Annotated in this window: 50 protein-coding genes and 1 pseudogene (1 of these 51 running past the window's edge); 31 read left to right on the top strand and 20 right to left on the bottom strand. The window is 65.2% G+C overall.

The genetic code is table 11. The features are described 5' to 3' along the window. The 4 genes from CKO35_RS04935 to CKO35_RS04920 all read right to left on the bottom strand — a co-directional run. Positions 1 to 925: the 5' portion of a transporter gene (locus tag CKO35_RS04935; RefSeq protein WP_200173232.1), read on the bottom strand. The gene continues 128 nt to the left of window position 1, outside the view; the window shows 925 of its 1053 coding nt (coding positions 1-925); it begins with the start codon at positions 923 to 925; its stop codon lies beyond the left edge, outside the window. Positions 926 to 977: 52 nt separating this feature from the next. Further along, a complete protein-coding gene (locus CKO35_RS04930; protein ID WP_200173230.1) occupies positions 978 to 2360 on the bottom strand; it encodes a sigma-54 dependent transcriptional regulator in 1383 nt (460 codons plus the stop codon). 166 nt (positions 2361 to 2526) lie between these two features. Further along, a complete protein-coding gene (locus tag CKO35_RS04925) occupies positions 2527 to 2988 on the bottom strand; it encodes a DUF192 domain-containing protein (RefSeq protein WP_200173229.1) in 462 nt (153 codons plus the stop codon). Between the two features lies 1 nt (position 2989). Then, the gene (locus CKO35_RS04920; RefSeq protein WP_200173227.1) at positions 2990 to 3193 is read right to left on the bottom strand and encodes a heavy-metal-associated domain-containing protein; all 204 of its coding nucleotides are present in this window, start codon (positions 3191 to 3193) and stop codon (positions 2990 to 2992) included. A gap of 181 nt (positions 3194 to 3374) precedes the next feature. Between CKO35_RS04920 and ilvD the strand changes: the two genes are divergently transcribed. Beyond that, entirely contained in the window at positions 3375 to 5231 is a 1857-nt protein-coding gene (gene ilvD / locus CKO35_RS04915) for a dihydroxy-acid dehydratase (protein WP_200173225.1), read from the top strand. Positions 5232 to 5281: 50 nt separating this feature from the next. Here the strand turns inward: ilvD and CKO35_RS04910 are convergent, their stop codons facing one another. The 9 genes from CKO35_RS04910 to CKO35_RS04870 form a co-directional block, all read right to left on the bottom strand. Beyond that, positions 5282 to 6682: an MBL fold metallo-hydrolase RNA specificity domain-containing protein gene (locus CKO35_RS04910; RefSeq protein WP_200173223.1), complete on the bottom strand. Its 1401-nt coding sequence runs from the start codon at positions 6680 to 6682 to the stop codon at positions 5282 to 5284. 51 nt (positions 6683 to 6733) lie between these two features. Further along, the gene (locus CKO35_RS18325) at positions 6734 to 10222 is read right to left on the bottom strand and encodes a translocation/assembly module TamB domain-containing protein (RefSeq protein ID WP_200173221.1); all 3489 of its coding nucleotides are present in this window, start codon (positions 10220 to 10222) and stop codon (positions 6734 to 6736) included. Continuing rightward, on the bottom strand, positions 10219 to 11982 hold the full coding sequence (locus CKO35_RS04900; RefSeq protein ID WP_200173219.1) for an autotransporter assembly complex protein TamA: 1764 nt from the start codon (positions 11980 to 11982) through the stop codon (positions 10219 to 10221). The genes CKO35_RS18325 and CKO35_RS04900 overlap by 4 nt, the downstream gene beginning before the upstream one ends. 73 nt (positions 11983 to 12055) lie before the next feature. Then, a complete protein-coding gene (rimK, locus tag CKO35_RS04895) occupies positions 12056 to 12961 on the bottom strand; it encodes a 30S ribosomal protein S6--L-glutamate ligase (protein WP_200173218.1) in 906 nt (301 codons plus the stop codon). Between the two features lie 112 nt (positions 12962 to 13073). After that, a complete protein-coding gene (locus tag CKO35_RS04890; RefSeq protein WP_200173216.1) occupies positions 13074 to 13451 on the bottom strand; it encodes a hypothetical protein in 378 nt (125 codons plus the stop codon). A 437-nt stretch (positions 13452 to 13888) separates the two neighbouring features. After that, entirely contained in the window at positions 13889 to 14368 is a 480-nt protein-coding gene (locus CKO35_RS04885; protein WP_200173214.1) for an ATP-dependent zinc protease family protein, read from the bottom strand. After that, entirely contained in the window at positions 14365 to 15408 is a 1044-nt protein-coding gene (locus tag CKO35_RS04880; RefSeq protein ID WP_200173212.1) for an ABC transporter ATP-binding protein, read from the bottom strand. Before CKO35_RS04880 ends, CKO35_RS04885 begins: the two co-directional genes overlap by 4 nt. Further along, positions 15392 to 17083, bottom strand: coding sequence for an ABC transporter permease (locus CKO35_RS04875; RefSeq protein ID WP_200173210.1), 1692 nt, complete (start codon positions 17081 to 17083; stop codon positions 15392 to 15394). Before CKO35_RS04875 ends, CKO35_RS04880 begins: the two co-directional genes overlap by 17 nt. A gap of 307 nt (positions 17084 to 17390) precedes the next feature. After that, positions 17391 to 18428 carry a Fe(3+) ABC transporter substrate-binding protein gene (locus CKO35_RS04870; RefSeq protein ID WP_200173208.1) on the bottom strand — a complete coding sequence of 346 codons (1038 nt, stop codon included), beginning with the start codon at positions 18426 to 18428 and terminating at the stop codon, positions 17391 to 17393. 318 nt (positions 18429 to 18746) lie between these two features. On the opposite strand from CKO35_RS04870, the gene CKO35_RS04865 reads away from it, so the two are divergent. From CKO35_RS04865 to CKO35_RS18320, 11 genes are all read left to right on the top strand, one after another. Continuing rightward, positions 18747 to 19223: a hypothetical protein gene (locus CKO35_RS04865; RefSeq protein WP_200173206.1), complete on the top strand. Its 477-nt coding sequence runs from the start codon at positions 18747 to 18749 to the stop codon at positions 19221 to 19223. Between the two features lie 65 nt (positions 19224 to 19288). Beyond that, positions 19289 to 21697 (top strand): HEAT repeat domain-containing protein, encoded by a 2409-nt coding sequence (locus CKO35_RS04860; protein WP_200173205.1) that lies wholly within the window; start codon positions 19289 to 19291, stop codon positions 21695 to 21697. After that, a complete protein-coding gene (locus CKO35_RS04855; protein ID WP_200173203.1) occupies positions 21684 to 22778 on the top strand; it encodes a type IV pilus twitching motility protein PilT in 1095 nt (364 codons plus the stop codon). Before CKO35_RS04860 ends, CKO35_RS04855 begins: the two co-directional genes overlap by 14 nt. A gap of 5 nt (positions 22779 to 22783) precedes the next feature. Beyond that, a complete protein-coding gene (locus CKO35_RS04850) occupies positions 22784 to 23845 on the top strand; it encodes a type IV pilus twitching motility protein PilT (protein ID WP_200173201.1) in 1062 nt (353 codons plus the stop codon). A gap of 92 nt (positions 23846 to 23937) precedes the next feature. Next, positions 23938 to 26844 carry a bifunctional [glutamate--ammonia ligase]-adenylyl-L-tyrosine phosphorylase/[glutamate--ammonia-ligase] adenylyltransferase gene (gene glnE / locus CKO35_RS04845; RefSeq protein ID WP_200173199.1) on the top strand — a complete coding sequence of 969 codons (2907 nt, stop codon included), beginning with the start codon at positions 23938 to 23940 and terminating at the stop codon, positions 26842 to 26844. Positions 26845 to 26933: 89 nt separating this feature from the next. Next, positions 26934 to 27857 carry a branched-chain amino acid transaminase gene (locus CKO35_RS04840; protein ID WP_200173197.1) on the top strand — a complete coding sequence of 308 codons (924 nt, stop codon included), beginning with the start codon at positions 26934 to 26936 and terminating at the stop codon, positions 27855 to 27857. A 330-nt stretch (positions 27858 to 28187) separates the two neighbouring features. Beyond that, positions 28188 to 28406 carry a zinc-finger domain-containing protein gene (locus CKO35_RS04835; RefSeq protein ID WP_200173195.1) on the top strand — a complete coding sequence of 73 codons (219 nt, stop codon included), beginning with the start codon at positions 28188 to 28190 and terminating at the stop codon, positions 28404 to 28406. Positions 28407 to 28529: 123 nt separating this feature from the next. Beyond that, on the top strand, positions 28530 to 29474 hold the full coding sequence (gene cysD, locus CKO35_RS04830; protein WP_274600794.1) for a sulfate adenylyltransferase subunit CysD: 945 nt from the start codon (positions 28530 to 28532) through the stop codon (positions 29472 to 29474). Continuing rightward, on the top strand, positions 29474 to 31381 hold the full coding sequence (cysN, locus tag CKO35_RS04825; protein WP_200173191.1) for a sulfate adenylyltransferase subunit CysN: 1908 nt from the start codon (positions 29474 to 29476) through the stop codon (positions 31379 to 31381). The genes cysD and cysN overlap by 1 nt, the downstream gene beginning before the upstream one ends. Before the next feature lie 111 nt (positions 31382 to 31492). Continuing rightward, positions 31493 to 32572, top strand: coding sequence for a lysylphosphatidylglycerol synthase transmembrane domain-containing protein (locus CKO35_RS04820; protein WP_200173189.1), 1080 nt, complete (start codon positions 31493 to 31495; stop codon positions 32570 to 32572). Then, positions 32559 to 34790, top strand: coding sequence for a glycosyltransferase (locus CKO35_RS18320; RefSeq protein WP_200173187.1), 2232 nt, complete (start codon positions 32559 to 32561; stop codon positions 34788 to 34790). The genes CKO35_RS04820 and CKO35_RS18320 overlap by 14 nt, the downstream gene beginning before the upstream one ends. Positions 34791 to 34807: 17 nt before the next feature. Here the strand turns inward: CKO35_RS18320 and CKO35_RS04810 are convergent, their stop codons facing one another. Further along, complete coding sequence (locus tag CKO35_RS04810) at positions 34808 to 35464, bottom strand: sulfotransferase family 2 domain-containing protein (protein WP_200173185.1); 657 nt, start codon at positions 35462 to 35464, stop codon at positions 34808 to 34810. A gap of 182 nt (positions 35465 to 35646) precedes the next feature. Between CKO35_RS04810 and CKO35_RS04805 the strand changes: the two genes are divergently transcribed. Further along, positions 35647 to 36138 carry a hypothetical protein gene (locus CKO35_RS04805; protein ID WP_200173183.1) on the top strand — a complete coding sequence of 164 codons (492 nt, stop codon included), beginning with the start codon at positions 35647 to 35649 and terminating at the stop codon, positions 36136 to 36138. A 121-nt stretch (positions 36139 to 36259) separates the two neighbouring features. Further along, positions 36260 to 36817 (top strand): rhombosortase, encoded by a 558-nt coding sequence (gene rrtA / locus CKO35_RS04800; protein WP_200173181.1) that lies wholly within the window; start codon positions 36260 to 36262, stop codon positions 36815 to 36817. On the opposite strand, the gene CKO35_RS04795 is transcribed toward rrtA, so the two are convergent. From CKO35_RS04795 to CKO35_RS04780, 4 genes are all read right to left on the bottom strand, one after another. Beyond that, positions 36804 to 37253 (bottom strand): META domain-containing protein, encoded by a 450-nt coding sequence (locus CKO35_RS04795; protein ID WP_200173179.1) that lies wholly within the window; start codon positions 37251 to 37253, stop codon positions 36804 to 36806. The genes rrtA and CKO35_RS04795 overlap by 14 nt on opposite strands. Then, positions 37250 to 38239, bottom strand: coding sequence for a S1 family serine peptidase (locus tag CKO35_RS04790; protein WP_200173177.1), 990 nt, complete (start codon positions 38237 to 38239; stop codon positions 37250 to 37252). The genes CKO35_RS04795 and CKO35_RS04790 overlap by 4 nt, the downstream gene beginning before the upstream one ends. 107 nt (positions 38240 to 38346) lie before the next feature. Further along, on the bottom strand, positions 38347 to 39546 hold the full coding sequence (locus tag CKO35_RS04785) for a glycosyltransferase (protein ID WP_242467022.1): 1200 nt from the start codon (positions 39544 to 39546) through the stop codon (positions 38347 to 38349). Continuing rightward, a complete protein-coding gene (locus CKO35_RS04780) occupies positions 39536 to 40954 on the bottom strand; it encodes an undecaprenyl-phosphate glucose phosphotransferase (RefSeq protein ID WP_200173175.1) in 1419 nt (472 codons plus the stop codon). The genes CKO35_RS04785 and CKO35_RS04780 overlap by 11 nt, the downstream gene beginning before the upstream one ends. Before the next feature lie 132 nt (positions 40955 to 41086). Here CKO35_RS04780 and CKO35_RS04775 point away from each other — a divergent pair, with 132 nt between their 5' ends. From CKO35_RS04775 to CKO35_RS04705, 15 genes are all read left to right on the top strand, one after another. Beyond that, positions 41087 to 42211 carry a DUF1972 domain-containing protein gene (locus tag CKO35_RS04775; RefSeq protein ID WP_200173173.1) on the top strand — a complete coding sequence of 375 codons (1125 nt, stop codon included), beginning with the start codon at positions 41087 to 41089 and terminating at the stop codon, positions 42209 to 42211. A gap of 48 nt (positions 42212 to 42259) precedes the next feature. Then, positions 42260 to 43993: a type II secretion system ATPase GspE gene (gene gspE, locus CKO35_RS04770; protein WP_200173171.1), complete on the top strand. Its 1734-nt coding sequence runs from the start codon at positions 42260 to 42262 to the stop codon at positions 43991 to 43993. A 4-nt stretch (positions 43994 to 43997) separates the two neighbouring features. Further along, positions 43998 to 45203, top strand: coding sequence for a type II secretion system F family protein (locus tag CKO35_RS04765; RefSeq protein WP_200173170.1), 1206 nt, complete (start codon positions 43998 to 44000; stop codon positions 45201 to 45203). A gap of 85 nt (positions 45204 to 45288) precedes the next feature. Then, positions 45289 to 45735 (top strand): type II secretion system major pseudopilin GspG, encoded by a 447-nt coding sequence (gene gspG / locus CKO35_RS04760; RefSeq protein ID WP_200173168.1) that lies wholly within the window; start codon positions 45289 to 45291, stop codon positions 45733 to 45735. Between the two features lie 19 nt (positions 45736 to 45754). Next, positions 45755 to 46216, top strand: coding sequence for a GspH/FimT family pseudopilin (locus tag CKO35_RS04755; protein WP_200173166.1), 462 nt, complete (start codon positions 45755 to 45757; stop codon positions 46214 to 46216). After that, the gene (locus CKO35_RS04750; RefSeq protein WP_200173164.1) at positions 46213 to 46617 is read left to right on the top strand and encodes a PulJ/GspJ family protein; all 405 of its coding nucleotides are present in this window, start codon (positions 46213 to 46215) and stop codon (positions 46615 to 46617) included. The genes CKO35_RS04755 and CKO35_RS04750 overlap by 4 nt, the downstream gene beginning before the upstream one ends. Next, positions 46607 to 47275: a prepilin-type N-terminal cleavage/methylation domain-containing protein gene (locus tag CKO35_RS04745; protein ID WP_200173163.1), complete on the top strand. Its 669-nt coding sequence runs from the start codon at positions 46607 to 46609 to the stop codon at positions 47273 to 47275. Before CKO35_RS04750 ends, CKO35_RS04745 begins: the two co-directional genes overlap by 11 nt. Next, a complete protein-coding gene (locus CKO35_RS04740; protein ID WP_200173161.1) occupies positions 47272 to 48171 on the top strand; it encodes a type II secretion system minor pseudopilin in 900 nt (299 codons plus the stop codon). The genes CKO35_RS04745 and CKO35_RS04740 overlap by 4 nt, the downstream gene beginning before the upstream one ends. Positions 48172 to 48210: 39 nt before the next feature. Beyond that, entirely contained in the window at positions 48211 to 49341 is a 1131-nt protein-coding gene (locus CKO35_RS18315) for a PilN domain-containing protein (RefSeq protein WP_200173159.1), read from the top strand. Next, a complete protein-coding gene (gene gspM / locus CKO35_RS04730) occupies positions 49338 to 49937 on the top strand; it encodes a type II secretion system protein GspM (protein ID WP_200173157.1) in 600 nt (199 codons plus the stop codon). Before CKO35_RS18315 ends, gspM begins: the two co-directional genes overlap by 4 nt. Positions 49938 to 49949: 12 nt before the next feature. Further along, entirely contained in the window at positions 49950 to 50426 is a 477-nt protein-coding gene (locus CKO35_RS04725; protein ID WP_200173155.1) for a hypothetical protein, read from the top strand. 31 nt (positions 50427 to 50457) lie between these two features. Further along, the gene (gspD, locus tag CKO35_RS04720; RefSeq protein WP_200173153.1) at positions 50458 to 52716 is read left to right on the top strand and encodes a type II secretion system secretin GspD; all 2259 of its coding nucleotides are present in this window, start codon (positions 50458 to 50460) and stop codon (positions 52714 to 52716) included. A gap of 59 nt (positions 52717 to 52775) precedes the next feature. Continuing rightward, entirely contained in the window at positions 52776 to 53183 is a 408-nt protein-coding gene (locus tag CKO35_RS04715; protein ID WP_207143495.1) for a hypothetical protein, read from the top strand. A 144-nt stretch (positions 53184 to 53327) separates the two neighbouring features. Continuing rightward, on the top strand, positions 53328 to 54119 hold the full coding sequence (locus tag CKO35_RS04710; protein WP_200173149.1) for a hypothetical protein: 792 nt from the start codon (positions 53328 to 53330) through the stop codon (positions 54117 to 54119). After that, the gene (locus tag CKO35_RS04705) at positions 54088 to 54996 is read left to right on the top strand and encodes a hypothetical protein (protein WP_200173147.1); all 909 of its coding nucleotides are present in this window, start codon (positions 54088 to 54090) and stop codon (positions 54994 to 54996) included. The genes CKO35_RS04710 and CKO35_RS04705 overlap by 32 nt, the downstream gene beginning before the upstream one ends. Positions 54997 to 55331: 335 nt before the next feature. On the opposite strand, the gene CKO35_RS04700 is transcribed toward CKO35_RS04705, so the two are convergent. Continuing rightward, complete coding sequence (locus CKO35_RS04700) at positions 55332 to 56285, bottom strand: transposase (RefSeq protein WP_207143493.1); 954 nt, start codon at positions 56283 to 56285, stop codon at positions 55332 to 55334. Positions 56286 to 56613: 328 nt separating this feature from the next. Here CKO35_RS04700 and CKO35_RS04695 point away from each other — a divergent pair, with 328 nt between their 5' ends. Together CKO35_RS04695 and CKO35_RS04690 are read left to right on the top strand one after the other, a co-directional pair. Then, complete coding sequence (locus CKO35_RS04695; protein ID WP_200173145.1) at positions 56614 to 56847, top strand: DUF2281 domain-containing protein; 234 nt, start codon at positions 56614 to 56616, stop codon at positions 56845 to 56847. Beyond that, the gene (locus CKO35_RS04690; protein ID WP_200173143.1) at positions 56844 to 57191 is read left to right on the top strand and encodes a type II toxin-antitoxin system PemK/MazF family toxin; all 348 of its coding nucleotides are present in this window, start codon (positions 56844 to 56846) and stop codon (positions 57189 to 57191) included. The genes CKO35_RS04695 and CKO35_RS04690 overlap by 4 nt, the downstream gene beginning before the upstream one ends. Before the next feature lie 185 nt (positions 57192 to 57376). Here the strand turns inward: CKO35_RS04690 and CKO35_RS04685 are convergent. Continuing rightward, positions 57377 to 57671, bottom strand: a pseudogene (locus tag CKO35_RS04685) (hypothetical protein); the annotation flags it as partial.

The raw sequence follows: 57671 nt of genomic DNA, 5'->3' as shown, positions 1-57671 counted from the left end.
CCACCTGGATGCGGTCGAAGGCGGGGTCCAGGGGATCGCCGATTTCACGCCGGGTCTTGAAGACAACGCTGTGATCATAGCCGAAGCTGACGGAGGTCCGGTTGTTGAGTGCGATGCCGGCACCCATGCTCAGCCCCAGGGCATCACCCGGATCGATCTTCCCCTGGCCTCTGCCCACGTCCTTTTCCACGTTCCAGAGGTAGCTGACGTTGCCGTAGATCACAGCCGGGTCCGTGGGGTAGATCATGGTCAGGCTGGGTTGCACGGCCCAGAATCCGGAGCCGGTGGGTTGTTCCACAAAGACTTCGGTGATGCGCTGGCCTTCCTCGTTGAAGATCTCCCGGCGTTCCACCTCAAAAGGTGAGGTGCCGGTGGTGCTCTTGACCCGCAGGTTGCCGATGAAGAAGGGTTTTCCGGTCACGGCCCGGTTGAACTGATAGTGCAGGCCCAGTTCCACGTCCCCAAGGCCGCTGCCGTCCGAACCGGCAATCTGGTCACCGGAGGTCCCCACCAGTATTTCCCGTCGCCGCAGGGATTCCTCTCGCCACACATAAGGTATCCGCAGCCCCACCTCCACCCGATCACTCAGACCGTAGCGGATGGCAATGGCCGCCGAGAGTGTATCCCGCTGCACCTCGCTGACGTCAATGAGCCCGATGGCAATGGCCGGCAGGATGGTAAAGCCATCGATGGAGACCGTGGTGGATGAACTGTGTACATACTGGAGCGAAGGTTCCACGACCCATTTGCCCCGGGGGGTCAGCAGTCCCCGTTCCTCGAACACCGCCGCCACATCGGCCTGCCGCTGCTCCTCGGGCGGGCGCTCCCCCACGGCTTCAGGGGATTGTGCCCAGGCCGTGGTGCCCGCAAGGCACAGGGAGATGGCGGTGATGGCCGTGAATCCGGGTCTTGGGCACTTTGACATGCAGACATTCCTCTGCGGGAAGGGCGGAGCTTGCATGGTGGACGGGGGGAGATCAGGGGCTGGTGGGCAGCTTGGTTCCGGAAGTCTCCTGTCCGGAGATCATGATTTCATGCCGACGAGCCAGACGATAGAGCGTGATCCGCGAAACATCCAGCCGGCGTGCGGCCGCCGATACGTTGCCCTCGCAGATCTGCAATGCATTCAGAATGGCCTGCCGTTCGGCATCTGCACGGATGGTTTCAAGGCTTGCATGCCTGGAACCGGCAGTCAATATATCCGACAACCCCAGGTCGGCCGGCTGAATGAAGCGGTTTTCACTGAGCACCAGGGCGCGCCGCACCCGGTTGATCAGTTCACGTACATTTCCCGGCCAGTGGTGGTTGCAGATGGCTTCCATGGCGGTGGAGCTGAAGCCCTTGACGGGCCGTGACCGGTCGGTGGAAAACGTCTGGAAGAAGTGTCTTGCCAGCAGGGAGGCGTCGTGACCCCTTTCCCGCAACGGCGGCATCTCGAAACGGAGCACGTCAAGGCGGTAGAAGAGATCTTCGCGAAAGCGCCCTGAATGGACCGCGGCTTCCAGGTCCACGTGGGTGGCGGCAACCACACGTACGTCCACGGTTTCTTCGTGGTCACTGCCAACCTTCTGAACGGTCTGGTTCTGCAGGAAGCGCAGCAGGGCCGCCTGGACTTCCAGGGGCAGGTCACCGATCTCGTCCAGGAACAGGGTGCCGCCATTGGCGGCCTGCACCCGCCCAGCCCGGGCCTTGTGGGCGCCGGTGAAGGCCCCGCGTTCATGCCCGAACAGTTCCGACTGTATCAGGGAGGCGGGCACCGCGGCGCAGTTGATGGCTTCAAAGGGGCCGTCGGCACGGGGAGATTCATCGTGGACCGCCCTGGCGGCCAGCTCCTTGCCGGTTCCGCTTTCTCCCGTGATGAGTACCGGCGCAGCCACCCTGGCCACTTTTTTCACGGTCTTCATCACCTGGATCATGGTCGGGCTTTCACCGATCAGCGGCGTATTGTGGCGCCGGGTATCGGCCGTGGTTGAGTGGAGGAGTTGTGCCATGCCCGCCGCGTGCCCAAGCACCACTTCCAGACGATAGGGGTCGATGGGCAGGGAATGGAAGTCGTGGCAGCACTGGCGCAGGAATTCCCTGATCCGGTTATCCCAGAGCAGGTGAGGTTCCACCTGGGCGACCCATTCCGTATCACTGTGATGATGCAGGAAAGTTTCAAGCGTCGGGAGAATGTCAAGCATATGGGGGTGCAGCAGGAAGGTGCCCACCGGCACGGGCCCCTGCTTGAGCAACTGTTCCGCTTCAGCCAGGGATGTCGCCGAAAGGACAACCCAGTTACTGCCCAGTGGTGGCGCAACGGGTGATTTGGAAAAATCGATCCAGAGCAACCGATGGTAGGATTCTCTGCCAGAGTCCATGTAATACTCCCCTGTGCGCGCCTGTCCCTGGCCTTGTGCGGCGTGCCCGTTTTTAAAGCAATTGCTGCGCCACAGTGTAAGTGGCGTTTATTTACAGTGGCTTATCATTGTTTGACAAAGTGATTAATGTTGCTTATGTAAAGTTTTTCGACAATTGCTGGGCCTGTCATTGGGGCAGGCCATCCACGTGGTGCCCGGGGAGAATCTGATGCTGCCCGAACCATCCCTGGGGCATCTCCAGGGCATAGCGGGCCGCGCCGTCGGAGTGGTGCAGGGAGCGGCTGTGGGGCTGCATCCGGGCGATGTTCAGTATCCGTCCCCGCGCGTCGATGAATGCGACCGAGAGGGGCAGGGGGGTGTCGAGCATCCACATGGCCACCGGTTCGGGCTGTTCCCAGATGAAGAGCATGCCGTGGTCAGGGGGCAGGGACTCCCGAAACATGAGCCCCTTCGCGCGCAGGGGGGCGGTGTCGGCCACTTCGGCGGTCAGGGTATGGTCGCCGATTCGCAGGGAAATGACGGCCAGGTCGGCCGTCGCCGCCGCCCCGTGCCTGTCCTGCTCCTGGGAGGGCAGGCAGGCGGTGATGAGCAGCAGCGTCGACAGCAGCGCCAGGAGTCGCCGGGACATGTTACCCGTTCTTTTCCGGGAACCCCAGTTCGCTCAGTCGCTCGACCAGGGTGTCCCGCAAGGTCGGATCGGCGTCCACGGTGACGGCGCCCGTGGCCACGTCCACGTCCACCTGTCCGACGCCGGGCAATTGTCCCAGGCCCTTTTTGATGCTGTTGGCGCAGGCGCCGCACTGGATGTTGCTGAGTGTGAGGGTGATGCTCATGGGTCGGACCTCCCTGATTGGATGGGGCGGGATTTGGGGGATGTATCTGAACGGTTCATTGCCTTGTTTAACAGGATACCGCCCTGTTTGAAAAGGGTCCCCCCTGCGGGTAAACGGGAGTGACGGATAAGTCGGTGGACGGTGTAAACTGTGGGGTCTTGGCAGCACTTCGGAGTTCACCATGCCCCAGTACAGATCCCGCACTTCCACCCATGGCCGCAACATGGCCGGCGCCCGCGCCCTGTGGCGCGCCACAGGCATGAAGGACGGCGACTTCGGCAAGCCCATCATCGCTATCGCCAATTCATTCACCCAGTTTGTCCCCGGTCATGTGCATCTCAAGGACCTGGGCCAGCTGGTGGCCCGCGAGATCGAGAAGGCCGGCGGCGTGGCCAAGGAATTCAACACCATCGCCGTGGACGACGGCATCGCCATGGGCCACGGCGGCATGCTCTATTCCCTGCCGTCCCGGGAGCTGATCGCCGACGCGGTGGAGTACATGGTCAATGCCCATTGCGCCGATGCCCTGGTGTGCATCTCCAACTGCGACAAGATCACCCCCGGGATGCTCAATGCCGCCATGCGGCTGAACATCCCGGTGGTGTTCGTCTCCGGCGGCCCCATGGAGGCGGGCAAGGTGACCCGGGGTGATAAGGTCATCAGTCTGGACCTGGTGGATGCCATGGTGACCGCCGCCAATCCCCAGGAAAGCGACGAAACCGTGATGGAGTACGAGCGCTCCGCCTGCCCCACCTGCGGTTCCTGTTCCGGCATGTTCACCGCCAATTCCATGAACTGTCTCACCGAGGCCCTGGGCCTGTCCCTGCCCGGCAACGGCTCCCTGCTGGCGACCCATGCCGGGCGCCGGGAGCTGTTCCTGGAGGCGGGGCGCCTGGTGGTGGATCTGGCCCGGCGTTACTACGAGCAGGACGATACCTCCGTGTTGCCCCGCGCCATCGCCACCCGCGAGGCCTTCGAGAATGCCATGAGCCTGGACATTGCCATGGGGGGCTCCACCAACACCGTGCTGCACCTGCTGGCGGCGGCCCGGGAAGGGGAGGTGGATTTCACCATGGCGGACATCGACCGCCTCTCCCGCAAGGTGCCCAACATCTGCAAGGTGGCCCCGGCCACCCAGCAGTATCACATGGAGGATGTGCATCGGGCCGGCGGCGTGCTGGCCATCCTCGGGGAACTGGATCAGGCGGGTCTGCTGCATCGGGACGTGGCCACCGTCCACAGTCCCACCCTGGCCGATGCCCTGGCACGCTGGGATGTGGCCCGCAGCGATGCCGCCGAGGCCCATGAGCGTTTCCTGGCCGCCCCCGGCGGTGTGCCCACCCAGGAGGCCTTTTCCCAGTCCCGGCGCTGGGACGCCCTGGATCTGGACCGGACGGGTGGGTGCATTCGTTCAGTGGCCCATGCCTATTCCCAGGATGGCGGGCTGGCGGTGCTCTACGGCAATCTGGCCCCGGAGGGCTGTATCGTCAAGACCGCCGGGGTGGACGAGAGCATCCTGAAGTTCTCCGGTCCTGCCCGGGTGTTCGAAAGTCAGGACGATGCCGTGGCGGCGATCCTGGGGGATCAGGTGAACGCGGGGGATGTGGTGATCATCCGTTATGAAGGCCCCCGCGGCGGGCCGGGGATGCAGGAGATGCTCTATCCCACCAGTTACCTGAAATCCAAGGGACTGGGCAAGGCCTGCGCCCTGGTGACGGACGGCCGTTTCTCCGGCGGCACCTCGGGCCTGTCCATCGGGCATGTGTCACCGGAAGCCGCCGAGGGCGGCAACATCGGTCTGGTGGAGGAGGGGGATATCATCGAGATCGATATCCCGGCGCGGGTAATCCGCATTGCCGTGGAGGATGCGGAGCTTGAGCGTCGGCGGGTCGCCATGGAGCAGCGGGGCGGAAAGGCCTGGCAGCCGGTTGACCGGCAGCGGGTGGTGAGCCAGGCACTCAAGGCCTATGCCCTGATGGCCACTTCCGCGGCCCGAGGGGCGGTGCGGGACATTTCCCAGTTGCAGGTGAAGCGGTAGGTTTGGGATGGGAGGGCCGGGGATGGGGGCAGGCCCGGCCCTCCCCCGGCCTAAAGGGCGATCGTTTCCTCGTACTCCGGCACCCGGGCGTCGATGCCGTGTTCCTCTCGCAGCAACCCGGCCAGGGCATCCCGGGCCTGGGGTTCTCCGTGAACCATGTAGAACACCGGCTTGCCCTTGAATCCCTTTGCCCAGCTTACCAGCTGACCCTGTCCTGCATGGGCGGAAAAGCCTCCCAGGGTATGTATCCGGGCCTTGACCGCCACTTCGCTGCCCAGCAGCTTGACCCGCTCCACCCCGTCCACCAGCATGCGCCCCAGGCTGCCCCGGGCCTGGAACCCCACGATCACCACGTGGTTCTGCTTGCGCCACAGGTTGTACTTGAGATGGTGGCGGATACGCCCGCCGGTGCACATGCCGGCGCCGGCGATGATGATGGCCCCGGACTTGATCCGGTTGATGGCCATGGACTCCTCCACCCGGCGAGTGAACTGCAGGATGGGCAGTGACGCCTCCAGGGGTTCCCCGGAGGCCTGGCGGAGCTGTTTGAGGTCCTTGCCGTTGAGGGCATCCCGGCGCCTGGCATAGAGCTCCGTGACCTGAATGCCCATGGGGCTGTCCAGAAAGACTTTCTGCTGGGGCAGGCGGCCCTGATGGTAGAGCATGCCCAGGTGGTAGAGGATTTCCTGGGTGCGTCCCACGGCAAAGGCGGGGATCAGGACGTTGCCGCCGTCCCGGTCCGCCTGGGCCAGGATCTGCGCCAGTTCTTCCAGGGTCTCCGCCAGCGGACGGTGATCCCGGTTGCCGTAGGTACTCTCCATCAGGACCACGTCTGCGTGTTCCGGCTGGGCCGGTGTATGCATCAGCGCTGAGTCCGGATTGCCCAGGTCTCCGGAAAACACCAGGTGCCGTTTGCGTCCGCCGTCATCCACGATCAAATCCACGATGGCGGAGCCGAGTATGTGGCCCGCGTCGCGGAAGGTCAGCTGCACGTCCTGGGTCACTGATTCCGGCCGGCCATAGGGCATGGGGTGGCAGAGTGCCAGGGTGGCATCCACGTCGTCCTGGGTATAAACGGGTTCAATCAGGGGCTTGTCTGCCCGTTCCCGCCACTTGTTCTCCCATTCGATGTCCTTGGACATGACGTGGGCGGCGTCCCGCAGCATGATTTCCAGCAGCTCCAGGGTGGAGTCGGTGCAGTGAATGGGGCCCTGGAAGCCGTCCCGCACCAGTTTCGGCAGCAGGCCGGCATGGTCCAGGTGGCCGTGGGAGATGACGACGGCATCCACCGTTTTGGCCAGGTGAGCGAGGGAGCGGCGGTTGGCCTTGTCGGCCTCGGCGCCGCCCTGCTGGATGCCGCATTCCAGCAGCAGGCGGCTGTGTCCGGTTTCCAGCAGATAGCGGGAGCCGGTGACTTCGCCGGTGGCGCCCAGGAAGGTCAGCTTGGACATGTTTTCAGATTCCCGTGTGTTGGTGGATCGGGGCTGCGCCGGCAGGCAGGCTCAGCGCTCCCGGCGATAGATCAGATCCATGCTCTGGGAGTCGGTGCTGGACCTGGTTTCCAGGCTCAGGGTCCGGGAGAGCTGATAATTGAGCATCACCGTGGAGCTCTGTTGGAACAACCCCATGGCATAGCGCAGATACAGCCTGGGGGAGAGATAGCGTCCCATCATCAGGGCGGCATCGTCCAGGTCCGTGCCGGTGTCCACCGCGAATTCGTCCAGGCCCAGTTGCCGGCCGATGCGGTCGGTGATGAAGGCGCCCCGTTCGATACCGAACATGGCAATGGCCGAGGCAATGGCGCCGGCATCCGTCTCGCTGCCACCTGACAGGGGGCGGCCGGTGATCAGAAAGGCGAGGGCCTCGCTGTCTTCCATGGCCGGATCGGAGAAGATCCGTGAACGGGGTTCCTCCAGAGTGCCGATGATTTCGATGCCCACCAGCACCTCATGAATCGGTATGCGACGGGAGGCCCTTAGATTAAGGCCGGGGTTTTCCGGCGGTCCCTGGAACAGGAGCACCCCGCGTTCCACGGTCAGATCCTGGCCATAGGCCCTGTAGCGTCCTTCATTCACCCGCACTTCACCGATCAGCCGTGTGGACATCCCCGGCGTTTCCTGAACCATCACGTTGCCGCTGAGTCGCGCCTCCAGGCCGAAGCCGCTGATGCGAACCTGGTCACCCAGGATCAGGCGTACCCGTGCGATCACCTGCAGGGGCCGGGCCTCCTCGGTGTCGCTATCGAGAATGATCTCGTCCCGGGACACCGAGACCGCCTGCTGGGGTAGCTCCAGCAGGGTGAGGGTGGCCTCGGGAATGGTCAGGTCACCTCGGACGATGACCCGTTCACCCAGCACGGCTATATAAAGGTCCGGGCTGACCAGCAGGTCCACGTCGGGGCGGCGTGCCGCCTGGAAGCGATCGCCCCGGATGTTCAGATTGACGGGGTACTGGTTGTCCGGGTCCAGCAGGACATGGCCGTCCAGGGTCAGCCGCCCGGGGCCGGAGCTTACGCTGCCATCAAGTATCAGGCGTTCCGTTCCGTCGTTGCGGGCGGTGAAGGTCAGTTCATCCAGGGTGATGCCCAGGTCCGGAATGTCCATGCGGCCATCGCTCAGGGTGATTCGGCCATCAATCAGTGGGTTGGACAGCGTACCGGCCAGATCCACGTCGGCGTCGATTCGGCCCGCCGGTTCCCGGATCTGGGGCGCCAGCATCTCCAGCCAGCCCAGTTCGGTGAGGTCGGCCCGGGCATTGCCCGCCAGGGCCAGTTCACCGTCCGTCCCTGGTCGGGCGGTGAATCGGGCACTGACGGTGCCGCCCTCCAGAAAGCCGAACTGCAGGGCCGCCTCGATGTCACGGTCCTGGACCCGCAGATCCACCCTGGCCTGTTGGTAGGGGATGATTTTCTCATCGCCCTCCAGGTCCAGCATGCGCAGGTTGCCGTCGCCGGGCAGTATCCGGGCCTCCAGTTGCAGGTGTTCGTCCAGGCGCAGATCGGCCCGGGCGTCCAGGTAGCCGTCCAGACGCAGATTCTGGGGCAGCAGCGGTGCCAGACCGTCCAGGGCCAGGTCTGACAGGGTCAGCTGGCCCCGGCCACCCTCACGGTCGGACCAGGCGCCGTCCAGGCAGAGGCGGGCTTCATCCTGCAGCAGGCAGAGCTGTCCCAGTTCGGCGCTGCTTGCCGAGGCCTGCAGGGGGGCGGGGGCTTCCAGTTGCCAGGCGCCCGCCAGGGGTTGATCCAAATTGAGGCGGGTGAGGCGACCACGCCAGTCCGGCGGATCCATGGCCGTCAGGCTGCCCGCCAGACTCAGGCCCAGTCTGCCCTGGTCCGCATCCAGGTCCAGGCGGATCCGGTGGTCGTCACCCCGGCCTTCCCCCGCCAGGGTCAGGCGTGTCAGGTCCAGGACCTCTCCCAGGCGCAGGGCCTCGACGGTCAGGTTCAGCGCAAGGGGGCTTTGCGGTGAAAGGCCGGCCTGCAGGTCCAGGTCCATCCGGCCCAGGGCCAGATCGTTGTAACCCATGTCCCGACCCTGGGCCGTGGCGGTGATCCGCGGGCTGTCCAGCGGGCCCTGGATCTGGCCGCGGGCCTGCAAGCGGCCGGTGAGTCCGGGCCACAGGCCCGGCAGGTCCGGTGCCTGCAGGTCAAAGGCCAGGTCCAGGCCCTCGGCGACTTCGCCCTTGGCGTCGAGGCGGTTGTCTCCCACGGCCAGTTGCAGGCCCGGGGATGTCAGACGGTTGCCGGCGACGTCGATCCGGCCCTGACCGCGCACGGGGAATTCCCGCAGGGTGCCGGAGAGTTCCCGCAGATCCACCCGGGTGACGACGCCCAGGGTATCGTCCAGGCGGCCTTCGGTGCCCAGTGCCAGTTGCAGCCGACCTGGCAGATCGGCGACAAACCGGCCGGGCTCCAGGTTCCGGCCCCGAAGGTCCAGGGCCCAGGACAGGCCCTCGTGCCAGTGGATCCGGCCGCTCAGGTCCAGATCACCGGCTTCGCCGCGGATCGACAGCGGTGCCGGGCGCAGGGTTCGGGTATCCCCTTCGGCGTTCAGGGTCAGGGCCAGGGTGGGCCATGGGTCCAGGGTGACGGCGGTGTCCAGGTCCAGGACATAGGCATCGGGCCGACCCCGGGTCACCAGCCGGCCCTCCGCCACGGACAGGGGCTGGTCTTGCGCCAGGGTGATGGTGAGGGCCTGCCAGTGGTGGGTCAGGTCCAGGACCAGATCGGTGACGGGATCGTGGATGTCACCCTCGGTGACCAGATTCAAGGGGGCCAGGACCTGGTGGCGGAGTGTCAGTCGGGCCAGGTCTCCCTGGGTGACGAGTTGCCCCCGGGCCTGATCGGCGTCGGGCAGGAACTCGCCGGCAGTCTCGGGCAGGGGCAGGCGCCAGTCCACCCCCAGTTCCATCGGGTAGGGCAGGGCCAGTCCGATGTGACCCGCGGCCAGGATGTCGGCGAGGGGGCTGTCCACGGCCAGGCGGCGGATCAGCACCCGCTCCTGATCCAGATGCAGGGACAGGCGCAGACTGTCCACGGCCAGCGGTTCGGCCTCGGGGCCGGTGCGAAACCGGATCTGCCGGATGTGACCCTCGGGCAGGTTCACCACCACCGGCATGGGGATCGAGTCGGGAAGGCTGAAAGGCTCGTCGGCGGGCGGGGCATCCGGGTCCGGGGTGAGGGTCAGGTCCAGTTCCGCCGCCTGCAGCGTGAGAACCTCGACCCGCAGTCCGGTCAGCGGCAGCAGGGCCACCCGGGCCTCCAGATGGGCCAGTCCGGCGGTGAGGGCTTCATGACGGTAGTGGATGTCCCTGGCCGTCAGGCCCTTGAGCAGGTTGCCTTCCAGGTGCCCGATCTCCAGTTCTCCGGGGATGAAGCCGACACCCACCTGCACCAGGAGCCGGGCGCCGGGCCCGGTGCCCACCAGGAAGGTGAACAGGGTGAACAGCAGCAGAATGATCAGCAACAAAGCCGCAAGAAGACGCCGGATCACAGGTCCATTCCCATGCTCAGGTGCAGGCGGAAATTGTCATCGCTGTCGATGGGGTGAGCGATGTCCACCCGGATGGGGCCGATGGGGGAGCGCCAGCGTACTCCTACACCCACCCCGTAGCGGGCATTCCAGTCATTGAGATGGTTGAAGGCGTTGCCGCCGTCGGCAAACACGGCCACGCTCCATTGATCCGCGAACGGGTAGTCCATCTCGATGCTGCCGCTGGCCATGTGGCGGCCGCCGATGATGTCGCCATCGTCGTTGGTGGGGCCCAGTTTCTGGTAGCCGTAGCCGCGCACGCTGCTGTCACCGCCGGCGAAGAAACGCAGGGACGCGGGCAATCTGGCGAAGTCCTGCACGGCGGTGGTGCCGGCATCGGCCCGTAGCAGCAGGCGTCCTTCTCCCAGGGGCATGATGTACCTGGCGCGGCCGGTAGCCTGGGCGAAGCTGATCGAGGACAACAGATCCTCGGATGCCCCGCGCAGGCTGAAGCTCAGTCGCCAGCCCCGTTGAGGGAATACGGGGTGGTCTGCCTGCACTCGCGACATCTGGAATCCGGGCATGAGCAGCGTGGTGCTGTCACGGACATCGGCCACTTTGAAATCCTCCCGTTCGAACGCCAGCGAGCGGGTCTGGATCCACCCGGAGGGTAGCTGTCGCAGGTGGGCGATGCCCATACTGTAGATGTCGCTCTCGGAGGTGTCGGTGTTTTCGCTCTGGTAGCCGGCGGTCAGGTTGATGCGTTCCCGGGCCGGATCACCCAAGGGGATCTCATAGCCGATCCCCACCTGGGTATTCACCGACGAGACTTCCAGTTCGGCGTTGTAGCGGTGGCCGGCGCGGTTGGCGCGATGGTTTTCCACCCCCAGGCGCACGCGGGGTCCCTTGTCGGTGCTGGCTCCGACCCCGGCCAGGTAGGACCATTTGTTGCGTGGGGTCAGGGTGACGTGAATGGGGACCTCCAGGTCCTCTGCATCATCGGTGCGGGGGTCCACGCGCACGTCGCTGAAATAACCGCTGTCCATGAAGGCCTGCTGCATGCTGATCAGGCGGCGACTGTCATAGACATCCCCCTGTTCGAACGGGATGAACCTGCGCACCAGCCGGTCATGGAAGGTGTCCTGCTCCAGGGTGACCGGGCCCAGGAAATAGCGTGGGCCGCTCTCCAGATGGACCACCAGATCCGCCGCCTGTTCCCGAATGTCCACCCGCATCTGGCTGGTGGTGATGCGGGCGTCCAGATAGCCCCGTGCCGTCGCCTGGCGGTTGAGGCCGCTCTTGATCTGTTCGTAGCGGTCGTGGTGCAGCTGGTCACCGGGGCGGATGGGGGGGGACTGGATCAGATCATGGAAAGTGGGGTCCTGTTCCGCCTCGCCGATGACGCGGATGTCCAGGTTGCGAACCCGCACCGGGGGGCCGGGTTCCAGGTCAATGTCCAGGGACCAGCAGGCCTCGTTGCGCTGGAAGTCCACGGTGAACCGGGGTTCGTAGTAGCCCAGGGCGCGCAGGGCGCCGCGGATTTCCCGGTCGGCGGCGCGCAGCAGGGGGCGTTCCCGCCATTCGGGCAGATCGCATCCCTCCCGGTGCAACCCCAGATGGGCACGGATGTTGTCCGCGATCTCGTCACCCACATCGGAGATGCGGATGCGGGGCTCGGCCCCCAGGGCCATGCCGGGGAGCAGGCCCAGCAGCAGGATGAGTGAGAGCAACCGGCGCCCGGACAGGCCTGGGGGACCGGCAGGCGGGTGATGGGCAGTCATCAATGACGGCGTCCTGAGTCTTGTTTCCCTATCAGGTTAGCCGCAAATGTTGCGTTTCGGGAAGGGGCGGTGTTCAGCCCTTGCCCCGGGTCCGGGTCCTGTGGGGCTTGCCGTTCTGTTCGATGAACTGGATGATGCGGCCGGCCACATCGACGCCCGAGGCGGTTTCGATCCCCTCCAGGCCGGGGCTGGCATTGATCTCGATCACCACCGGGCCGCGGTCGGAGCGCAGGATGTCCACGCCGCAGACATTGAGGCCGACGATCTTCGCCGCCCGCACCGCCGTGGCCCGTTCCTGGGGGGTGAGCTTCACCGGTTCCGGGGTGCCGCCCCGGTGCAGGTTGGAGCGGAATTCCCCCTCCTTGGCCCGGCGCATCATGGAGGCCACCACCTTGCCGCCCACCACCAGGCAGCGCAGGTCGGTGCCGCCGGCCTCCTTGATGAACTCTTGCACCAGAATGTTCTGGCGCAGGCCCATGAAGGCCTGGATCACGCTTTCGGCGGCCTTGCGGGTTTCTGCCAGCACCACGCCTACACCCTGGGTGCCTTCCAGCAGCTTGATCACCAGCGGTGCGCCCTCCACCTCCCGCAGCAGGTCGTCGATGTCGTCCGGGGAATGGGCGAAGCCGGTGACCGGCAGGCCGATGCCTTCCCGGGACAGCAGTTGCAGGCAGCGCAGCTTGTCCCGGGCGCGGCTGATGGCCACGGATTCGTTGACCGGAAACACCCCCATCATCTCGAACTGGCGCAGCACGGCGGTGCCGTAGAAGGTGATGGAGGCGCCGATACGGGGGATCACGGCGTCAAAGCCGGTCAACTCGCAGCCCTTGTAGTGGATGCTGGGCTTGTCGGAGGTGATGTTCATGTAGCAGCGCAGGGGGTCCAGAACCTGGACCTGATGCCCCTGGACCTTGGCGGCCTCGACCAGACGGCGGGTGGAATACAGGCGGGAGTTTCGCGAGAGAATGGCAATTTTCATGCAGGGCTTCAGGCTTGGAAAAGGCGTGCCAAGCTTGAGGCTTTGCGTGGGCTTGGGCAAGGGGGAAAACCCTTCTTCCCCGGCGGGGAAGAAGGGTGGGACAGCACTTCCGTCAGCCCATGGCCTGCTGCCGGGGGGAACGGCTGCGGCGGTGGTTCAGGATGACCACCACGCCCTGCCGCTTCACCTCCGGCAGGGACTGCACGATGGCCCGGCCCAGGGGGCGGGGGAGCTGTTCAAACAGGCGGGCCACCGTATAGGTGGGCAGTCCTCCGGCCAGACGGATCGCATCCTTTTGCGGGATATGCAGCAGCACCCGGATCTGGGACTGCTCCGCCAGTTTCAGAAACCGCAGGCGCGCCGCGCCGTATTCCCCCATCCGCACTGCCGTATCCACCGTCTCCAGGGCCGTGTCGGTCCACGACAGGGCGTGGATGGCGTCGTTGGCCGCTTCGAGAGGGGTGGCTGCGTTGTTCATCAGATCGGTCATGTCTACTTTCCTTCCTGCCCCCGGGGGCATGCTGCAAGGGTATCCGTTTGGGTTCGTGAACCGGTTTCGGGTGGAAGTCGTGACACGACGGGGAGAAAAGCCGCATGAACCCCTAACGAAAAACACCGCCCTGATGGCGGCTATGGTTCATGCGTAAGTTGGGGGGGCTCCCGTACGTGCCCTGGATGGGGTTTGGCGCGTCGGGATCAGGAGCCCCGGGCGGTCAGATGACCGCGGCGGGGAACTCGCCTCGACGGACGCTGCACCACACCCATGCCGGACCCGAAATGGTCGTCACGCGTGTGCAAGTTGTACAGCAACTGTCCATACGAACACGAAGTCCTCTGTGGCCTGACATATGCCCCCGGACACGGCCGGGAACGGGCGCAAAGATACCCCTTTGGCAGTGATTTTGAAAGCCCCTTGCGCGGTATTTTTTACAGTTTTGTTGCAGGGGGATGACCGTGCCCCCCGCGGGGCTTTCCCGCCAGCCAGGAAGCGGTGGAATCCACCAGATAGGCGGCACATTGCAGGGCGTTGCGACCCAGCAGCATGCGAAAGCTCATGGTATCCCGGTTGGTCAGGGTGATTTCCACCTCGTGGGTGCATTCTCCAATCACGATGGGGGTGCGGATCACATGCCGCCGCTGGCGGTGTCCACCGGAGTCGGTGACCACCCGCCGATCTGCCACGGGGGCCTGGCACTCCACCACCACGTCCCGCCGCCGCCGCAGGGGATGCACGCCGAAACGCACCCAGGGGCGTCCGTCCCGCTCAAAGGGCTCGATGTAGAACGCATGCAGGGCACAGGTGCGGGCCCCGGTGTCCACCTTGCAGGCGATGCTGTCCAGGCCCAGTTCGGGCAGGGCGATGCGTTCTCGCCATCCCAGTCGGGGTTGCGGCAGGGATGACGTCATCGGGGAAAAATGACCAGATGGTTGAAACCCAGCTTCAGGGGGATGCGTTCCCCCAGGGCGTAGTTTTCATGGGATGGGGCCAGACACAGCACGTTGGCATTGCTGGCAAGACGCAGGGTGTAGAGAAAATTGGCGCCCCTGAAGGCCTTGTCGGTGACCTCGCCGAAAACATGGCTGCCGTGGTCGGGCAGGATGTCGTCGGGGCGGACGAGGACATCCACCGGATTTCCCGGGCGGCAGGCTTCGGGGATCTGACCGGTGATGACCCCCAGTTCGGTCTCCACCTCGTGCTCGTTGAGCACGGTGCCTGTCAGCATCCTGCCCTGACCGATGAAATCCGCCACAAAACGGGCCGCGGGCTTGTGGTAGAGGTTGTAGGCAGTGTCCCATTGCAGCACCCGGCCGGCGTTGATGACGGCGATACGGTCGGCAAAGGCAAAGGCCTCGTTCTGGTCATGGGTGACCAGCATGGCGGTGATGTCTTCCTGCTTGAGGATGGCCCGCACTTCCCGGGCCAGGCCCTCGCGCAGCTCCACGTCCATGTTGGAAAAGGGCTCATCCAGCAACAGCAGCCGGGGCCTGGGTGCCATGGCCCGCGCCACGGCGATGCGCTGCTGCTGCCCGCCGGACAGGGCGTGGGGATAGGCCCGGCCGTAGTCCGGCAGACCGATGAGCTGCAGCAGTTCCGTGACCCGCTCCCGCCGGGCGCGGCTGGACTGGCCGCGGATGCCGAAGGCGATGTTTTCCGCCACCGTCAGATGGGGAAACAGGGCAAAGTCCTGGAACACCATGCCCACCTGACGCCGTTCCGGGGGCAGGGTCCAGCCGGCCTGAGTCACCACCTGGTCGTCCAGCAATACCCGCCCCGCGCTCGCCGGCTCGAAACCGGCGATGGTGCGCAAGAGGGTGGTCTTGCCGCAGCCGCTGGGGCCCAGCAGGCAGCCGATGACGCCCTTGTTCAGGGTCAGGCTGACGTCGTGGACGACGGTGGTGCCGTCATAGCCCACGCTGACGTGGTCGATTTCAAGCAGGCGTGTCATGTCCGGGTCTGGAACGGCTGATGGTGCGGCTGATGAGGATCACCGGGATGATCCCCGCCAGGACGATGGCCAGGGCTGCGCTGGCGGAATCCGCCAGTCTCTCGTCCGAGGCCAGTTCGAAGGCGCGTACCGCCAGGGTGTTGAAGTTGAAGGGACGCAGTATCAGGGTGGCCGGCAGCTCTTTCAAGACATCCACGAACACCAGCAGGAGTGCGGTGAGCAGACTGCCCCGCATGATGGGTATGTGAATCTTGCCCAGGACCTGACGGGGCGGGGTGCCCAGGGAGCGGGCGGCGTCATCCATGGAGGGTTTGATCTTGGCCAGACCTGCCTCCACCGTCTGCAGGGAGACGGCCAGGAAGCGCACACAGTAGGAGAACACCAGGGCCACCAGGGTACCCGACAGGATCAGGCCGGTGGAGATGCCGAAGGCATCCCGCATCCAGCCGTCGATGGTGTTGTCGATCCAGGCAAAGGGCAGCATCACGCCCACGGCGATGACGGTGCCCGGGATGGCATAGCCCATGCCGGCGATCCTGACCGCGCCGTTGACCGGCAGGGAAGGGCGCAGGCGCTTGCCGTAGGCCAGCACCAGGGCCAGGGCCACCGCCAGCACGGCGGCGATGCCGGCCAGTGACACGCTGTTCCAGACCAGGCCCAGGAATTCCGGCTGCATCCACATGTGCGGCGTGCGCAGGGCCCACTGCAGCAGCTGGCCGGAAGGCACCAGGAAACCCAGGATGATGGGCAGGGCGCAGACCATGATCGCCCCGGACACCGCCCACCCCCGCAGCCGGTAGCGGGGCAGGCGGGAATATCGGCCGCTGGTGTGGTGGAATCGGGCACGGCGACGGGAGTAGCGTTCCAGCACGATCAGTACCAGGACGAAGGTCATCATGACGCCCGCCAGCTGGGCGGCGGCACCGGGATCGCCGAGACCGAACCAGGTGCGGAAGATGCCGGTGGTGAAGGTGGGAATGCCGAAATACTGTACCGTGCCGTAGTCTGCCAGGGTCTCCATCAGGGCCAGGGACAGGCCGGTGATGATGGCGGGTCGGGCCAGGGGCAGGGCCACGCGGTGGAAACCCGCCCAGGGGCCTGCCCCCAGGGTGCGGGAAACCTCCAGCACGCAGACGGACTGTTCCAGGAAGGCGGCGCGGCTGAGCAGGTAGACATAGGGGTAGAGCACCAGGGACAGCATGATGATGGCCCCCGGCAGGGAGCGGATCTGGGGGAACCAGTAGTCGCCCCAGCCCCAGCCGGTCCACTCCCGCAGCTGGGTCTGCACCGGGCCGGCGAAGTCCAGCATGCCGGTGTAGGTGTAGGCGATGATGTAGGCCGGCATGGCCAGGGGCAGCAGCAGTGCCCACTCGAACAGACGTCGCCCGGGAAAGTCGCACATGCTCACCAGCCAGGCGGTGGGGATACCGATGAGCAGGACCCCCACGCCCACACCCGCCATCAGGATCAGGGAATTGGTGACATAGTCCTGCAGCACGGTCTGGCGCAGATGCAGCCAGACGTCGGAGGCCGGGATGAACACATGGCCGAAGATCACCAGTACCGGCAGGGCAAGGATGGCGGCGATCAGGGGGACGCCCAGGCTCCAGGCGTCGGGGCGCTTGAGACGGCTTGACGAAAACCACCCTTGCAGGGAAACCGGGGCAGTCCTCATGGGGTCGTCGGGTAGCTGGTCATGGTGTGGCAACGATGGGTCGGATCTTCGGAAGGGGCATAGTCTACTGCGTATCGGGCAGATGACAAATGATCCGGAGATTGATTCTCCTTAAGGATGTGCCGGGTCGGTCATCCCCGTGTCTGAGTCGGTCATTCCCGCGAAAGCGGGAATCCAGGGGAGAACTGCCGAATCCTCCGGACTCCCGCTTTCGCGGGAGTGACGGAAGAACGGCCCAGGAGTGATGCAAGGTAAGCCCGGGAGTAACGGAAGAGAAGCCCGGGACAAGGGGCAAGGAGGTAACGACTCAGCGCCAGCCTGCCCGGTCCATCAGCCGCACGGCGGCGGCGTTGAAGTCACCCAGCTGCCCCAGGTTGACGGCATCAGCCTGGAACTCACCCAGTTCCTTCAGGGTGCCGCTCCATTCCACGCCGGGCTTCACCGGGTATTCCTGGTTGGCTTCCGCATACCAGCGCTGGGCGCTGTCACCGGCCATGAACTCGATCAGACGGATGGCGTTTTCGGTGTTGCGGGAGTGGGTCACCACCCCGGCACCACTCACGTTCACGTGCACGCCCCGGCCATCCTGGTTCGGCCAGAACACACCGATGGACTGCGCGGCAGTGCGCTCCGCGTTATCATCGGAATTGAGCATCTGACCAAGATAGTAGGTGTTGGCGATGGCCACATCGCACTGTCCTGCCGCCGCGGCCCGGATCTGGTCACGGTCACCACCCATGGGCGGACGGGCCATGTTGGCCACCAGGCCCCGTGCCCAGCCTTCCGTCTCGGCCTCGCCGTTGGCGATGATCATGGAGGCGGTCATGGACTGGTTGTACACGTTGCTGGAGGAGCGGATGCAGATGCTGCGCTGCCATTTCTCGTCTGCGAGGGCCTCGTAGGTGGACAGATCTGCCGGATCTACCTTGCCCTTGACGTACATGATGGGACGGGCGCGCATGGACAGGCCGTACCAGTAGCCCTCCGAATCACGGTAGCTTTCGGGGATGGCCTCGTTGAGCACCGCCGATTCGACGGGGCGCAGGACACCGGCGGCCTTGGCGCTGTTCAGATTGCCCGCGTCCACGGTGATGAGCACGTCGGCCGGGGTGTTGCGGCCTTCGCTGCGCAGGCGCTGGAGCAGGGCATCCGCCTGGGCGCTGACGATGTTGACGCGAATGCCGGTCTGTTGGGTGAACTCGTCCATCAGGGGCTTGATGAGTGCTTCCTGGCGGGCGGAGTAAACGTTGACCTCACCCTGGGCCAGGACCGGCACGGGCAGAGTGAATGCCAGTGCGCAGGCCACGAGCAGGGCGGCCGGCTTGTGAAGGGATGGCTTGACCATGGGGTGAATCACTCCTTGGGTGTATTGGCTGGGATGGGGCGGGAGAAAGACCACCCGCAAAGCGGATTGCAAACAAGAACGAGTGTCATTTGTTTTGTTGGTGCTGTCAAGATGGCCGCTGGAGGGCCGGCTGGCCGAGGGCGCCCCTTTGTGAAAGATGGGATTTCGCGGGGCCTTCGTTAAAAAAAAACCGCGATTCCTGCATACTGAAGGGTGTGCCTGGTATCACCGGCACGGATGACGGGTCGTCCTGCTGATTGCCGCGCGGCTTCCCCGGTCCCCAAAGGGGCTCAGGGGTGCCATGTTGCTGGAGAAATGATGGATAAAGATGCCCTGAAAATTCCCAAGAAGCTGACTTCGGTGAGGGCCTGGGTGCATCCGGACGGCCTGGTGGTCGGAGACATCTTTGTCCATTTTCAAAGCAGTCGGCATGAGGGCGAGGAAGAGCCGGCGGAAATCCTCAACAACGCCGATCCGTTTTTTGCCCTGCGCGGCCGTTCGGAAGGCCTGCGATTCTATAACAAGCATGCGGTAGTGCGGCTGGAGTACGATGCGGCACTGGCCCGTCTTGAGACCGGTCATGTCTCCCGGCTGTTGACCCGGCTTTACCTGATGGACGGCTCCTGCCTTGAGGGGATGATTCAGGAGGTCCTGCCGCCCGGCAATGCCCGCCTCTATGACTACATCAACATATTCGAGCAGCGATTCATCCGTATTTTTCTTTCCGGCCAGACGGTGGCCCTGATCAACAAGGCTTACATCGTGCGTGTGGAAGAGCGGGATGAGGCCTCCTGAGGGGTTAATATCCGACGGTTCCGGTATGTTCCTGGGATCTCGGTCCATCTTGGATACCGTGCTTCATGAGCATTCTCGCTGATTTCCGCGCGGAGCGGCTGATAGCCCGGCTGATGCAGGGCGGGGAACTGGACAGCCCCGACGCAGTGCGCCTGAAGAACAAGCTCAAGGGTTTGGGGCCGACCGCGGTGGAGCGGTTGCTGCGTTTGCTGGCCGATGCGGATGCCGCCGAGGTGCGGCGCGTGGAATACCTGCTCGAATGGGTGCTGGACCAGGGCAGCCTGCCCCTGTTGCTGTCCCACCTTCGTGATCCCGGATCCCGGATGAGCGCACGCGTCATCAGGCTGCTCAGCCATGTCCAGAGTTATGACCCCAACCGCCTGGCAGAGGCCTTCAGTGACCCGAAATTGCCCAAGGCCTCGCTGATACAGATTCTCACCGCCCAGAAGGACCGGCTGGATGGAAGCGCCCTCCTGCGGGTGATTCACCAGCTTCAGCCGTCGGATCGCACGGCCCTGTTCCAGATCATCGACGCGGTGGCCGATGTCGACATGATTCCGGAACTGGTCAACCGGGCGTCAGGCAAGGACCCCGCCCTGAGGCGCCTGGTGGTGGGGGTGCTGGGGCGCTTCGATACCCCGGAGGCCCGCAAGGCGCTGGAAGACCGTATTCATGACGCGGACAAGGGTGTGCGACAGGCGGCGATTGCCTCGTTGCTGGGGCGTGGGGTCAACATGGAACTGTCGGCCCTGTGCAGCCTGCTGCGGGATCAGGATCTGAGCGTGCAGGAGCAGGTCGTTGATGCCGTCATCCGGCGCAACGATCCTGACACCATCACCCATCTGCTGCCCATGCTCCGGGATGAGTCCGAATATGTGCGCCGGGCCGCGGTGGAAGTCCTCAACAGCATCGGCAACGCCCGGGATGTGAAACTGCTGCTGACCTCGGTCAAGGACGAGGACTGGTGGGTCCGGGCACGGGCGGCCGATGCCCTCGCCAGAATCGGGGGACCGCGGGTGGTCAGGGCCGTGGTGGAACTGCTCAGGGACGAGGATGAATTCATTCGCCGCTCGGCGGTGGAGATACTCAATTCCACCCGCGATGAAGGCGCCCTGGGGCATCTCATGGACGCTCTTGAGGATTCGGACTGGTGGGTGAGGGAACGGGCCGTGGACGCCCTCGGAGATCTGGGCAATCGGGCTGCCGTGCCGGTTCTCATCAGCCTGATGGAGCGCGACGACAAGGCGGCCCCCGCCGTTATCCGTGCCCTGGGCAAGCTGGGGGATGACCGGGCCGTGGAGCCATTGCTGACACAGCTGGAGAAGGGTGACACCCTGGTCCGGCAGGTGGCGGTCGAGGCCCTGGGGTTGTTGGCGGATTCGAGCAATGTCAAGCGCATCCTGGCGGCGATCGAGCAGCATACCGCGGACACGGATAGCGGACTGGAGGACACCGGACGCGTTGTCGCAGCCCGTCTGACCGCACAGTACGCCATCGGTGAGCGGGACGGTCAGGCTGCCGGTAAGACCCTGGTCATGGAGGCGGTCACCTCCATGCTTGAGGACGGTTCCCTGGATAGCGACATCGGGAAGACAGCCAGTGGAGGGCGGGGCGGCCCGGCCCCCGTCAGGATCGCCCTGGACCTGGGCGCACTCAAGGCCGGTGATCTGCTGGGGGACCGCTACCGTTTCGTACGCCGTGTCGGCAAGGGGGCCTTCGGCACCGTTCTGCTCATGGAAGACACCATGGTTTCGGAGGTCATCATCCTCAAGGTGATGAATCCGCAGTTGGCGGCGGACGATGAAATGATCAAGCGTTTCGTCCAGGAGTTGCGCCTGTCCCGCAAGATCACCCATGAAAATGTCATCCGCATCCATGACTTTCTGGTGGTGCAGGGCGCCCTGGCCATTTCCATGGAATATTTCCCCTCATCCACCCTCGGCGCCATCCTGAAGAAAACCAGCCCGCTGCCGGTACCGCTTGCATTGCGTTACGCCGCCGATATCGCAGCGGGCATCTTCGCGGCCCATGAAGTGGGTGTGATCCATCGTGATCTCAAGCCGGGCAATGTACTCATCAATGGTCGTGATCTGCTCAAGATCGTGGATTTCGGCGTGGCGGTCGTCACTGGTGCGGGGGATACCCGCCTGACCCGCACCGGCATCCTCATCGGCACGCCCAAGTACATGGCGCCCGAACAGGTGCTTGGCAAGCCGATATCACCGCGTTCGGACATCTACTCCCTGGGCGTGATGCTCTATGAGATGCTTGCGGGTCGTCCACCCTTCCAGGGCGAGGACCAGGTTTCCATCATGTATCAGCACGTCCAGGGCAATGCCGTGCCGTTGACGGAACTGAATCCCGCGGTGAATCCGGAACTGGCCGCCGTGGTGGCACGGATGATGGCGGTGGACCCGGCGGCGCGTTTCCAGGGGATGGACGAGGTGCGCGAGGTGCTGCATGCCCAGAATTGACGCCTTTCTCAAACTGGCCCGCGAGCAGGGTTGCTCCGACCTGCATCTGGCCGTGGGTCTGCCGCCGCTGCTGCGCATGAACGGCGATATCATCCCCATCCGGTTCCGCGACCTGGCGGCCAGGGAGCTTGAAACCTATGTGATGGAGATCCTCACGCCGACCCAGAAACAGCGTTTCAGCGAGGGTGATGACCTGGATTTTTCCTATGTGACGGAGGAGGCGGGGCGTTTTCGCGCCAATCTGTATCGCAAGTCTTCCGGCATCGGCGCCACCTTTCGCCATATCCCCCTGGAGGCCCCCGACCTGGACAGCCTGGGCCTGCCGCCGGTGGTCAAGACACTGATCGAGCACCATCAGGGCATGGTGCTGGTCACCGGGTCCACCGGCACCGGCAAGTCCACCACCCTGGCGGCCATCATCGACTACATCAATACCCATCGGGCGGTGAACATCATCAGCCTTGAGGACCCGGTGGAGTTCGTGCATCGCAGCAAGCGCGCCCAGGTCATCCAGCGCGAGGTGGGCAGTCACGTGGCCAGTTTCGCCCTTGGACTGCGCAACGCCCTGCGCGAGGACCCGGACGTGATCCTGGTCGGGGAAATGCGGGACGTGGATTCCATGATCATGGCCATGATTGCGGCGGAGACCGGGCACCTGGTGCTGGGGACCATGCACACCACATCGGCCGTGAAGACCATTGACCGGATCCTGGACAGCCTGCCCCTGGAGCAGCGGGAGCAGGGCAAGACATTCCTGTCCCAGAACCTCCATGGCGTCATCACCCAGACCCTGGTGAAGTCCGTCGATGGTCGCGGCCGCAAGGCGGTGGTGGAGACACTGGTGATCAACCGCGCCATCGCCAAGATGATCATGACCGACAAGGTGCACCAGATCCCCTCGCAGATGCAGACCGGGCGCGCCCAGGGCATGCAGTTGCTGGATCAGGCCCTGCTGGAGGCGGTCCAGCGCAATGAGGTGGACCCGGACGATGCCTATCAGTTCGCCACCGACAAGAAGAGCCTGCAGCGCTTTGTCACCGACACGAGCCTGTTGCCCAAGATCGACCTGGCCGGGGGGTGAGAGGGATGCACCATGTGGATGACTACCTCAAAAAGCTGGTGGAGGCAAAGGGGTCGGACCTTCACCTGGTATCCGGCGACCCGCCCCGGATTCGGGTCCATGGGGATCTCCAGGCCATGGGCTCCACCCCTCTGACCAGACAGGAACTCGGCGACTTCATGGCGGAGATCATGCCCCGCAATGCCCGGGAGAGCTTCGAGCGGGAGGATGGGGCCGACTTCGCCTACGCCATCGAAGGGGTGGCGCGTTTCCGGGTGAATCTGTTTCGTCATGTGAATGGACTTGCCGCCGTGTTTCGCGCCATTCCCAGCCAGTCCTTCACCCTGGCCGGTCTGGGCATGCCGTCGGTCATCCGCAGTCTGTGCATGCAGCGCCATGGGCTGGTCCTGGTGACCGGCAAGACCGGTTCGGGCAAGACCACCACCCTGGCGGCCATGGTCAACGACATCAACGAACGTCGCCGGGGGCACATCATCACCATCGAGGACCCCATCGAATTCGTCCATGAACGCAAGCGCTGCCTGATCAGCCAGCGGCAGGTAGGGCTGCATACCAAGGGTTTCTCCGCCGCCCTGCGCTCCGCCCTGCGGGAAGATCCGGATGTGATACTGGTGGGTGAAATGCGGGATCTGGAAACCATCTCCCTGGCGGTCACGGCGGCGGAGACGGGCATCCTGGTGCTGGGGACCCTGCATACCAACGGGGCCGCCGCCACCGTGGATCGCATCATCAACGCCTTCCCCGCCATGAAACAGGCCCAGATCCGGGCCATGCTGTCCACCTCCCTGCGCGGCGTCATCTCGCAGCAACTGGTGCGTCGGCAGGATGGCCAGGGACGTCTCGCGGCGGTGGAGATCCTGGTCAATACACCGGCGATTGCCAATCTGTTGCGGGAGGGCAAGACCGAACAACTGCTGGGTACCATGCAGTCCGGCGCCCTGATGGGCATGCAGACCATGGATGGTGCCCTGCGCCGTCTCCTGGATGCCGGTCTGATCACGGGCCGGGAGGCCTACCATCAGGCCATCGGCAAGGCCGAATTCGAAGCCGTCCGGGAGCAGGACTGAGCCGAAGCCGGGTGACGCCGCCGTGATGCCCGCCCGCACCCGATCCCGTCACCGAAATTGAACCCTCGCCTCCCATCTCGTAAGCTGCCGTAATGACCACGCCCACCTCTCAAGACCTCTGCCTGGACGGCATCCCCCAGGCGGCCCGACCGGGCATTCTCAACCTGGCCCAGGATTACCTGTCCGCCTGTCAAAGCCAGGGTCTGGCTCCCGGCCCCTGGCCAGGGTCCCTGGCCCGGGTCTGGTACCACAGCGAGTTCGTCGCCCGTGTCGCCATCCGCCGTCCGGAAGCATTCATGGCCCTGCTGGCGTCCGGTGACCTGGAGCGGGTCTACGGCGATGGGGACATGTGCCGCCGGGTCCGGGATACCCTGGAGACGGCCGGGGACGAGGCCGGCCTGATGCGTCTGCTGCGCCAGGCCCGCAACCGGGAGATGGTTCGCATCGCCTGGCGTGACCTGACCGGGACGGCCACCCTGGAGGAAACCCTGGATGACCTCTCCACCCTGGCGGATCACCTCATCGACGCCGCCCTGGACTGGCTCCACCAGGACATGGCGTGCCGCCACGGCGAACCCCGGGATGCCGACGGGCAACCCCAGCGTCTGGTGGTGCTGGGCATGGGCAAGCTGGGCGGACATGAACTCAACTTCTCCTCCGACATCGACCTCATCTTCGCCTATCCCCGGACCGGCCAGACCGACGGCGAACGCTGCCTGGACAACCAGCAGTTCTTCATCCGTCTGGGGCAGCGTCTGATCAAGGTGCTCAACGAAAAGACCCCCGACGGCTTCGTCTACCGGGTGGACATGCGCCTGCGTCCCTTCGGCGACACCGGCCCCCTGGTGATGAGCTTCGATGCCCTGGAAGATTACTACGAGAGCCACGGCCGGGAATGGGAGCGCTATGCCCTGATCAAGGCCCGCGCCGTGGCCGGCGACCGGGACAGCGCCGAACAGCTCCATGCACTGCTGCGCCCCTTCATCTACCGTCGCTATCTGGACTTCGGTGCCTTCGGCTCCCTGCGGGACATGAAGGCCCTGATCAACCGCGAGGCGGCGCGCAAGGGCAAGGAGCAGGACATCAAGCTGGGGGAGGGCGGCATCCGGGAAGTGGAGTTCGTCGGCCAGGCCTTCCAGCTCATTCGTGCCGGACGCGATCCCTCCCTGCAGTTGCGGGGCATCCGGCCCGTGCTGGAGCGACTGGCGGCCCAGGACCTGATGCCCGCCTACGCGGTGCGCCACCTGCTGGAGGCCTATGATTTCCTGCGCCGCACCGAAAACCGTCTGCAGATGGTGGCGGATCAGCAGACCCACCGGCTGCCCCGGGAGGATCAGGACCGCCTGCGTCTGGCCCTGTCCATGGGGTTCGAGGACTGGGACAGCTTCGAAACCACCCTGGATCGTCACATGCGCCGGGTGCACGGCCAGTTCGAGCAGGTCTTTGCCGCCCCCCAACGGGCCGATGACGATGTCGAACAGGCCGCCCAGCCCGAGGCGCAACGGGATCTGGCGGCCCTGTGGCTGGGTTCCCTCGGCCGGGAACGCAGTCTGGAGGTGCTGGATACCCTGGGCCTGACCGGCCCGGAAAGCGCCCTGGCGGGTCTGGAACACCTGCGTGACTGCAGCGCCTGCCGCAATCTCACCGCCACCGGGCGCGGGCGCCTGGACCGGCTCATGCCCCTGATGCTGGGCGTGCTCAGCGGCCTCAAGGACCCCGACGCCACCCTGGAGCGCCTGTTGCGTCTGGTGCAGACCATCGCCCGGCGTTCCGTCTATCTTTCCCTGCTGGTGGAGAACCCCCTGGCCCTGTCCCAGCTGGCGCGACTGTGCGAGGCCAGCCCCTGGATCGCCGACCATCTGACCCGCTACCCCCTGTTGCTGGATGAACTGCTGGACCCCCGCAGTCTCTACGCCCCGCCCGGTCGCCAGGGACTGATGGATGCCCTCAACGACGAACTGGTGCAGGTCCCCCAGGACGACCTGGAGCAGGTCATGGACCGGCTGCGCATGTTCAAGCAGGTTCAGGTCCTCAAGGTGGCCGCCGCCGACATCATGGACGTGCTGCCGGTGATGAAGGTCAGCGACCACCTGACCTGGATCGCCGAAGTGGTGCTGGAGCGGGTGCTGGGACTGGTGCTGGAACAACTGATCGCCAAACACGGCCGTCCCCGCTGTCTCGTCGACGGCGAGCCCTTCGAACCGGGCTTTGCCGTGGTGGGTTACGGCAAGCTGGGTGGGCTGGAACTGGGTTACGGCTCGGACCTGGACATCGTGTTCCTGCACGACAGCCGGGGGGAACAGGCCATGACCGACGGCGAACGCCCGCTGGACAACAGCGAATTCTTTGCCCGTGTCGGCCAGCGAATACTGCATTTCCTGGGGGTCTTCACCGGGGCGGGGCGGCTTTACGAGGTGGACACCCGGCTGCGCCCCAGCGGTGCCTCGGGTCTGCTGGTGACCAGCGTGCCCGCCTTCGAGGACTACCAGCTCGGCTCCGCCTGGACCTGGGAACACCAGGCCCTGGTGCGTGCCCGTCCGGTGGCCGGGGATGCCCGCATCGCAGAAGCCTTTCAGGCCATGCGTGGCCGCGTGCTGCGCCAGCCCCGGGACGAAGCCGCCCTGCGGCGGGAAGTGCGCGAGATGCGGGAAAAGATGTGGAAGAAACACGCCACCCGCGACCCTGCGTGGTTCGATCTCAAGAGAGACCCCGGCGGTATCGCGGATATTGAATTTATGGTGCAATATCTGGTTCTGGCCCATGCCGCCCGGCATCCCCAGCTCACGACCTGGCCCGACAACATCCGCATCCTGGAGTCTCTGATCGAGACCGGCCTGATGCCCAGGGATGACGCCCTGTTCCTGATGGACACCTACCGGAGTTTCAGGGACCGGATCCACGAGCTGACCCTGCAGGAAATGCCTGCCAGGGTGCCGGTTGTGGACTGGGCGAGGGAACGCGAGCAGGTGCGCGCCTTCTGGCAACGCCTGATGACATAGCAGCGATCATGAAGGGTGTGCGCGCCGGGTTCCGTGCCGCCCCATGTCTCACCCGGGAACCCATACCGAAATACGAGAGGAAACGTTTCATGTCCACCATGGCCGAACGCGATGGTCTGATCTGGTACGACGGCGAGATGGTGCCCTGGCGCGAGGCCAAGACCCATGTACTCACCCATACCCTTCACTACGGCATGGGGGTCTTCGAAGGGGTACGCGCCTACCAGACGGAGCGTGGCCCGGCCATTTTCCGACTGGAAGACCACACCCGCCGGCTGTTCCGGTCCGCCCACATCCTGGGCATGACCATCCCCTACACCCCTGACGAACTCAACGCCGCCCAGGTGGCCGCGGTGCGGGACAATGGCCTCAAGAGTGCCTACCTGCGGCCCATGTGCTTTTTGGGTGCCGAGGGCATGGGGCTGCGCGCCGACAACCTCAAGGTGCACGTCATCGTGGCCGCCTGGGAGTGGGGCGCCTACCTGGGCGCGGAGAACATGGAGCGGGGGATCCGGGTCAAGACCTCTTCCTACAGTCGCCACCATGTCAACGTGACCATGTGCAAGGCCAAGGCCAACGGCAACTACATGAACTCCATGATGGCCCTGCAGGAGGCCCTGGCCTGCGGTTGTGACGAAGCCCTGCTGCTGGACACCGAAGGGTATGTGGCCGAGGGCAGTGGCGAGAACTTCTTCCTGGTCAGTGACGGCGTGATTTACACCCCCGAGCTGACATCCGCCCTGGACGGCATCACCCGCCGCACCATCATGACCCTGGCCGATGAATGCGGTATTCCGGTGCGGGAAAAGCGCATCACCCGGGACGAGGTCTATGCTGCCGACGAGGCCTTTTTCACCGGCACGGCGGCGGAAGTCACACCCATCCGCCAGCTGGATGGCCGCAGCATCGGTCATGGTGGTCGTGGTCCCATCACCGAGAAGTTGCAGACCCTGTATTTCGACGTGGTCAAGGGCCGTCATCCCAAGCACGAAGGCTGGCTGACCTTCGTCTAGGGAAACGCTGGCGTCCAGGGAAGCGCCGGGGGCTTCTTTCACCCCAGGGAACCTGGCCGCCATTCCATTGAAGTTCACCGTTACCGCGGGGAATTTCCCCGCCACTGCAGTGAATTTCCCCGTCACTCCCGCGAAAGCGGGAGTCCGGAATGCCCGGAGGTTGACTGGATTCCCGCCTGCGCGGGAATGACGGCCTGCGAAAGGCCGCCACGGGTCAATAGCAGAAAAACGGAACCGGCAAAAGCTCCGGAAATCCTATAACACGATAACAAAAGGTTCCTTCCATCCGGCTGTGTCAGCCTTCATTCTCATCCCCCAAAGGAGCTCGTCATGCCGAATCCAAAGACCGCACTGAACCAGGACGCCTACGGGACGGCCAACACCCAGGCCGCCGTCAGTGTCAGTCGACGTGACCTGCCCCTGCACTGTCCCGCGCCAGGCACGGCCCTGTGGGCCTCCCACCCCCGTGTCTACCTGCCGATCCAGGATGCCCGGGACGGGCGCATCGTGTGCCCCTACTGCAGCACGGTCTATACCCTGGAAGAGTGATCTTCGGTTCTGGTCTCCCTCCGGCATGTCCTGACCCCGTCATTCCCGCACAAGCGGGAATCCGGCAGGTGACTGAAATCGCTGTTTGATGAAGCATCCATCTCCCGAAGGGTAAGCAGCACCCTGTTTACAACCCATTCAACCAAGGCCAGAGAACCACACCAGCCCATGACCCTGACCCACCTGCAACGCCTGGAAGCGGAAAGCATCCACATCATGCGGGAAGTGGCCGCCGAGGCCGACAACCCGGTGATGCTCTACTCCATCGGCAAGGACAGCGCCGTGATGCTGCACCTGGCCATGAAGGCCTTTCATCCCTCCGTGCCGCCGTTCCCCCTGCTGCACGTGGACACCCGCTGGAAATTCCGCGAGATGTACGCCTTCCGCGACCGCATGGCCAGGGAACTGGGGCTGGACCTGCTGGTGCACATCAACCCGGATGGCGTGGAGAAGGACATCAACCCCTTCACCCACGGTTCCGCCATCCACACCGACATCATGAAAACCGAAGCCCTCAAGCAGGCCCTGGACCATTACGGCTTCGACGTGGCCTTCGGCGGCGCCCGGCGTGACGAGGAAAAATCCCGGGCCAAGGAGCGGGTGTTCTCCTTCCGCACCGCCCAGCATCGCTGGGACCCCAAGAACCAGCGCCCGGAACTGTGGAAGCTCTACAACGCCCGCAAGCACCCGGGGGAGTCCATCCGCGTCTTCCCCCTGTCCAACTGGACCGAGCTGGACATCTGGCAGTACATCCACCTGGAGAACATCCCCATTGTCCCGTTGTATTTTTCCGCCATGCGTCCGGTGGTGGAGCGCAACGGCACCCTCATCATGGTGGATGACGACCGCATGCCCCTGAACCCGGGCGAGACCCCCATGCTGCGCAGCGTGCGCTTCCGCACCCTGGGTTGCTACCCCCTCACCGGGGCCGTGGAGTCCACCGCCGACACCCTGCCGGCCATCATCCAGGAGATGCTGCTCACCCGCACCTCCGAACGCCAGGGCCGGGTCATCGACCACGACAGCGCCGCCTCCATGGAAAAGAAGAAACAGGAGGGTTACTTCTGATGGCTCACGTTTCCGATCTGATTGCCGACGACATCGAGCAATACCTGCACCTGCACCAGCACAAGGGGTTGCTGCGCTTCATCACCTGCGGCAGCGTGGACGACGGCAAGAGTACCCTCATCGGGCGCCTGCTGTATGAATCCCAGATGCTGTTCGAGGATCACCTGGCCGCCCTGCAGGCCGACTCCCGCCGCTGGGGTACCCAGGGGGAGGAGATCGACTTCGCCCTGCTGGTGGACGGCCTGGCGGCGGAGCGGGAGCAGGGCATCACCATCGACGTGGCCTACCGCTTCTTCTCCACCGACCGGCGCAAGTTCATCGTCGCCGACACCCCGGGGCATGAGCAGTACACCCGCAACATGGTCACCGGCGCCTCCACCGCCGATGCCGCCATCCTGATGGTGGACGCCCGCAAGGGCATCCTTACCCAGACCCGGCGCCACAGCTATCTGGTGTCCCTGCTGGGCATCCGCGCCATCGTGGTGGCCATCAACAAGATGGACCTGGTGGATTATTCCGAGCAGGTCTATCGCCGCATCCGCGACGACTACGAGGCCTTCGCCCGACAGATCGGCGTGGAGGCGGTGACCTTCATCCCGGTCTCCGCCTTCAAGGGCGACAACATCGTCAGCCCCAGCCCCAACATGGACTGGTATCGCGGCCCCACCCTCATGGGCTATCTGGAAACGGTGGAGATCGACGAGGACCGCATGCAGGCGGCGCCCTTGCGCCTGCCGGTGCAATGGGTCAACCGTCCCAACCTGGATTTTCGCGGCTATGCCGGCACCCTGGCCGGCGGCGTGGTGCGTCCCGGCGACCGCATCCGGGTCCAGCCCTCGGGCAAGGAGAGCACCGTGGCCCGCATCGTCACCCGGGACGGTGACCTGGAACAGGCGGTGGCCGGTCAGTCCGTGACCCTCACCCTCACCGACGAGATCGACATCTCCCGGGGCGACATGATTTCCGCCGCCCGGGAACCGGCGGGGACGGCGGACCAGTTCGAGACCACCCTGATCTGGATGCACGACGAACCCCTGTTGCCGGGTCGCCAGTATCTGCTCAAGCTGGGTACCCGCACCGTCACCGCCTCGGTCACCACCATCAAGTATCAGGTCAACGTGAACACCCTGGAACACACGGCGGCGAAAAAGCTGGAACTCAACGCCATCGGGGTCTGCAACATCAGCCTGGACCGGCCGGTGGCCTTTGACCCCTACACGGACAATCGGGACACCGGCGGTTTCATCCTCATCGATCGCCTGAGCAACAACACCGTGGCGGCGGGGCTGATCCACTTTGCCCTGCGCCGTTCCCAGAACATCCATCTGCAGCCGGTGGACATCAATCAGGAGGCCCATGCCCGACTCAAGGGGCAGCGGCCCTGCGTGCTCTGGTTCACCGGCCTGTCGGGGGCGGGCAAGTCCACCATCGCCAACCTGGTGGAGAAGAAGCTGCACGCGGAAGGGCGCCATACCTACCTGCTGGACGGAGACAATATCCGTCACGGCCTGAACAAGGATCTGGGTTTCACCGATGCGGACCGGGTGGAGAACATCCGCCGGGTGGGGGAGGTGGCCCGTCTGATGGTGGACGCGGGCCTGATCGTGCTCACCGCCTTCATCTCCCCCTTCCGCTCGGAACGGCAGATGGCCCGGGAACTGCTCAAGGACGGCGAGTTCCTGGAAATCTTCGTGGACACCCCCCTGGAAGCAGCGGAGGCCCGTGACCCCAAGGGGCTTTATCGCAAGGCCCGGCGGGGAGAACTGAAGAACTTCACCGGCATCGACTCGCCCTATGAACGCCCCGAGTCACCGGAGATCCATGTGGACACCACCCGCATGACCCCGGAAGCGGCGGCGGACCTGATCGTGGAGCATATTCGCAACGGGGGCTATCTGGCGCCGTAAGATCCGGTTACTCTCCTTCCTCCCCGTGGAGAAACGGTGCCTGGAGAAACGGTGCCTGTCACCCTTCTCCCGCCGGGAGGAAGGAGACCGCGTAGCCATCTGGATGCCGCCATGTCCGCACCCCCTCTTGATCGCCTGTCCCGCCTCTTTGAAAAGCGGCGTCTGCGGGCCTTTGCCTCCCTGTTCATCCTCTTCACCCTGGCCGGGGCCGGGCTGGTCTACCTCCTTTTCGACGATACCCCCGTACAGCTGGATCCCCGGCTGTTTTCCCCGCAGATCCTGGCCTTTTGCACGCTTTTGCTGTTTTTATACTTTTTGACCGATGGCCTGCGGCTCTATTTCACCGTTCGCGCCCTGGGTTACCGGCCGGGGTTCGGGTGCATGACCCGCCTGGTGTTCGTGAACCTTTTTGTCTCCAATATCACGCCCCTGGCCACCGGCGGGGGCTTTGTGCAGGTACTGTATCTGCGGCAGGCGGGCATGCCTCTGGGTACCGCCACCGCCGCCACCACCATCCGTACCACCCTGGCCATGGTGATGATCTTTGCGGCGGTTCCCCTGGTCCTGATGGCGGTCCCCTCGGTGGCCGACAAGGTGGCCTGGAGCACTGCGCTGGCCCTTGCCCTGGGGGTGTTCATCTTCCTCTACCTGGGCTTCCTGTGGATCTGCATTTTTCACACCCGGCTGCTGGCCCGCCCCCTGGATGCCCTGCTGGGGCTACTGGCGACCGGTGGTCTCATCCAGCCGGCCGGACAGCGGCGCTGGCACTACCGGATGCGCCGCGAACTGATCCGCCTGCGCCATGGTTTCCGGGGCTTTCTGGCGCGAGGCCACCGTTTTCCCCTGATGGCGGTGTTCAGCACCCTGGTCTTTCTGGTGGTGCTGTTTTCGTTTCCCGTCATCCTGCTCCATGCCCTGGGTTACGACGTGGACTACCTTCAGGTGCTGGCCATTCAAGTGGTGACCACATTCATCAGCTACTTCGCCCCCACGCCGGGGGCGTCGGGGATCGCCGAAGGCAGTTTCGGGCACTTTTTTTCCGGACTGGTGGCGGGTGGGCACCTGCTGCTGGTGGTTCTGGCCTGGCGCTTTCTCACCATCTATCTGGGCATGATCGTCGGTTTGGTCATCCTTCACCGGGATCTGCTGCACCTGTTCCGCAAGGATCTTTCCCGCCGTGAACCCACGTAAGCGCACCCTCGGCATCGCCTTTTTCATCGTTCTGTGCCTGCTCATCCTGCTGGTGGGCTACAAGCTCTATCTGAGTTTTTTCAAGGCCGGTTTCGAGGCCCTTCACGTGGAGCAACTGGAGCGAATCGAGGCCACCCTGGCCGGGCGGGAGGCCTTCAGCTTCGCCGTGGTGGGAAACATCAACAACTCCATCGGATTGTTCGAGCGGCGCATGATCCCCGTACTCAATCGTTCCGATCTACAGTTCATGATTTCGGCGGGCAATGCGGTCGGCGGCGGCGGAGAAGACAACTACCAGGCCCTGTACGGCACCCTGGGGCGGTTACAGATCCCCTATCTGCTGACCTTCGGCGAGGCCGAACACAGTGAGTTCGGCAGTTTCCGTTTCTATGACTACTTCGGCCCCTACTTTTTCTCCTTTTCCGTGGGCGAGGCCGGTTTCATCTTCCTGGACGTGACCGGCAAGACCCCCCATTCCTGGCAGCGGCGCTGGCTGGAAGGGGAACTGGAGAGTTTGTCGCGGACGGTGCGGCACCTGTTCGTCTTCCTGGGCGAGCCCGTCCTGCCCGAGCAGATCATGCACGACCCCGACGCCTTCAATCTCTCCGAACACCCGGCGTTCAGGTCGGACCTGTTGCGCCTGTTCGAGCGCTATGGGGTGGATGCGGTGTTTTCGGCTTCGCTGCCCGTCTATGACCGCCGGTTCCGTGATGGCACCCAGTTCGTGGTGACCGGGGGCGGCGGCGGCCTGTTGTCCGGCGACGAAGCCAGCTACCACCATTTCGTGCGGGTGGATGTGGGGCCCGAAGGGGTGGACATCAGGGCGGTCCCCGTGGACCCGGTGCAGAACCAGGCCCTGCGCCTGCTGGAAAACCTCTGGTTCATCATCCATTCCCTGTTCTATGTGGGCTATGTCAATTTCCTGCTGCTGGTGTGCGTGGTGATCCTGGTGGCGATCCGGCTCTACCGGGCCATCTTCGTGGAGAAAAATTACTACCGGGATTTCGAGCTAGAGGATGTGCCTCCCGCCACCCGGCCTCCGCGGGTGATGATGTTCACCAATAATTATCTGCCCTTCATCGGCGGGGTGCCCATCTCCATTCAGCGCCTGGTGGACGGCCTGACCCGGGGCGGTGCCCTGGTGAGGGTGGTGGCCCCCCGCTACGGGGAGGGGGTGGAGACGGACCCCCGGGTGCTGCGGGTATCGACGTTGCTGGCCTGGGGCGAGGGCGGATCTTTCCGGCTGGCCAATCTCCTGTCGCCCCGGCTGTTCCGTGAAGCGAGGGCCTTCAGACCGGACATCATCCATGTCCACCATCCCTTCTGGCTGGGGTCCCTGGGGTTGTGGCTGGGGCGGAGGCTGAAGGTGCCCGTGGTCTACACCTACCATACCCGCCTGGAGCATTTCGCCCACTATGTGCCGGTGCCGGGGATGCTGTTCAGGAACCTCATTTCCCACTACCTGGTGGAACGGTTCGGCAGCAAGTGCGACGGCGTGATCGTGCCCACCCTGTCCGCGGAAGAATATCTGCACGTGATCGGGGTGCGTTCACAGATCCTGGTGAAGCCCACCGGCGTGGATGTGAAGGCCCTGCAGACGGTGGACAAAGACCGGGTGGACCGGCTGCGCCGCCGCCATGCCCCGGCGGATGAATTGCTGCTGGTGACCGTGTCCCGCCTGAGCAAGGAGAAGAACATTGATTTCCTGCTTCAGGGCGTGGCCTGGGTGCGCCGCCATTCGACGATCCCCTTCCGCCTCCTGATCATCGGAGAAGGACCCGAGCGGGGCCATCTGGAGCAGCGCTGCCGGGAACTGGGCCTGTCGGATACCGTGACCCTGGTGGGCGCCGTGCCCCCCGGCGCGGTGGCCGATTACTACCATCTGGCCGATGTCTTCGTCTTTGCCTCCCAGGCGGAGACCCAGGGCATGGTGATCCTGGAGGCCATGGCGGCCGGTCTGCCGGTGGTGGCGTTGCGCTCCAGCGGGATCGACGACGTGGTGCAGAACGACATCAACGGCTACAAGACCGGCGAGCATCCCGCCGAATGGGGGGGGCGGTTGCAGGCGCTGTTGGAGGACTCGGTGCTGCGGGCCCGGCTGTCGGCCCAGGCCCGCCGGTTTGCCCGCCAGTACGACGTGGACCGCATCAGCGAGGACGTTGCCCTGTTCTACCGGCGCCTGATCATGCTGGCGGAGCGCCGGCGCAATGTGGCCTGAGGGAAAACTGCCTGGATTCAGCCATCGAACCGGTAGCCGAACATCTCGATATCCTCCCGGTAGTGTTCCCCCACCATCCGGGCCGTCTCGTCGGTGTAGTAGCGACGGAAGTCGTCCCGCCCCTCCGCCTTGCGCCGGTGGGGCAGGGCGACCCGGGGGATGCCGATGCGGTCACAGATGGTGTCGAAATCCTCCTGCAGGGACTCGTAATGGCCGATGAAGTCCACGATCCGGTCCCCCCGCAGATCCACCACATAATCCCGCTGCAGTTCCCGTGACGTGTCCAGCATGTAGTTCCAGGGGCGCTCCGGATCGAATTTCAGCCTGACAAATTGCTCGAAGGTCTCCACCCCTTCCAGGACATGGGGCCGTTCCTTGCGGATATGAAAGAACGAGCTCACCTGCAGGTCCCAGGGGTTGCGCACGAACACGAACTTGAACAGCCTGTCATAGAGCTCCGCCGGCAGCATCTCCCGGGCGGCAATGGCCTTGGCATGACGGGGAAACTTGGTGCCGATGCGATGCCCGGACATCTGGTCCAGCTTGTTGGCGAGGAACATGGGCACGCCCCAGGGACCCTGGTAGCGGTATTTCGACAGGGTTGCCCGCACGCTGGTGCCGCCGGTTTTGGCGATGTGTACGAAAAGGAAGTTGTGTTTCAGGGACAGGAGCATGGAGAATGAAGGTCCTGGATTGGATCTGAAGTTGCGAACAGGACATTCTATGCCCCAGGGGATCTAAAAGTAACCAAAGGGGGCCACCAGCAAGCGCCCGCCCGACATTGACCCGTTTGCGCGACGCCTCCATCATGGACCTCGGGATGCGGAAATATGAACCCCTGTCAAGGAGACCTCCCATGGCCCTGGCCCAAAGCGATCTTGAGCAGCTTGAACAGTTCATCAAGGCCAATCTCAGCCAATGGCTGGCCGAGCAGAGCCTGGGCAAGCCCCCTGTTGTGTACGAAATCGAACTGCGTGAACGCATGGTGCGCGTGGAAGAGGAACTCAAACACCAGCGGGAGCTGATGCGCGAAGGCTTTGCCCAGATGGACCGGCGCTTCGAACAAATGGAAAGGCGCTTGGACCAGGTGGAAAAGCGTCTTGACCAGGTGGAAAAGCGTCTTGACCAGGTGGAAAAGCGTCTTGACCAGGTGGACAAGCATCTTGGTCTGATCGACAAGCGTCTGGAGCAGATGGACAAGCGTTTCGAACAGGTAGAGAGCCGCTTCGAGCAGGTGGACAGGCGCTTCGACGAGATGCTCCGGCGCCACGACCGTCATTTCCTGTGGCTGGTCGGTTTCATTGCCACCAGCGCCGGGCTGGTCATTGCCGCCACGCGGTTCATGTAGCCGGCCCTGCGTAGCGACGATCGCCCGCACCCCGTTGGCAATACGCTTCCCCGTCCCGATGTCCATGCCAGCCGTTGCAGTCCCATGGGGAAAATTCACCGGCGGATACCTGCCTGTGGGCATGCTGGTCATTGCCCTGCTGTTGGCCGTCTTCGGCAACCTGGAAGCGCTGAGGTATGAGAGAGGGCTGCTCCTCCATGAGCCGTGGCGGCTGGCCACCGCTCACCTGACCCATCTCGGCGTGGCGCATCTGGCGATGAATGGGGTCGGGCTGCTGCTGATCTGGCGGCTGTTGGGGGATGCGGTGCCGGTGAGCCGCTGGATGCTGACAATTGTCCTCAGCGCTGCGGGGGTCAACCTGGGGCTCTGGCTGTTCTCCCCTGACATCACATGGTATGTGGGACTCTCCGGCGTCCTGCACGGCATGTGGGCCGCGGCGGCGTGGAGCCGGGTGCGAACACATCCCGGGTCCGGCTATGCCCTGCTGTCACTGCTGCTTTTCAAGCTGGTGGTGGAACAGTGTTCCTCCGGCGCCGGTGCGACAGCCGCGCTGATGGGGGCGGAGGTGGTTATCGATGCCCACCTTTACGGTGCCTTGGCGGGCCTGATAGCGGGCCTTTTTCCATTGAAGGGAAAAGGCCCGGGATGGCCGGACCCACCTGGTTTCACCGGGCGCTGAACACCCAGCGATCCCCATTCTCCCATTCCAGTACCAGACGCTCCGCTTCCACATGGTATCGGGACACCTGTTGCAGGGCGGCCAGATAGCGCCGCTCCAGGCTACGATGGGCAGGATCGTCGATGAGGCAGTGGGCCCGGGTGCTGCGGGACGGTCCGATGCTGAGTTGCGCCCCCTCGATCCTGACCGCCCCGTGCCATCGGTTGCAGGCTACCTGTCCGTGGGCGGTCTCGTCCTCTGCGGTCAGGATCAGGGTGAAGGGAGCGATCCGTGCATCGGGCTGCCAGCGCAGGGCCTGCTCTTCCACCATGCTCAATTGCCACTGGTTGAACAGGGGATTTGTCTGCATGGACCCGGATTCCTTCTGGTGGGCGGCACAGCCGCTCACCAGAAGGAGGGCCATGACCATGGTCGGGAATATTGATGCGCGCATCATGACCTCCATGATCTCCTTCTGCCGCCGGAGGCCCCTGCCGACAGCAGGGCCTTGCCCAGTACCAGCAGTACCAGCAGACCGATCACAACCGGTGACATGGCCCCGCCACCGCCCCGGGATGATCCCTCATCTTCCTGGGTGTAGAAGGTGATCCAGTCGCTGAAACGGGAGACACGGGTGTAGACACCGGGATAGTACGGCTTGGCGCAGCCTTTTCCCCAACTGGTCACCCCTGCCAGCAGGTAACTGGTGCCATCGCTTGAACGGACCGCCAGAGGGCCGCCGCTGTCGCCCTGACAGGTATCCCTGCCGCCGCCCTGGTAACCGGCACAGAACATGTTGTCGGTGATTTCCCCATCCATGTACTGCATGTCCGTCATGCAACTGGCATTGTCCAGAATGGGTACCAGAGCCTTTTGCAGGAGGGTGGGAAAGATGCGGATGAATTCCGAGCCTTCCTGCCGTTCCCCCGTGGAGCCCCAGCCACTGATCAGACCCAGAGTGGCGGGCGCCGCCACAATCCTTTCGTTGGCGGGGGTCACCAGGTCAATAGGCAGGCAGGCGGGGCATGTCACCGGCTCTTCGACAAAAAGGAGGGCAATATCGTTATCGTTGCCGGCTGGATCATAATTCGGGTGAATGATCAGGCGCGCCACATTCCTGATGATGGCGGCATCGGCGTGAAGGAGGTCATTGATTCCCGCCACGATAGAAAGATCTTGCGGAAACGGGATATCGAAAAGGGTGCCTTCGTCGGTGTAGTTATCGAAACAATGGGCGGCAGAGACGATCCACTGGGGTGTGATCAGGGTGCCGCCACATTGGGTCTGGGCGAAGAGATCCCTGGCCTCCTCGGGGCCCCTGACCACCCCGATCTGCCAGGGAATCTCGCCGCTTCTGACTGCCTCGCCACCGATGATTCTGGAACCGGGCTGCCCCGCCGAAACCGAAGCCACCCAGCCCGTCAATGCGACGGCCAAGAGCATTGGTAGCCACCATCCTGCATTGCCGCATTGCCTGAATATGAGGTTTTTCAACTGTCGTTTTCTCCGCCGTCACTCCCGCGAAAGCGGGAGCCCAGAATTTAAGATTGTCAGTCTATCACTGGATTCCCGCTTTCGCGGGAATGACGGGTAATCCCGCGGCTCAGGACATGCTCAGGCCCCGTCCCAGGACCCACCCCCAGGACCGCCAGATAGCGCTCGGCACTCACCCGTGCCCGATATTCCGCCACCGCCGCCCGGATCTCATCGGCCGGCAGCGGCGCCTCCAGCGTCCTGACCATGGCATCCTCCAGGGCGGCCACATCCCCCACCGGCACCAGCGGCCCGTATCGCCCGTCCCGCAGGATCTCCCGTGGTCCGCTGCGACAGTCCGTGGACACCACCGGCAGCCCCAGTGCCATGGCCTCGGTGAGGGCATTGGGAGAACCTTCCCAGGCCGACGACAGCACGAACAGGCGCGCCCGGCTCAGCCAGGCATAGGGGTTGGGGGCAAAACCGGGCATCAGCACCCGGTCCGCCACACCCAGTGAGCGGGCCAGGGCCGTCAGGGCTTCCCGATCCCCGCCTTCCCCCAGGATGATCAACCGTGCCGGCCGCCGCCCCCGCACCCCGGCAAAGGCCCGCAGCAAGGTGGGAAAGTCCTTCTGCCGGGTCAGTCGCCCCATGCCGATGATCACCGGATCACCCCCATCCGCCAGCCAGGGATGGGGAACGGGCTCGGCGGCCAGGGTTTCCAGATCAGGGGTGATCACCGGGTTGCGCACCACATGCACCCTGTCTTCGGGCAGGCCGGTAATCCCGCGCACATCATCGGCCACCCCCCGGGATACCGCGATGATGCCGTCCGCCAGGGGATAGAGCCGGCGCATGGGGCGGTAACGCAGCCATTTACGCAGTCCCGAACGTCCTTCCAGGGCCTCCGACAGGGTGGTGCCCAGGCGGATGAAGATGCGGGTATCCACCCCGGCGTGCCGTTTGGCCCTGAGCGCCGCCCGGCCGGCCCGGTCCTTGGCGGCCAGCAGCAGGGCAGGGCGGTGTTCCCGCAGATAGCGGGCCAGGGGTGTGATGCTGAGGCTGCTGTGGCGGGTGCCCAGGCGGATGACGTTGACGTTCTCCGGAAGATCCCGCAGATGCCGGCTTTCCTCGCGGATCAGCACCAGATCAATGGACAGGCCCATGCCCGCCAGCTCGCGGACCAGGTTCAGCACCATGCGTTCCACGCCGCCCTCGCCGGAGAGGGAGATGAGGACCGCGAGGGTGCCGTCCGCGCAGCCTCTGTCAGTAGGCATTCTTCTGTCGCCACACCGTCAGGACGGTCATGAAGATGATCTTCAGGTCAAACCAGAAGGACCAGTTCTCGATGTAGTAGAGATCATATTCCACCCGCTTGCGCATCTTCTCAAGGGTGTCCGTGCGCCCGCGGTAGCCGTTCACCTGGGCCCAGCCGGTGATGCCCGGCTTCACCTTGTGCCGCAGCATGTAATGATCCACCTGATTCATGTAGTAATGGTTGTGGGCCAGGGCATGGGGGCGGGGCCCCACAATGGACATCCGCCCCTGCAGCACGTTCAGGAACTGGGGCAGCTCATCCAGGCTGGTGCGTCTCAGAAAGGCCCCGAACGGCGTCACGCGGGGGTCGTCCGGCGTTGCCTGCACCACCTCGCCGTTGTCGCTGCGGTGCAGATGCATGGTGCGGAACTTGTACACCTTGATCTCCCGTCCGTCCCAGCCGTGCCGCCGCTGCTTGAAGATCACCGGACCGGGAGAGGACAGCTTCACCCCGATGGTGATCAGCAGCACCAGGGGCAGTGACGCCAGCAACACCAGCAGGGCCAGGATGCGGTCCTCCAGTTCCTTGACCACCCGGTTGGCCCCTTCGATGGGGGAGACCGACAGGTTCAGCACCGGCAGCCCCGCCACATCCTCGATGGAATGGTTGATCAGCCGCAGGCCGAACAGGTCCGGCACATAACGGATGTCCGCCGTGCTGTGCCGCAGCCGATGCAGGATCTCCCGTACACGGTCCTCCTCTTTCAGGGGCAGGGCGATCCAGACCTGGTCCACCTTGTTTCGGCGCACAAACTCCGGCATCTGGGCCACGTCGCCGATCAGCGGCAGATCCCTGGCGGCATGTCCGGTCGCCTGATCCTCGTCGCAAAAGAAGCCCACGATGCGCAGCCCCGTCCAGCTGGAGGCCGACAGGCGGCTTGCCACGTCCCGGGCCAGGTCCGGTTCCCCCACGATCACGATCAGACGCTGGTTATGACCGTGGGCACGCATCCAGTTGAGCAGGCCGCGCAGGGTAATCCGGCCCAGCACCAGGCCGACCCAGGCACCCGTCGCCCACAGTATCGCCCAGGCGCGGGAATAGGCTTCACCGATCTGGACCACGAAGGCCAGGGTGGCCAGTACCACCACCACGAACCCCCAGGCCAGGGTGAGCAGCCTCAGTTCCTCGTAGACCGGGGCGCCTCGCCATGCCCGGTAAAGATGAAAGCGGGGAAAGATCAGGGCCGTGAGCAGCATGCCCACCAGCAGCGCGCCGTCATAGCCGCCGCCCAGGGAGGGGCTGCCCAGATAGATCCAGTGGGCCATCCAGCCTGCCAGCACTACCACCAGCCAGTCCAGCGCCTGAAGGATGCCGTTGAGCAGGCTCGCGTGCTCTTTGAGAATTCCGCGATAAACCTTTAACTTCATGTCAGTTCCAAAACGACCGTCCGAGTCTGAAACAGCAGGGATTGTAACTTAGCCTGATCTGTTGCAGTGCGGAAGCCATCCCGAAATTCGTCTTTGTTCACCCGAGCCGCGCTCATGGAGTGCCGTCAGCCTATGCCACCGCTGGAATTGAGGATACTGGGTATCCGTGGCGTACCCGCCCGTCATGGCGGGTTTGAAACCTTTGCCGCCCGCCTTGCCCCGTTTTTGGCGGACAGGGGCTGGCAGGTGACGGTCTATTGCCAGGAACGGGGCCGGGGCCGGCCCCGCGAGGGCCACTGGCAGGGGGTGCACACCGTACACATCCCCGTGCCGGGAGACGGCCCTTTTGCCACGGTGCTGTTCGATGCCCTGGCCATTCTCCATGCCGTGCGCCGTCCCGGCCTGGTACTCACCCTGGGTTACAACACAGCCTGTTTCGGTGTGCTCCATCGCTGGCGGCGGCTGCGCCATCTCATCAACATGGACGGGCTGGAATGGCAGCGGGGCAAGTGGCGCCGCCATGAAAAACTCTGGCTCCACCTCAACGAACGGCTGGCCTGTCTCCTGGGCGACCACCTCATTGCCGACCACCCGGAGATCGAACGCCACCTGCGGGGCCGGCGGGGTCGCCCCGGACCCATCACCATGATCCCCTACGGCAGTGATCTCATCTCCCATGCGCCGGTGGAGCCGGTGGCGTCACTGGGTCTGATTCCCGGCGATTATGCCCTGTGCATCGCCCGTCCCGAACCGGAAAACTCCATCCTGGAAATGGTGCGCGCCTTCTCCGCCCGGCCCAGGGGCATCCGGCTGGTGGTGCTGGGACGCTATCTCCCCGACAGGAACGCCTACCACCGCCGGGTCCTGCGCGCCGCCTCCTCCGAGGTGCTGTTCCCCGGCGCCCTCTATGACGAAGCCCGGGTATCCGCACTGCGTTTCCATGCCGCCCTCTACCTCCATGGCCACACCGTCGGCGGCACCAACCCCTCCCTGGTGGAGGCCCTGGGCGCGGGTACCCCGGTGCTGGCCCGTGACAACCCCTTCAACCGCTGGGTTGCCGGGCCGGGGGCCGTCTACTTCGGGGATGAGGCCGACTGCGCCCGCCAGCTGGATGCCCTCATCGGCGACCGGGAGACCCTGGCGCGGATGCGGCAGGCCAGCCGGGATCGCCATGCCGCCGACTTCACCTGGGATCGGGTGCTGGCGGATTACGAACGCCTGCTGCTGGCCCAGGTGCACCATGACGCCGGCCCCTGATCCGGCTATCATGGCGCCCCGCAGCACACCGCAATCCCAAGGCCGCCCATGAACAGCCCAGCTCCCGCCCAGGAACTCCAGCAGGAACAGCGTCTCGCCGAGATGGTGGTCTCCCGGGGGCTGAGCCGTCCGGCGGACGTGGCCCGCGCCCGGCGTCTGCAGCAGACCGAAGGTGGCCGCCTGGCCGCCATGCTGGTACGCCTGGGCATCGTGGGCGAGCGGGACATGGCCGACGTGATCGCCCAGGCCGGCGGCTACCCCCTGCTGGCCGCGGCGGACTATCCGCCGCAGCCGGTGGACGGCATCGAACTGTCCCCCCGCTTCCTGGAAGCGGTCTGTGCCGTCCCGGTGGCCCTGCGGGAAGGTCGCCTGCGGGTCGCCCTGGCCGATCCGGGTGACCACTATGTGATCAGCGCCCTGCAACTGGCCGCCGGCCTGCCGGTGGACCCGGTGGTGGGCGTGCCCGCCGAGATCCGGGCCGCCATCGCCCGGCTCACCGCCGCCGCCCGCGAACAGGCCGGACAGGAAACCGACGCCGTCATGGCTGACATCGACCTGGCGGCGGACGAAGTCAGCGACGAGGACGTGGCCCACCTGCGGGACATCGCCAGCGAAGCCCCGGTGATCCGCCTGGTGAACCAGCTGTTCCAGCGGGCGGTGGAATCCCGCGCCTCGGACATCCACATCGAGCCCTTCGAGGATCGTCTGCGCATCCGCTACCGGGTGGACGGCGTCATGCGCGAGATCGACAGCCCCCCGGCGCGCCTCACCCCGGCCGTCATCTCCCGGGTCAAGATCATGGCCAAGCTCAACATCGCCGAGCGCCGGCTGCCCCAGGACGGACGCATCAAGGTGCAGGTCCAGGGCCGGGAACTGGATCTGCGTGTCTCCACCGTGCCCACCCTCCATGGCGAGAGCGTGGTCATGCGCCTGCTGGACAAGGGCAGCGTGGTGCTGGACTTCCCCGCCCTGGGGTTCGAGCCCGCCATCATGGCCCGGATCCAGGCCCTGCTGGACCAGCCCCACGGCATCATCCTCGTCACCGGTCCCACCGGCTCCGGCAAGACCACCACCCTCTACACGGCCCTGCACCGCATCAACACCGCCGAGCGCAAGATCATCACCGTGGAAGACCCGGTGGAATACCAGCTCGACGGCATCAACCAGATCCAGACCAAGTCCCAGATCGGACTCACCTTCGCCTCCGCCCTGCGGGCCATCGTGCGCCAGGACCCGGACGTCATCATGATCGGCGAGATGCGCGACCTGGAAACCGCCCGCATTGCCGTGCAGTCGGCCCTCACCGGCCATCTGGTGCTCTCCACCCTGCACACCAACGACGCCGCCGGCAGCATCAACCGGCTGCTGGACATGGGCGTGGAGGACTACCTGCTCACCTCCACCGTCAACGGCATCCTGGCCCAGCGGCTGGTGCGCCGCCTGTGCCCCCATTGCCGTGAACCCTGGCAACCGGACCCGGACTACCTGCGGGAGACCGGATTGACCCGCGTCACCGGCCGGAACCGGGGCCTCACCCTCTACCGCCCGGTGGGCTGCGAGGCCTGCCAGGGGGTGGGCTACCAGGGCCGTACCACGGTGGCGGAACTGCTGCGCATGACCGACCGTCTCCGCCGCCTGGTGATGCAGCATGCCGTCTCCGCCGACCTGCAGCAGGCGGCGGTGGAGGAGGGCATGGTGACCATGTATGACGATGGTCTGCACAAGTGCCTGGCCGGGGACACCACCCTGGACGAGGTGCTGCGCGTGACCCAGGAGGCCTGACCCCATGGCACTGTGGTATTACAAGTCCGTGGCCGCCGACGGCGAGGTGGTGGAAGGGGAAATGGAAGCCCCGGACGAGGCCACCCTGATCCGCCGTCTGCAGGAGGCGGGCCAGATCCCCGTGCGCACCCGCGAGGGCGGCCGGCCCCGCCGCCTGCTGGGTGCCCGGGCCGCCGTCCTGTCCCGCCATGACATCGGATATCTCACCCATTCCCTGGCCACCCTGCTGGGGGCCGGCCTGCCCCTGGACCGGGCCCTGGTGCTGCTGGCCGATCTGGCGGAACACCCCCGGCAGCGGCAACTGGTGGAACGGGTACTGTCCCGGGTGCGGGGCGGCGAGGCCCTGTCCGTGGCCCTGGAGGCCCAGGGACCGGTATTTTCCCGTTTTTACATCAACATGATCCGCGCCGGCGAGGCCGGCGGTTCCCTGGACGCGGTGCTGCACCGCCTGGCCGAGTACCAGGAACGGGCCGAGGCCCTGCGCCAGACCGTCACCTCCGCCCTCATCTATCCCGCCATCCTCGTCACCCTCTCCGTCGCCTCGGTGCTGGTGCTGCTGATCTACGTGGTGCCCCAGTTCACCGACCTGTTCGAGGACGCCGGCCAGGCCCTGCCCACCATGACCCGTGTCACCGTGGGCGCCGCCGAATTCATCCGCGAGGGCTGGTGGAAACTGCTGCTGGGCCTGCTGGTGATCCTGCTGGGTTTTCGCCAGGTGCTGGAGAGCCCGGCCCTGCGCCGACGCTGGGACCGGCTGGTATTGCGCCTGCCCCGGGCCGGCGATCTCGTCGCCAAGCTGGAAGTGGCCCGTTTCAGCCGCACCATGGGCACCCTGCTGGGCAACGGCGTCCCGGCGCTGAGTGCCTTGGCCATTACCCGGGACACCCTCACCAACAGCGTGTTCGTCCAGGCCGTCTCCGAGGCCGCCGAACAGCTGCGGGAGGGCAGGGGGATCGCCGCGCCCCTGGAGGAGACCGGCGTGTTTCCCCGTCTGGGCCTGCAGATGATCCGTCTGGGCGAGGAAACCGGCCAGCTGGAGGAGATGCTGCACCGCATCGCCACCCTTTACGACCAGGAAGTGCAGCTGGCGGTCAAGCGCCTGCTCACCCTGCTCGAACCGGTGCTCATCGTCGGTCTGGGCCTGGTCATTGGCGGCATCATCATGTCCATCATGGTGGCCATCCTGGGCATCCAGGGCCTGGCCTTCTGAATGGCCGGGGGAAACTTGACGCCCCCGGTTGCTGTCTGTATATGCCATCGCAACGCCTTATCCATGCAAGCAGTAAGGAGACATCATGTCCATCCTCCCCCGTCCCGCCCGCCGCGCCCCCTTGCGCCAGGGTGGTTTCACCCTCACCGAACTGCTGGTGGTGCTGGTCATCCTCGGCCTGCTGGCCGGCCTGGTCGGCCCCCAGCTGATGCGCTATGTGGGTGACTCCCGCACCGATACCGCCCGCCTGCAGATCCAGGACTTCGGCGCCGCCCTCGACCTCTACCGCCTGGACATGGGCCGCTACCCCACCACCGAGCAGGGTCTGCAGGCCCTGGTGGCCGCGCCGGACGGTGCCCGCAACTGGCGCGGCCCCTACCTGCGCAAGCGCCAGATCCCCGAAGACCCCTGGGGACGTCCCTACCAGTACCGCTTCCCCGGTGAACACGGCGAATACGACCTGTGGACCCACGGCGCCGACGGCCAGCCCGACGGCAGCGGTGAGGACCAGGATGTGGTGAGCTGGCAGTAAGCCCCCGGTTCCCGTCGCCATGGCCCGTTCCATCCCCCGCCGTCAGGGTGGCTTCACCCTCATGGAGCTGCTGGTGGTGCTCATCATCGCCGTCGGCCTGCTCGGGCTGGCGGGGGTGCGCTTTGCCGCCGGCACCCCCGGCGCCGAACTGCGCGCCGCCGCCCGGGAAATGACCTCGGGCCTGCGGTATGTCCGTGCCGCCGCCCTGTCCAGCGGGCAGGAACAGGTCCTCCTGGTGGACGTGGACAACGGCCGTTACTGGATCGCCGGCCGCGAGCAGCAGACCCGGCGGGTGCCCGAGCGGGTGGACATCCATCTGGTCACCAGCCGCGACGAGGTGGTCAGTGACCGGGTGGCCGGGCTGCGCTTCTACCCGGACGGCTCCGCCACCGGCGGTCGCGTCACCTTCAGCCGTGACGGTCGTCATATGGTGGTGGACGTGGACTGGCTCACGGGCCGCGCACGGGTGCTCGACCCATGACCCCCGCACACCCCGCGGCCACCGGTCAGGGGGGGTTTTCCCTCCTTGAGGTGCTGGTGGCCTTCTTCATCTTCGCCCTGGTGGGCGGCACCGCCCTCAGCGCCCTTTCCGGTGGCCTGCGGCTGGCGGACAGCAGCCGCGACCACGGCCAGGCCCTGCTGGCGGCGGAAAGCCTGCTGGCCCGGGCCGGCGCCGACCTGCCCCTGGACGCCGGCACCCTTCGGGGCGAGGCGGCCGGTGGCATGCGCTGGGAACTCCAGTCCACCCGGCTGGAGCCCCGCCGCGACCCCCGTCCCGCCCTGGACGCCTACCGGGTGGGGGTCCGGGTGTTCTGGGGCGGCGGCTCGCCCCCCCGGGAACTCTATCTGGAAACCGTCAAGGTCCAGCCCCATGCGCGCTGATCGAGGGCCATCCCGGCAGCGGGGCTTCAGCCTGGCGGAACTGCTCATTGCCGTCACCATCATGGGGCTGCTGTTCACCGTCCTGTTCAGCGCCCTGCATCTGTCGGGGCGCATCTGGGACAGCGGTGATCAGCGCATGGAGGAGGCCGGCGACATCATCCGGGTGCAGGGTTTCCTGCGTGCCCGCCTGGCCCAGGCGCGGGTGGTGCCCATCCCCGCCACCCTGGAGTCCGGCCATCAGGACCACATCCTGTTCCTGGGCGAGCCCGATCGCCTCCATTTCATCGCCGCCATGCCCGCCCACCGGGGCGGGGGCGGACTCCATCTGGTCCGTCTGGAACGGGTGGGCGATCACTTGCTGCTGGGGCACCGGCTGTTCCACGACGCCATCCGCGCCCTGGACGAGCCCGGCTGGGAACAGACCGTCCTGCTGGGCGGGGTGCGGGATCTGCGGCTGAGTTACTACGGTCAACGGGCCGGTGATCCGGAAGCCGCCTGGCACCCCCACTGGCTGGGGCAGACCCGCCCCCCCCGGCTGGTGCGCATCGACCTGGACCGGCCAGGGGACGCTCACGTCCCCTGGCCGGTCCTCTACGCCGACACCCGCATGACCCAGCGGGCCGGCCGCACCGCCGCCGAAACGGGGTTCGGGCCATGACTTCCCCTCTCCGTCAGCGGGGCCTGGCCCTGATCACCGTGCTGTGGGTGGTGGTGATCCTCACCCTCGTCGTCACCAGCTTCACCGTCACCATGCGCCGGGAGGCCCAGATGGCGGTCCACCTGCTGCATCAGGCGGAACTGCGTCACGTGGCGGAAGGGGCCACCCGGCTGGCGCTGCAGGATCTTACCCTGCCCGCCGCCCAGCGCCGTTACACCGCCGACGGACAATGGTATGCTGTGCCGTTTGGCGACTACCGGGTGCATCTGGCCGTGCTGGACGAGCGGGGCAGGGTGGACCTCAATGCCGTAGCGCTGCCGGCACTGGTGGGCCTGCTCATGCAGGTGGGGGTGGACGAGTCCCGCGCCGTGGCCCTGGGGGATGCCATTGCCGATTGGCGCGACCCCGGCGGTGGCCGGCGATTGCACGCCCCCCCGCCCGAGGCCTATCCGGACAGCGGCCTGGGGCCCAGGGGCAACCGGCCCTTTCATGCCGTGGATGAACTGCAGCGGGTGCTGGGCATGGACCCGGACCTGTACCGCCGCCTCCATCCCTGGGTGACGGTTCACAGCCGCGGCCCCTGGCCCGATCCGGCCTTTGCCCCGGCCCCGGTGGTGGCCGCCCTGCCGGGCATGGACCGTCGCAATGCCGAGGCCTGGGTGCAGGAACGGACGTTCCACCGCGCCCAGGGCGGGGAGCCGCCTCCCTTTCCCGGTCGCACGGTGGGCAGCACCGGCCGCCAGGGGGTCTACACCCTGCGGGCGGTGGCCCGGCTCGAAGGCGGGGCCGCCTGGTATGAGCAGACGGTGCAACTTACCGGCGACCCGCGCAACCCCTACGAGGTGCTCGAATCCCGGCATGCACCCCCCGGCGCCGCCCACTGGCAGGCCCCCTGAAGTCCCCATGGGTCATTCAACGAGTCGCAGCACAACACCGTGAAGAGTCTTCGCCCCAACATCGCCGCCGCCCAGGATGCCCTGCACCGCTTCGGGCTGCCCCAGTTGCTGGACTGGTGGCTGGAACAGCTGCGCCTGCTGCTGCCGTCGCGCCTGCTGCGGCTGGCCGGTTTCCAGCGCGGGCGGCTGCAATGCCGGCCCCTGGCCGACGGCGGCTTTCAGATCGGCCTGCGGCGTCCCGGCGAAAACCCGCTGGAGATCGGCCGGCTGTCGCCGGGAGCCGGGCGCGAACAGCTGGAATCCCTGCTGCAGGCCCGTGTCCAGGGCCGTCCACGCACCGGTGTGGAGTTGATCCTGCCCGCCGACGCCTGCTTCTGTCGCCCCGTTACCCTGCCCCTGGCCACCGAGGCCAACCTGGGCCAGGTGCTGCGCTACGAAATGGACCGCCATACCCCCTTCCCGGCGAACCGGGTCTACCATGCCTGGGAAGTCCTGCGCCGGGACGCCAGCGCCGGAAGGCTGCAGGTGGCCCTGGTGGTGGTCCCCCGGGAGCGGGTGGACGAACCCCTGGCCCAGTTGCGCACCCTGGGCCTGGAGGTGCGCCGGGCCATCCCCGAACAGCTGCCCCTGGAGCAGGCCCAGTCCCGCTGGTTCAACCTGCTGCCCCGGGACGAGACAGGGGCGGGGCGTCCACGTCCCGGCCGCGCGCAACTGGCCGTCGCCTCCCTGGTGGCGGCCCTGCTGGTCACCCTGCTGCTGCCCCTGTGGCAGCACCGGGCCATCTCCATCCAGTACCTGGATGAGCTGCGCGCCCTCGCGCCCCAGGTCTCCCGGCTCTCCGCCGCCCAGGATCGCCGCGAACAGCTGCGCGAGGCCCTGGAAGCCCCCCTGCGGGCGCGGGAGGCCCAGGTGCCCGCCACCGAACTGCTGGCGGAAATCACCCGTCTGCTCCCCGACCACACCTGGCTGACCAGCCTGCGCCTGGAAGGGCGCGAACTGCATCTGGAAGGTGACTCCGCCGCCGCCTCCGCCCTGATCGAGGCCCTGGAAGACAGCCCCCTGCTGGCCAACGTGCGGTTCCTGGCCAGCGTCCAGCGCCGGGGCGATGGCCGGGAGCGCTTCACCCTGGGCGCCGAGGCCCTGCCCGCCGCCGCGGAGGAGACCCCATGAACCTTGCCGCCCGGCTGCGCGCCCTGCCGCCCGACCGCCAGCGCCTGCTCGCCGCCACCCTGCTGGCACTGCCGCTGATCCTGCTGCCCCTGCTGGTGCTGGGACCGCTGGTGGCCCAGCACCGTCACTACGCCGATGCCATCGACCAGGGCCGCCACCGTCTGGAGCGCACCCACCAGGCCCTGGAGCGCCTGCCCGGCGTGCAGGCGGAGGTGGCCGCCCTGGAGGCGGCCCTGAAACGTTCCGGCGCCTATATCGAACGCACCGCCCCGGCCCTGGCGGCGGCGGACCTGCAGCAGATCATCAGTGAACTGGCGGAGCGCCACGGCATCACCATCGGCAGCGCCCAGGTACTCAGTCCGGTGGAAGGCCCCCACGCCACCCGGGTGGCGGTACGCCTCAATCTGGGCGGCGACATGGCGGCCCTGGCCGCCCTGCTGCGGGCGGTGGAGAACCACCAGCCCCTGCTCATGGTCCAGCACCTGAGCCTGCAGCCGGATCGCCGACGGGTCCGCCGCAATGCCCCGGATCAGCCGGTGGTACTGGACATCCGCCTTGAGGTGGCCGCCCTCATGCGCGCCCCCGCCGACGGCTAGAGGAACACACCGATGCCCTGGTGGAGCCTTCATCCCATCCTCCTGTGCCTGCTGATCCTGCAGTGGCTGCTGCTGCCCGCCGGCCCCCAGTCTCCGCCGGCCCCGACCGCGGCCGGGATCGGCACGCCGCCGGTCCTGGAGATCGGTCAGGCCCGGCCCGGCCCGGGGGTGGAGCAGGTGGCCATGATCGCCGATCGTCCCCTGTTCAGCGAAACCCGCCGCCCCCCCGAGGCATCGCCCGAGGCACCGGCGGAAGCGGAGCGCCCGGCACCGCCGCAGCGCCCGCCCGAGCCTCTGCGCGCCGCCCTGCAGGCCGTCCTGGGTGGTCCCGAGGGACGGTTGGCCTTGTTGGCGGACCCCCAGGGCCGGATCCATCGCCTGCGCCCGGGAGATGAGTTGCAGGGCTGGCGTCTGGAGGTCATCGACACCCAGCAGGTCCGTTTCACCCGCAACGGACACAGTCAGACCCTGCCCCTGCGCGATTACTGAACCCGCGACCCACATGCCAACCGGAGTCACCATGCACCGCAGTCCTGTCCGCATCACCGCACTTGCCGCCGGCCTCCTGGCCCTGGCGGTCCTGGCGGGCTGTGCCGGTCCCGCGCCCCGCCCCGACGCCCCGACCGCGCCGCCGGCCTCCGCCGAGCGCCTGGCCCGGGATGCCATTCCCGGTCCCGACCGCCGCATCACCCTGCGCCCCGAGGCGGAAACCGCCGAACCCGCCGAACGCCGGGTGGAGATCTACCCCGGTTCCGGCCGCCTCATCAACCCTGCCGCCCTGGCCCCGGCTCGGCGCCTGCCCGACGGCGACATCAGCCTCAATTTCGAGAACGCCAATGTCCGCGAAGTGCTCTCCGCGGTGCTGGAAGACATGCTGGGCCAGAATTTCACCATCGCCGGCAACGTGGACGGCCGCGTTACCCTGCAGACCACCCGCCCCCTGGCGGAGTCCGCCGTGCTCAGCACCCTGGAGCAGGTGCTGCACATGAACGGCATCGCCATGGTCCATGATCCCGACCAGAATCTGTGGCGCATTTTGCGTCTGCAGGATGCCGCCCGGGCTGGCCACCGCCTGCGCCTGGGACGGGTGGGACGTCCCGTGCCCCCCGGTTATCAGGTGCGCATCATGCCCCTGGAATACATCGCCGCCGCCGAGATGCAGAAGATCCTCGAACCCCTCATGGCCCCCGGCGCCGAGGTGAGGGCCGACCGGGTTCGCAACCTGCTCATCGTCACCGGCGTCTCCCGCGACCTGCAGGCCGCCGAAGAGGCCGTGGACCTGTTCGACGTGGACCTGCTCCAGGGCATGTCCGTGGGCCTGTTCCCCCTGGACAACATCGAGCCGGAGGTCATCGCCGGCGAACTGGGCCAGATCATGGCCGCAGCGGATGACGGCCCGCTGGCGGGCCTGTTCCGCTTCATCCCCATGAACCGGCTGGGTTCGGTCATGGTGGTCACCCCCCAGCCCCGCTACCTGAAGGAGGCGGAAACCTGGATCCGACGCCTGGACCGTGCCCAGGGCGATGCCCGGGGGCGCAGCGTCTATGTCTACCGGCTGCAGAACTCCGATGCCGCCGCCATCGCCCAGGTGCTCAACCAGCTCTACGATGTCAATGTTCAGGTTCCCCAGCGGGACAGCGTCCTGGATGGCCGCGACAGCGCCCGTCTGGCCCCCGGCCAGGCCACCGCCGAACTGGGACGCCGCGGCACCGGCACCACTGCCGCCACCACGTCTCCCACCACCACGACCACCGCCGCCTTCACCCCCGGCGGTAACGGCGTACAGGGGGAGGGGGAGAGCGAACTGGGCAACATCCGCGTGGTGGCCGATACCGTCAACAACGCCCTCATCGTGCTGGCCCAGGCCGGCGACTACGAGAACCTCAGGAAGATCCTGGCGGAACTGGACATCGAACCCCTGCAGGTGCTGGTGGATGCCACCATCGTCGAGGTCACCCTCACCGACGAACTGAGCTTCGGCCTGCAATGGCTGTTCCGCGACAACCTGGGCAGCCGCACCGGTGAGGGCATCTTTGCCGAGGGCAGCAGCCTGGCCCGGCAGTTTCCCGGCTTCAACTACTCGGTGATCGACGCCGCCGGCGACGTGCGCGCCGTGCTCAACGCCCTGGCCGAGGACGAACGCATCAATGTGCTGTCCTCCCCCTCGCTGATGGTGCTGGACAACCGCACCGCCCACCTGCGGGTGGGCGACCAGGTGCCGGTGCGCACCGGCGAGTCTGTCAGCACCAGTTCCGACACCCCCATCGTCACCAGCACCATCTCGTTCCGGGACACCGGGGTGCTGCTCAGCGTCACCCCCCGGGTCAACGCCGGCGGCCTGGTCACCATGGAGGTGGTGCAGGAGGTGAGCGATGTCTCCGCCACCCAGAGCTCCAACATTGATTCCCCCACCATCTCCACCCGCGACATCCAGTCCACGGTGGCGGTGCAGAGCGGCGAAACCATCGTCCTGGGCGGCCTCATCCGTGAAAACCAGCGTACCCTGCGCCGGGGCATTCCCGTGCTCAAGGATATCCCCCTGCTGGGCAATGTCTTCCGCCAGAGCGTGGACGAAACCCGCCGCACCGAGCTGATCGTGCTGCTCACCCCCCGGGTGGCCGGCGACCGGGAAGCGGCCCGCGCCATCACCGACGAATACCGCCGGCGGCTGGAGGGGCTGGAGGAGAGTTTCCATCACCGGGGGCTGTTGCCGGGCCATGCCCCCCGTCCGCCCGCCGGAAATGACAACCCGTCTGAAGAACCGGCGGCTAGCCCTTGACTTGCCAAAATTATCTCCAGATACTCATTCGCCATAGAAGGGAGGTTGTTGTAGTGTCGATGTTCAAACCATTGGTCGTCTTGATGGTGCTTTTCGTCGCCACGGGCTGTGCCGGATGGCAACCGGCTCCGGAACAGTCCGCGGAAGAGCGGGTCGCCCAGCGCGCCCAGGAGAGGCGTGATGCCCTGCTGGCGGGCGATCTGGAAAAGGCCTATAGTTACCTCACTCCGGGCTACAGGGCGAACAACAGCCTGCCCCGGTACCGGGCCCGCTTCGGCGGGGCCGTCAGTTGGAAGGACGCCAGCGTGCGTTCCGTCACGTGCCAGGAAGAGGACGCCTGCACGGTCACGGTGATGCTCACGTATCGGGTGGCCATGCCCCGCATGGATGCGTACGAGAACCAGCGGCCCATGGAGGAACGATGGGTCCGCGTGGACGGCGACTGGTGGCACCTTCCCCGCCGCTGATGCGGTGAGGGGTGTGGCCTTTCGCCTTGTATCATGTACAATGGGTGCGGGTGCGGGCTGGCTGGCATGCCGGGCTCACATTTTGTCAAGCGCAATCCCAAACTTTTAGTTCAGTACTGAAACGCAATCAAACGGAGAAGTAGGATGCAAAAGAAAATTTTGGCGGCTGCAGTGGCTTCGAGCCTGGTGGCCATGGGCTCGGCCCATGCGGTGGAGAAGGCAGAAACGGGCAATATGCTGCTTGTGCCCTACTACACCACAGAGGCTGGCAACGAAACGTACATCAACATCGTCAACACCACGACTGACTTCAAGGCCGTGAAGATTCGCTTCCGCGAAGCCAAGGGCTCCGAAGACTCCCTCGACTTCCACGTCTACATGTCACCCAAGGACGTGTGGTCCGCCGCGTTGACCCAGAAGGCTGACGGTACCCCCGTTCTGGTCACTGGCGACACCTCCTGCACCTGGGGTCGCGTGGGCAGCACTGCAGCCAGCAGTGGCGCCACCGTGAAGACCACCTACCTGGACGAGATCGTCGCCCTGCTCGACGCCGATGTCTATGAAGGTGGTGATCCGGCAGCCCGTATCCGCGAGGGCTATGTGGAAATCATTGAGATGGCAACCCTGGCCAAAACGACGGCTATGGATGGTATTACCAGCCAGCTTTCCTATTATGCCAAGCACGTGGACGGCGTACCGCGCAACTGCGATGTCTTCCGTGATCTGAACCAGCAGCTCCCGACCCTGCGTCCCAACAACTACGTTGGGACTTTGGCATCCGCGACTTCTGCCACGGTTGCCGATGTGGACCTGTCGGCTCAGTTTGAGCCGCCCTCTGGTGGTCTGTTCGGTAGCGCCGCGATCATCAATGTTGATGATGCCACCTATATCCCGATGGACAGACATGACGGTGCTGCGGAGTCAGAATTTGGCTGATGGTATTGCGGCTGATGCTGATGTGCTGGGGCCGATGTTCTTCTCCCAGAGTTCTAGCAGACTTGCGGATCTGAGAGAATCCACCGCTGATCGTGGCTTGGTCTTCGTGAAGACGGATGTGGCTACTGGCGATCTGCTGCAGTTCTGGGATCTGCCTTCCTTGAGTACTGCCTACGATAATGAAAGCCCGCAGGTCAATATTTCTGTCCAGATGATGGGCCCCTTGGATGCTGGTAATGGTGGTACGGCGCAGATTGTGCGCGTCACCGATGCACTTGGCGCTGTGGCTCTGCAGAACGAGTTCTTTGTGGATCCCGCCCTGGGCGCGGCAACTGACTGGGTGGTGACCCTGCCGACCAAGCGTTATCACGTCTCCGGTCCCTTCAACTCGGCAACCGGCGCAGTGGCTGCTGCGGTAGCACCTTTTGGCATCAACCCCATTGGTGAAAACTTCAATTACGCCACTGCTCAATCCTGCGAAGCCATCGGCGTTGAAGTGTGGGATAGAGAAGAACTGGAGTTCGTGCCCCCCACCGATCCGGATCTGGGCTTCTCCCCTGGTATCCCCGGTGTCACCGAAGGTCTGAACCTGTGCTGGGAAGCCAACGTGTTCAGCATTCGTCAGGGCCAGGGTGGTGCCGTTACCCAGTCTGATGTGCTGGGTGCGCAGCAGACCGTTGGTGTGATCCCTGTGGGTGACCATACCGCCGGCTGGATCGACATGGCGCTGGATGTGGTGCCTGGTGGTAACCGTGCTGGCGATGGTCTGCCCGCGATCGGCTTTGCTGCCTACCAGTTCGTCAATGAAGGTCAGACTGCCACCGGCAGCCTCAACCAGTATGGTGGTGGTTTCCGTCACCGCGTTGAGCCTAACTAAGCCCTTCTTTGGTTCATGGCTGGAGCAAAATGCTCCAGCCATGAACTTGGCTTAGGATGTAAAAAAGCGAGCCCCCTGCTAAGGGGGCTCGCTTTTTTTTGCCGGAGAGGATAGAGACAGGCACTCTTGAGTGTTTTAGTCGGAGGTTCGCATATTTAGCCATTATGTGAAGCCCGCTTTTCTCGTGTTTTCTCCATTTTTCGAGCCTTTACCCCCGGTCATCCCCTGATTGCCCCGCGATATCTGCCTTGGTCGATGATCATCGGGCAGGGGGCATCCCCGGTGCATCACCGCAGCGTGGAACACCCGTGAGAGAGGGAGGAGAGGGAGAGCCGTCAGGCCACTGATCGTCGTCGCTGTTGCCGGTACAGGGCCTCGAACTGAGTACTCTGTGCCAGCCACTGATCCGGGGTGAATCCCAGCCGCTGCAGGATCGGGGGTAGGGTATTGGCGATGGCGCCTTTCTTTCTCGGGTCGATGGCCCGCCCGGTGTAGTCCACCAGGGCGAGATAATCCTCGAAGGCAAACGGGATGCCGGGCTGTTCCCGTTCGGCGAATGCGCCTTCAAACGGTAGCAGCGGCTTCGCCGGCCCGTCGAATCGCAGCAGGGCGTCCATCTGCATCTGCTCACGCACCGCCTGGGCCAGATCGAACCTCGGCGTGATCCGTTCCCGGATGCTGGTATGTTCCGAGGCCTCCGGTGTATCCGCCATCCCGGCCCGCACCGGGTTGAGATCCACATAGGCCATGCAACTGATCAAAGCCGCTTCGGTGCGCAGGGCCTGGGATTTGAATCGCGCTTCCCAGAAATGGCCGGTACAGCCGTCCTCCTGATTGGCCTGCCGGGCGATGGGTTCGTTCAGGCACTTCATGAACCAGCTCAGGCTGGCCAGCCGTTGCCGATAGCACCGGGCGAATTCCGTCACCTGGTTCAGCGCGTAGCTTTCCTGTGACTCTCCGGCAAGATAGCGCTGGACCAGTAGCGGCCCCTTGAACAGACAACTCCAGCGCCGCAGCACTTCGTCATCGGACCAGGACTCGGCCTGGGTCGGGTCCAGCTTGATGACCATGTGGTAATGGTTGGACATCACCGCATAGGCGGCGACATCCACGGCGAACAGGGACACCAGCAGCCGGATGCGATCCTCGATCCACTGCCGCCGATGTTCAAAAGTCCTGCCGGTGGCATGATCCTGTCCACACAGGAAGGTGCGCCGCACACAGCGCGAGATGATGTGGTAGTAGGGGGTGTCGGTGAGCGAAATCTGTTCACAGCGGGGGCGGGGCATGGTTCCCTCCAGGGTTTCCCGGCCAGGTCCGTGGCCGGGTTCCAGACAGGTTACCCCAAGGCGGAGGACCGGCCAAGCCGGGAGGGGAGATAGGGACAGGCATTCTTGCGTGTTTTTGGCGATGGCGCCTTTCTTTCTCGGGTCGATGGCCCGCCCGGTGTAGTCCACCAGGGCGAGATAATCCTCGAAGGCAAACGGGATGCCGGGTCGTATCTGTTTTGTCAGGACATCCTGTGGCCCTGTCGGTGGGGTGGGGCCACAGAGAGAGAAGCCAGCGGGCATTATGCTACCCTGATCGCGGTAACGGGGCTTCTATGGGGTAAGAGCGATGCAGCTTGAAGAACTCATTGCTAAAGTCAGTCGTCTATCGGCCGCTCGCCAGCAGGAGGTTTTTGATTTTGTTGCCTTCCTGGAGCAGCGCTACAGTGATGAGAAGGACGCTGAGCAGACCGACTGGTCAGATCAGCAGTTTCACGCCCTAAGTGTTGAGCAAGCGACGCGTGGATTGGAGGAGGAGCCTGATCTCTACTCTGAGGATGACCTCAAGGAACGCTGGCAATGAAGCGTGCCGGTCATATTGCCTTGATGCCCTTCCCCTACACCGATCTCACCCACAGCAAGAAGAGGCCAGTGCTGTTGCTGCGGCGGCTCGATCACGCCCGTGACGACTGGCTCGTCTGCATGATTTCCTCTCGCCTGCATCAGACGGAGGCAGGTCTCGACTGGGTGTTGAGGTCGGAGGCTGAGGAGTTCGCGGCCTCCGGCCTCAAGGTCTCCAGTGTCTTTCGGCTATCACGTGTCGCGGTGTTGGACGGTGCGTTGCTGCTGGGGCAAATGGGGTCAGTGACCGAGGCCAGGCTGTACGACCTGAGGAGTCGGCTGAGTCGTTGGATTAGGGGGGAATAGGGAGAGGGGGTGGGGACAGGCCTCGCACTCTGCCCGCAGAGGAAGGTGCGCCGCACACAGCGCGAGATGATGTGGTAGTAGGGGGTGTCGGTGAGCGAAATCTGTTCACAGCGGGGGCGGGGCATGGTTCCCTCCATGGGTTTCCCGGCCAGATCCGTGGCCGGGTTGTGGACAGCAGCGGATTACTACTGGAGGGAGGCATCGTTCTGGAAGACATCTTCGATGCGTTCAGCGGTGAGGATGTTGTCGATCCACTGGAGTAACTGAGCCTCATCGGCCTGCTGGACGCGCTGTTGGCAGTGCATCCTGGCCTGGGCGCCGAATTTGCGCTCGATCTGACGCAGCAGGGTCTGGGCCTCGCCCTGTTGAAGGCCCTGTTGAAGCCCCTGTTGAATGCCTTTCTGGAGCCCTTTGGCTTCGCCGCGATCCATCCATTCCTGAGCCAGCGACATAGTGAGTGCCTCCACGAGATGGGGTTTG

This window comes from Ectothiorhodospira shaposhnikovii, assembly GCF_016584105.1.
Taxonomy (GTDB): Bacteria; Pseudomonadota; Gammaproteobacteria; order Ectothiorhodospirales; family Ectothiorhodospiraceae; genus Ectothiorhodospira; species Ectothiorhodospira shaposhnikovii.
This window is presented reverse-complemented; position numbering and strand designations above follow the sequence as displayed.

Coding starts and splice junctions, on each gene's coding strand:
- CKO35_RS04820 (WP_200173189.1), top strand. CDS start 31,493: ATGTCCGCACCCCCTCTTGATCGCCTGTCCCGCCTCTTTGAAAAGCGG.
- CKO35_RS04805 (WP_200173183.1), top strand. CDS start 35,647: ATGGCCCTGGCCCAAAGCGATCTTGAGCAGCTTGAACAGTTCATCAAG.
- CKO35_RS04860 (WP_200173205.1), top strand. CDS start 19,289: ATGAGCATTCTCGCTGATTTCCGCGCGGAGCGGCTGATAGCCCGGCTG.
- CKO35_RS04840 (WP_200173197.1), top strand. CDS start 26,934: ATGTCCACCATGGCCGAACGCGATGGTCTGATCTGGTACGACGGCGAG.
- CKO35_RS04695 (WP_200173145.1), top strand. CDS start 56,614: ATGCAGCTTGAAGAACTCATTGCTAAAGTCAGTCGTCTATCGGCCGCT.
- CKO35_RS04780 (WP_200173175.1), bottom strand. CDS start 40,954: ATGAAGTTAAAGGTTTATCGCGGAATTCTCAAAGAGCACGCGAGCCTG.
- gspE (WP_200173171.1), top strand. CDS start 42,260: ATGAACAGCCCAGCTCCCGCCCAGGAACTCCAGCAGGAACAGCGTCTC.
- CKO35_RS04810 (WP_200173185.1), bottom strand. CDS start 35,464: ATGCTCCTGTCCCTGAAACACAACTTCCTTTTCGTACACATCGCCAAA.
- CKO35_RS04925 (WP_200173229.1), bottom strand. CDS start 2,988: ATGTCCCGGCGACTCCTGGCGCTGCTGTCGACGCTGCTGCTCATCACC.
- CKO35_RS04795 (WP_200173179.1), bottom strand. CDS start 37,253: ATGATGCGCGCATCAATATTCCCGACCATGGTCATGGCCCTCCTTCTG.
- CKO35_RS04715 (WP_207143495.1), top strand. CDS start 52,776: ATGTTCAAACCATTGGTCGTCTTGATGGTGCTTTTCGTCGCCACGGGC.
- CKO35_RS04765 (WP_200173170.1), top strand. CDS start 43,998: ATGGCACTGTGGTATTACAAGTCCGTGGCCGCCGACGGCGAGGTGGTG.
- CKO35_RS04740 (WP_200173161.1), top strand. CDS start 47,272: ATGACTTCCCCTCTCCGTCAGCGGGGCCTGGCCCTGATCACCGTGCTG.
- CKO35_RS04930 (WP_200173230.1), bottom strand. CDS start 2,360: ATGGACTCTGGCAGAGAATCCTACCATCGGTTGCTCTGGATCGATTTT.
- gspM (WP_200173157.1), top strand. CDS start 49,338: ATGAACCTTGCCGCCCGGCTGCGCGCCCTGCCGCCCGACCGCCAGCGC.
- CKO35_RS04890 (WP_200173216.1), bottom strand. CDS start 13,451: ATGACCGATCTGATGAACAACGCAGCCACCCCTCTCGAAGCGGCCAAC.
- CKO35_RS04710 (WP_200173149.1), top strand. CDS start 53,328: ATGCAAAAGAAAATTTTGGCGGCTGCAGTGGCTTCGAGCCTGGTGGCC.
- CKO35_RS04745 (WP_200173163.1), top strand. CDS start 46,607: ATGCGCGCTGATCGAGGGCCATCCCGGCAGCGGGGCTTCAGCCTGGCG.
- CKO35_RS04775 (WP_200173173.1), top strand. CDS start 41,087: ATGCCACCGCTGGAATTGAGGATACTGGGTATCCGTGGCGTACCCGCC.
- ilvD (WP_200173225.1), top strand. CDS start 3,375: ATGCCCCAGTACAGATCCCGCACTTCCACCCATGGCCGCAACATGGCC.
- CKO35_RS04725 (WP_200173155.1), top strand. CDS start 49,950: ATGCCCTGGTGGAGCCTTCATCCCATCCTCCTGTGCCTGCTGATCCTG.
- CKO35_RS04910 (WP_200173223.1), bottom strand. CDS start 6,682: ATGTCCAAGCTGACCTTCCTGGGCGCCACCGGCGAAGTCACCGGCTCC.
- CKO35_RS04880 (WP_200173212.1), bottom strand. CDS start 15,408: ATGACACGCCTGCTTGAAATCGACCACGTCAGCGTGGGCTATGACGGC.
- CKO35_RS04885 (WP_200173214.1), bottom strand. CDS start 14,368: ATGACGTCATCCCTGCCGCAACCCCGACTGGGATGGCGAGAACGCATC.
- gspD (WP_200173153.1), top strand. CDS start 50,458: ATGCACCGCAGTCCTGTCCGCATCACCGCACTTGCCGCCGGCCTCCTG.
- CKO35_RS04705 (WP_200173147.1), top strand. CDS start 54,088: ATGACGGTGCTGCGGAGTCAGAATTTGGCTGATGGTATTGCGGCTGAT.
- CKO35_RS04790 (WP_200173177.1), bottom strand. CDS start 38,239: ATGCTCTTGGCCGTCGCATTGACGGGCTGGGTGGCTTCGGTTTCGGCG.
- CKO35_RS04865 (WP_200173206.1), top strand. CDS start 18,747: ATGGATAAAGATGCCCTGAAAATTCCCAAGAAGCTGACTTCGGTGAGG.
- gspG (WP_200173168.1), top strand. CDS start 45,289: ATGTCCATCCTCCCCCGTCCCGCCCGCCGCGCCCCCTTGCGCCAGGGT.
- rrtA (WP_200173181.1), top strand. CDS start 36,260: ATGCTGGTCATTGCCCTGCTGTTGGCCGTCTTCGGCAACCTGGAAGCG.
- CKO35_RS04750 (WP_200173164.1), top strand. CDS start 46,213: ATGACCCCCGCACACCCCGCGGCCACCGGTCAGGGGGGGTTTTCCCTC.
- CKO35_RS04900 (WP_200173219.1), bottom strand. CDS start 11,982: ATGACTGCCCATCACCCGCCTGCCGGTCCCCCAGGCCTGTCCGGGCGC.
- rimK (WP_200173218.1), bottom strand. CDS start 12,961: ATGAAAATTGCCATTCTCTCGCGAAACTCCCGCCTGTATTCCACCCGC.
- CKO35_RS04835 (WP_200173195.1), top strand. CDS start 28,188: ATGCCGAATCCAAAGACCGCACTGAACCAGGACGCCTACGGGACGGCC.
- glnE (WP_200173199.1), top strand. CDS start 23,938: ATGACCACGCCCACCTCTCAAGACCTCTGCCTGGACGGCATCCCCCAG.
- CKO35_RS04700 (WP_207143493.1), bottom strand. CDS start 56,285: ATGCCCCGCCCCCGCTGTGAACAGATTTCGCTCACCGACACCCCCTAC.
- CKO35_RS04875 (WP_200173210.1), bottom strand. CDS start 17,083: ATGAGGACTGCCCCGGTTTCCCTGCAAGGGTGGTTTTCGTCAAGCCGT.
- CKO35_RS04785 (WP_242467022.1), bottom strand. CDS start 39,546: ATGCCTACTGACAGAGGCTGCGCGGACGGCACCCTCGCGGTCCTCATC.
- CKO35_RS04850 (WP_200173201.1), top strand. CDS start 22,784: ATGCACCATGTGGATGACTACCTCAAAAAGCTGGTGGAGGCAAAGGGG.
- CKO35_RS04920 (WP_200173227.1), bottom strand. CDS start 3,193: ATGAGCATCACCCTCACACTCAGCAACATCCAGTGCGGCGCCTGCGCC.
- CKO35_RS04870 (WP_200173208.1), bottom strand. CDS start 18,428: ATGGTCAAGCCATCCCTTCACAAGCCGGCCGCCCTGCTCGTGGCCTGC.
- cysN (WP_200173191.1), top strand. CDS start 29,474: ATGGCTCACGTTTCCGATCTGATTGCCGACGACATCGAGCAATACCTG.
- CKO35_RS04755 (WP_200173166.1), top strand. CDS start 45,755: ATGGCCCGTTCCATCCCCCGCCGTCAGGGTGGCTTCACCCTCATGGAG.
- CKO35_RS04855 (WP_200173203.1), top strand. CDS start 21,684: ATGCCCAGAATTGACGCCTTTCTCAAACTGGCCCGCGAGCAGGGTTGC.
- CKO35_RS04690 (WP_200173143.1), top strand. CDS start 56,844: ATGAAGCGTGCCGGTCATATTGCCTTGATGCCCTTCCCCTACACCGAT.